Here is a 57,671-nt window from a genome sequence, read left to right as displayed (position 1 = left end):
CCGCATGCCGGGTTGTGGCACATGCTGTCCGAGGTCGAGGCGGTGTTCGGGGTCTGGGCCTGTGTGCTGCTGGCCTGCATGGCGCTGGTCGCAGGGCTGGGCACCATGGTCGAATATGTGGATACACGCAACTTTACGGAACCGGCCTTTGTCTTCGCCATCATGGTCGTCGCGGCCAGCCGGCCCATTCTGGAACTGGTGAACATGATGGTGCGTGTGGTGGCGAGAATTCTGCCCATACGCAATGAATTGGCCATGTACTTTGTGACACTCTCACTGGTTCCTTTGTCCGGGTCATTCATTACCGAGCCTGCGGCCATGACGCTGGCCGCCCTGCTGCTGCGCGACGCGTATTTTCGTCGCCCCAATCAGGCAGGGTTCAAATACCTGACCATCGGCGTGCTGTTCGTCAACATCTCGATTGGCGGGGTGCTCACCGCTTACGCAGCCCCGCCCGTGCTGATGGTTGCCAACACCTTCGGCTGGGACTCAGCTTATATGGCCACCCACTTCGGCTGGCGCGCGGCGTCGGCCGTTATCATCAACGCCGGCGTGCTCACCTTCATCTGCCGCACACATTTGCTCAACGGCGAGATCGGCAAGAATCCCGACGAAAAAGAACGTCCTCCCGTCCCATTCTCCGTGATCGCGATTCACACTGCCTTCTTGGTCGGCATCGTGCTGTCGGCGCACCACCCTGTGATTTTTCTGGGTTTCCTCATGCTGTTCATCGGCTATGCCCAGGCCTATGCCCGCTATCAGAACCCGCTGCTCATCCGGGAAGGCCTGATGGTTGGCTTTTTTCTCGCGGGCCTGGTCCTGCTGGGCGGACTCCAGAAATGGTGGCTGCAGGATCTGCTGGCGGGCCTGTCGCCTTTTGTGCTGTATTGGGGCGCCACGGCACTCACCGCCGTCACCGATAACGCCGCGCTCACCTATCTGGGTTCGCTGGTCGAAGGCACGGACGAGGTCTGGCGCTATATGCTGGTGGCCGGTGCTGTAACGGGCGGCGGCCTGACCGTCATTGCCAATGCACCCAATCCTGCAGGCTTCTCCATTCTGAAGGGATGCTTTCCCGACGGCGCGATCTCTCCGCTCAAACTGTTGGGGGCGGCTGCCGTACCCACGCTGGTCGCCGCCGCCATGTTCATGATCCCCAAGACCTTCTAGACACTGCCGGTTCTTCAGTGCCCGCCATCGTGGCGGGCAAAAACGGCTAAAATTGTCTTTTTTTGCGCCTCACCGCGTTCTTGCGCCTCGCCGCATTGCCCGTTTCATGCACGGCAGGCGGTTTCAGGCGCGTATTACTGGAAACTCTTTCGGGATTTCTGTCGTGCCTATCTATGCTTATAAATGCAGCGCCTGTGGTCATGCCCAGGATGTGTTGCAAAAAATGTCGGACCCTATTCTGACTGTTTGCCCCGAATGTGGGCAAAATACCTACGCCAAACAAGTAACTGCCGCTGGTTTCCAGCTGAAAGGCTCTGGCTGGTATGTGACCGATTTCCGCAACAACGGATCATCCGCGCCGTCCAGCGCCCCGGTATCCGGCAGCGCGACACCGGCCGCGTCGGGCACCGCCGCCGCCAGCACGGCAGCAACCACGCCCTCTACGCCAGGCGGCACATCCACCCCCTGAGCGCTTGCGCGACCGCGCATGGCCTAACCAAGAATTTCACTACGGAGTAATCCTCGATGCGTACCTGCTACACCGGCGAGGTCAGTAAACAATACCTGGACCAGACAGTCACCTTGTTCGGCTGGGTTCATCGCCGCCGCGATCACGGAGGCGTCATCTTCATCGACCTGCGCGACCGGGCCGGCCTGGCCCAGATTGTCGTCGACCCGGACAATGTCCAGGCCTTCGCCACAGCTGAAAGCATACGCAATGAGTTCTGCATTCGAGTCACGGGCCTGGTGCGCCTGCGCCCCGAGGGCACCACCAATGCCGAACTCGCCTCCGGTGAAGTCGAAGTGCTGTGCCGCGACATCGACGTACTCAATCCCTCGGTGACGCCCCCCTTCCAGCTGGATGACGACAACCTGTCCGAAACCACCCGTCTGACGCATCGTGTGCTGGATCTGCGCCGCCCTCAGATGCAAAACAACCTGATGCTGCGCTACCGGGTGTCCATGGAAGTGCGCAAGTATCTCGACGCACTCGGCTTCGTGGATATCGAAACCCCTATGCTCACCAAGAGCACACCGGAAGGCGCGCGCGACTACCTCGTGCCGTCGCGCGTGAACTCGGGGGAGTTCTATGCGTTGCCGCAATCGCCGCAGCTGTTCAAGCAAATGCTGATGGTGTCGGGCTTTGATCGCTACTATCAGATTACCAAGTGCTTTCGCGACGAAGACCTGCGCGCGGACCGGCAGCCCGAATTCACTCAGATCGATTGCGAGACCTCTTTCCTGAACGAGGAACAGATTCGCGAGATCTTCGAAGGCATGATTCGCCAGGTGTTCGCCAATGTGCAGCACACCGAGCTGCCCAAGCCTTTTCCCATCATGTCGTGGAGCGACGCCATGCACCGCTATGGCTCCGACAAACCCGACCTGCGCGTCAAGCTGGAGTTCGTCGATGTGGCGGACCTGATGCAGGACGTCAGCTTCAAGGTGTTTTCGGCGCCCGCCAACGACCCCGCCTCCCGTGTGGTGGCCTTGCGTGTGCCGGGCGGCGCCAGCATGCCGCGCAGCGAGATAGATGCCTACACCAAATTCGTCGCCATCTACGGTGCCAAAGGGCTGGCCTATATCAAGGTCAATGATGCGTCCGCCATCCCGGAAGGGCTCCAGTCACCCATCGTCAAGAACATCCATGCCGACGCGCTTGCCCAGTTGATCGAGCGCACAGGGGCGCAAAGCGGCGATTTGATCTTTTTTGGCGCCGACAAGGCCAAAGTGGTCAACGACGCCATTGGCGCGCTGCGGGTCAAGATCGGACACAGCGAGTTCGGCAAGGCGAACGGCCTGTTCCAGGCGGGATGGCAGCCGCTGTGGGTGGTCGATTTCCCGATGTTCGAGTACGACGAGGACGAGGGCCGTTATTTTTCGGCACACCATCCCTTTACCAGCCCGAAAGATGGCCACGAAGACCTGCTCGAAACCGATCCCAGCAAGGCGCTTGCCAAGGCCTACGACATGGTGCTGAATGGCTGGGAATTGGGTGGCGGCTCGGTGCGTATTCACCGTGCAGACGTGCAGCGCAAGGTGTTCAGTGCGCTCAATATCGATGCCGATGAAGCCCGCAGCAAGTTCGGCTTCCTGCTCGATGCGCTGCAATATGGGGCTCCGCCGCATGGCGGCGTGGCCTTTGGCCTGGATCGCCTGGTCACCCTCATGACGGGCGCGGAATCCATCCGCGACGTGATTGCTTTCCCCAAAACGCAGCGTGCGCAGTGCCTGTTAACGCAGGCGCCATCCACGGTCGACGAAAAGCAATTGCGTGAGCTTCATATCCGTCTACGCAATACCGAGGTAAAGTAAGGGGGAGAAAGTCAGTCTAAGGGAGTGCAAGTGTCCGTCATACGGGTCGTCAGCTACAACATTCATAAAGGCCGCTCGGCAACGGGCACCCGGGAATCGTTTGCAGAACTGCGTCTCGGGCTGTATGGATTGCGTCCCGATCTCCTGTTCCTGCAAGAGCTGCAGGGCCGCAACGAGCAGCGCATCAGCCTGAACGCCCAGCACGAATCGCTGGGCGCGGCGCTGTGCATGCATACGGCCTACGGTTGCAATGCGGTGCGTTCCCATACGGATCATGGCAATGCACTGTTGTCGCGCTTTCCCATCCTCCAGCACGAAAACCAGGACATCTCCGATCACCGGCTGGAACAACGGGGCCTGCTGCATGCGGTCATCGAGATCGAAGAGGTTCCCGTACACTGCATGGTGGTCCACCTTGGCCTGTTTGCCGGCAGCCGGTCACGGCAGGTGGCTGCGCTGGTCGAACGCATTCGGCGTCTGGTGCCTGATGACGAGCCCATGCTCATTGCGGGTGACTTCAACGACTGGCACAATCGCCTGGCACCACTGTTCGTGCAGCAACTTGGCCTGTACGAAGTATTTGCGATCGCGCCGCACAACGACAGCGAGCCGCGCCTTCTGCGCAACTCCGTAAAGCGATGGCGCAACACACTGCTGCATCTGCCTCAGCCTCGGCCATTGGCCCAAAAGGTGCACGAGTTGGGCAATAACGGTGCGGCCCGGATGACCCCGCCGCCACGCACATTTCCGGCAGCCTTCCCCTGGCTGCGCCTTGACCGCATCTATCAGCGTGGCTTCGCTGTGCGCAAAGCGCGCGTATTGCAGGGGCTGCCCTGGCGGCAGATTTCCGACCACGCACCGCTGTTTGCCGAACTGGAGCTGCCCTGACCATGAACGCCACGCCGCTCTCCGACCACAACCCGATGGGATACCCGGCCGACGAACTCGACCGTCAGTACAATGCGCGCGCCTCGGTGCCGGACTGCCTGCCCTTTCTTCAGGAATACGCAGAGTTCAGCGCGCAGGCCCGAACACGGGTCAAGGGATATCTGTCGGTCGCGTATGGCGACCACCCGGACGAAACGCTGGATATTTTCCCCGCGCCCCAGGCGGGTGCGCCGGTTTACTTTTTTGTTCACGGCGGATACTGGCGCGCACTGTCCAAGGAGGATTCCTCTTTCATGGCGCCCATGTTCACGCAAGCAGGCGCCACCGTCGTCGCCATCAATTACTCGCTGGCGCCCAGCGTCAGCCTGGCGCGCATCATCGATCAATGCCGGCGCGCGCTGGCCTGGGCCTGGCGCAACATTGCCACCTATAACGGAGACCCCGCGCGCATTCATGCAAGCGGCAGCTCGGCGGGAGGGCATCTGGTCGGCATGCTGCTGGCCGGGGACTGGCATGCCCAGTATGATGCCCCGCCCGATATCCTCCAGAGCGCGAGTCCATTGAGCGGACTCTTTGATTTGCGGCCACTGGTTCATACCCACATCAACGAATGGGCGCATCTGGATGAAGCAACCGCCATTGACGCCAGCCCTGTCTTTCATCTTCCCGAACAAGGCTGCCCGCTGCTGGTCGCCTGGGGGGAACACGAAACCAGCGAATTCAAGCGCCAGAGCCAATACTTTGGACAAGCCTGGCAGGACTGCGGTTTCCCGGTAACGCTGGCCGAAATCCCCGGCGTCAACCATTTCAATATTCTCATGCAGTTGCGCAGGAACGACACGGCGCTCAGCCTGGGGATATTAGGTCTCATGGGCCTCTAGCGATACAGACGGAGGCAGGCGGCAGGCATGGCCAACAAGGAATCACGTCTCCATTGGACCGATGGCAATCAGATCGCACTGCTGCACAATGGCGGCGATTTTTTCCCGGCCCTGTGCAAAGCGATCGATCAGGCCCAGACTCAGGTGCACCTGGAAACCTATATTTTCTCGATGGATGATACCGCACGGCGTGTGCTCGCACACTTGGCGCAAGCCTGCGCGCGCGGCATCAAGGTGCGCGTGGTCATAGATGGATTTGGCAGCAATGAACATGTCCAGGAGATCTCACGCCAGTTGGCCGAGATGGGCGCCCATTATCGCGTTTACCGGCCCGAGCCGCGCGGTGTCAGCAATGTGCGCTTCAATCTGCGGCGATTGCGACGGTTGCACCGCAAGACAGCCGTTGTGGATGATGCGGTCGCCTTCGTCGGCGGCATCAACATTCTGGATGATTATGTCGATGTACCCGACGACGGCACAGGGCCACAGCCCAGATTCGACTTTGCGGTGCAGTTGCAAGGGCCTATTGTCGACGACATCGCAAAAGCGCAACGCGCCCTGTGGCTGCGCATGGCCTGGCGGCGACGTGACGACTGGGCCACCTTTTATGAACGTCTGCGCAACTGGAGCGCATGGCGGCAGGCACGAATCAAGCAACCCCAGCCACGCTTCAGCCCCGGCATGAAAGCGGCGCTGCTGCTGCGCGACAATATTTTGCATCGGCAATCCATAGAAAACGTCTACCTCACTACCATGGCTGGAGCACAGTCCGACATTCTGATTGCCAACGCCTATTTTTTTCCTGGCCGACGCCTGCGTAAAGCCCTGGTTGCGGCCGCTGCGCGCGGGGTGCGTGTCAGGCTGCTGTTGCAGGGTCACTCCGAATACGCCATGCAGTACCGCGCCAGTCGCTATATGTACTGCAAGCTGCTGGATTCACGGATCGAGCTCTACGAATACATGGCAAGCTACCTGCATGCCAAGGTCGCCGTCATGGACAGCTGCGCCATGGTGGGTTCCTCCAACCTGGATCCGTTCAGCCTCCTGCTGGCACGCGAGGCCAATGTCTACATCAAAGATCCGGATTTTGCGCTGTCGCTGAAAGAGGCGCTCGAAGCCGAAATCCAGTCCAATGCGAGACAGGTGACCGAAGCGTCCTTGCAGCGCCGCGGCTGGCTGGGACGGATGATGGACAGTTTTTCATATTTCATGCTGCGCGTCGGCGTGGCGCTCACCGGCAAATCTTCCGAATACTGAACGTCTGCGCGCTTGCCGTGCGCAAACAGACATGCCGTAGTGCACAACACAACAATACCCGGCCGCACCCCGTTGCTATGCTGCTTCCATTACTATCGGGAGGAGCGGACACATGTCAGTTGCATTGGATCACGACCGCCCGGAGCTGGCCGCCATACGAGAACACATGATTATCGGCGGCAAGCCCTGGACCGAAGGAGACGGGGACGCCATTCCCGTTTATGACCCCGCTCGCGGCGTGGTGATTGCGCATCAGCTGGAGGCCGGCCCTCGGCAGGTAAACGAAGCAGTCAAGGCTGCACGGCATGCTTTTGAAGCCCCGGCGTGGCGCGATATGCTCCCCGTCGCCAGAGAAAGGCTGCTGCTCCGGCTGGCGGATCTGGTCGAACAGCATGGCGATGAGCTGGCACGGCTCGAGACATTGAACAACGGCAAACTATTGGCCTTATCGCAAGGCCTGGAAGTTGGCGCCGGCGCCCAATGGTTGCGCTATATGGCGGGATGGGCCACCAAGATTTCCGGCGAAACCTTGAATGTGTCCATTCCTTTTCCGCCGGGCGTGAACTATCACGCCTATACCCGCCCGGAGCCCGTAGGCGTCGTGGCAGCCATCGTGCCGTGGAATTTTCCGCTGCTTATGGCTATATGGAAAATTGCGCCTGCTGTCGCCACTGGCTGCACCGTCGTGCTCAAACCTGCGGAGGAAACACCGCTGACGGCCATTCGCCTGGCTGAGCTGGCGCTTGAGGCCGGTTTTCCGCCTGGGGTCGTCAACGTCATTACTGGGCGGGGCGAGGTAACCGGCGCGGCGTTGGTCGCCCATCCTGATGTCGACAAGATCGCTTTCACCGGATCGACGGAAGTCGGCAAGCTGATTGGCCGCCAGGCCGTGGACGACATGAAACGCGTGTCGCTGGAGCTGGGCGGGAAGTCCCCCGTCATCATCCTGGACGATTGCGATATCGATCTGGCCATACAAGGCGCGGCCGGCGCCATCTTCTTCAACCAGGGCCAGGTCTGCACGGCCGGTTCGCGGCTGTTTGTTCAGAAAGGCATCTACGATCGCGTGGTCGCAGGACTCGCAGACATCGCGTCGGGCATGAAGCTGGGCTCCGGGCTGGATCCGGACACGCAAATAGGCCCGATGATTTCGGCCCGCCATCAAAAACGGGTGCTGGACTATATCGCCATTGGCAAGCAAGAAGGCGCGCGCATGCTGGCAGGCGGCGCGGCGGACGAAGGCGAGGGCTATTTTGTACGGCCTACCGTGTTCGCCCATGCGCCCGCGGGCGCCCGCATCAGCCGCGAAGAGATTTTTGGCCCCGTCGTGGTCGCCGGCGCCTTTGATACGGAAGAGGATGCGATTGCATGCGCCAACGACACCCAGTTCGGGTTGGGCGCCAGCATCTGGAGCAACGACCTGACACGCGTCAACCGGCTTGTGCCACGCATCCGGGCGGGCACTGTCTGGGTCAATACGCACAACATGCTCGACCCTCACATGCCCTTCGGCGGCTACAAGCAATCCGGCATCGGACGCGAACACGGCCACGCCGCAATTGATATGTATCTGGAGAAAAAATCCGTCTGCATGGCTTACCCCGCCGCACACTGATCGGCTGCGCGCATGACGCGTCGACAACAACAAAATAATGAGGAGACTGTATGAAAAAAAGCACTGGAGCGCTCTGCACCGCCCTGTTGGCACTGGCTGCCTGTCTGGGCCTGGCAGGGCAGGCCCAGGCCGGTGATCCAAGCGCGCGCGACTGGATACCCGCGCCGCCCGGCACCAATATTTTTGCGAGCTATTTTGCGGCCCTGGGCAGCCACGGCTTCTATGATCGCGGCCACCGGATTGACGGCGGACCACGTATAGACGTTCAGGCATTGGTGCTGCGCCCCATGGCTTTTCGCCAGATCGGCAATGTCACCGTCCAGTACGAGCTGATCGCTCCTGCCTTTCGCACCACCGCCAAAGTACCAGGCGTGCCGCACGACAGGCTGACCGGCATGGGCGACATCCAGGCCGGCGCTGCGTTCTGGTTCTACAACAACGAAGAGACCCGCACCTGGTTCGCATGGGAACCCTTCATTACGTTCCCTACGGGTCGCTACCACGGCTCGCACGCAGACGTGTCGCCTGGCAATAATCGATGGACAACAATACAGGATTTTGCCTTCGTGAAGGGAATAGGCGAATCCACCTTTCTGGAAGGTGTCGCGGAGTTCGAGTTCTATGGCGACAACAACAACTATTATGGCCAGCGATTGAAGAAATCTCCGTCGATGCGGCTGATGTTCCTGGCCTCGACCAACATCACGCCCGACACCTACGTAGGCATGCGCTATCGATACGAAACCGGCGGCAAGGAGAAGATCAACGGCGATACCGTGCTATCCAGCCAGCGCAGCCATCAACTGGCAGCGGAGATCACCCATCAGCTGAATGACGCCAACCAGATTCAATTGCAGTATATCCACGACCTCGATGTCAGGAACGGACCCAAGATGCGCGGCGTGCAATTGCGTTACGCCTACATCTTCTGAAACCGGATCCACCAGCCAGGAGACATGATTCATGATCACTTTATCGCTCACCCGGTCCCGACTGCATGGCCTGCTGGCCATCGCGCTGCTGGCCATGGCGCTGCCGGCGACAGCCCAGCAAAAACCCATGGAGGAACTCACTGGCGGGCACACGCTCCCGGCGGACGCGTCACAGCGCGTTTACGTGATGGACTCCGTGTTCCAGCACCTGACCGAAAGCCGCCTGAACATCTTCGACGGCGCAACCGGCAAGTTTCTGGGCATGATACCCACCAGCTACAACGGGCACATGCAGCTCTCGCACGATGGCAAGGACATCTATGTGATGACCACCTATCACGAGCGCGTGACACGCGGCAAGCGCACCGATGTTGTCGAAGTATGGGATGCGCAGGCGCTGACGTTCAAAAAGGAGATATCGATTCCGCCCAAGCGCGCGCAGGCGCTCAACTATCGCGGGATCTTCCGTCAGACGACAGACGGAAAATTCATTGTGCTGCAGAACGCCACGCCAGCCACCTCGATCTCTGTCGTGAATATCGACAAAGGCGAGTTCGCGGGAGAGATCACCTCGACAGCAGGCTGCTGGAGCGTCATCCCCCTGCCCAACAAGCCGCACAGTTTCATGACCATTTGCGGCGACGGCGCGCTGCTGTCCATTGACCTGGATGAGCAGGGAAAAGTGGCAAACCAGCATCGCAGTAAAGCAATGTTCCCGGTGCAGGAGGACCCCATTTTCATCGCCCCCGGACTTACTCGGGACAAAGCCTATTTTGTATCGTTCTATGGCAACGTCTACACCGCTAACCTGGACGGCGAAGAGATCACTTTTGAGCCTGTGTGGTCATTGCTCAACGACGAAGACAAGGCGCAGGGCTGGGTGCCAGGCGGCTATAACGTGATCGACATTGATCGCGCCAACCAGCGCCTGTATGTCTTCATGCATCCCGATGGCAAGGAAGGCTCTCACAAGAATCCCGCGGCTGAAATCTGGGTGTACGATCTGAAAACCAATAAACGGATTGCGCGTGAGCCCGGCCGCGACGGCCTGTCCATGTCTGTAGCGCAGGGACCGAGCCCACGGTTGCTGACACTGGACGGCGGCAATGTGAACATCTACGACATCAGCGCCGCCCAGCCCAAGTACCTGCGAACCATAGAAGGCGCCGGCGAAGCGGCGCTGCAGGTTGAACCGCAGCCCTATAACGGAGACGGGCAATGATAGATCCCATCCTGATCTACGCCGGCTCGGCGGCCCTGGCAGGCATACTCCTGTCGGGCGCGATCGGCAAGCTGGCCAGCTTTGCGCGGTTTGAAAATGCCACAGCGGGCTATGCCCTGTTGCCCGCCAATTGGGTACGGCCTTTTGCAGCGCTGTTTATCGCCGCCGAACTGTGCAGCGGCATGATGCTGTTAGTGCCGACCACACGCGCCGGTGGCGCGGCCCTTGCCATGGCGGTGCTGCTCTTGGCCAGCGCCGGCATTGTGGCCAACCTGCTGCGCGGACGCCGCGACATCGATTGCGGCTGCGGCGGCTTCACGGAGAAAACCGGCGGGCTGTCCTGGTGGCTGGTGCTGCGCAACAGCCTGTTGCTGGCGCTGGCCGTACCCGCGTTGCTCGCGCACTATGCCTCCGCGCGCAGCCTGAGCTGGGTGGATGCGCTGACCTTCTTCGGCACCACACTGGCCGTGCTGGGCCTGTATTTCTGCCTGAATCAATTGATTGATTCACACCAACGAATTCAAAAAACATAAGGAGACGCCATGAATGCCTTGATGATTTCCAACATTGTCCTGTGGCTCGTCGTGCTGAGCCTGGTGCTGGTGGTGCTGGCACTGTCGCGCCAGATCGGCGTGCTGTATGAGCGCGTCGCCCCCATGGGTGCGCTGACCATGGACAAGGGCCCCGCCGTGGGCGAGGCCGCGCCAGCCTTTGAGCTGGCCGACATGCTGGGTCGCCCCCAGAAGATAGGCCTTGCCGGATCGCGCAGCCAGTTGCTGTTCTTTCTGTCGCCGACATGCCCTGTCTGCAAGAAGCTGCTGCCCATACTCAAGTCCGTGGCCGCGACCGAAAAGAAATGGCTGGATATCGTACTGGCCAGCGATGGCGAGATGCCCGAGCATCTGGCGTTCTATCGCCAGGCCGGGCTGGAACAGTTTCCCTATCTGCTCTCCACCAGTCTGGGTATGGGTTTTCAGATCAGCAAGCTGCCCTATGCCGTGCTCATCGATGAAAACGGCATTATCCGTGCCAAGGGCTTGATCAATTCGCGCGAGCAGCTAGAAAGCCTGTTTACCGCGAAAGAGCTGGGCGTGGCTTCCGCCCAGGAATACCTGACCAATAATGGCCTTAACGAAGTTCAAGTTTCGCGCAAGGAGAACGTCAATGCGTTGGTTGGATAAATTTGGCGAAAGCATGGCGCGCAACATCGCGCACAAATCATCGCGGCGCAGTGTACTGTGCTCCATCAGCAAAGCGCTGGTCGGATCGGCCTTTCTCATGCCTGTCTTGCCCGTGGCCCGCGCCGCCGGCAAATCACCCGGCCTGGACGATGCCACGGACGAGGAACTGAGTTCCTGCGACTATTGGCGCTATTGCGCGGTGGATGGCTTCTTGTGCTCCTGCTGCGGCGGCACGCCCACTACGTGTCCGCCAGGGACGACACCCTCACCGATTTCCTGGGTCGGCACCTGCCACAACCCCAAGGACGGCAAGGACTATCTCGTGAGCTATCACGACTGCTGCGGCAAGACAGCATGCAACCGCTGTCTGTGTTCATCGCAGACGCGCGAGCGGCCCGGGTATGAGTTCTTCCTGCATAACGATGTGAACTGGTGCATGGCCAACGAAAACACCACCTTCCACTGCACAACCTCGATCGTGGTCGGGCTCGCCAAGAATTAAGGGGGAGAATCCTGAAATGATTACGCGCCAAGGCCGCAGCCTTGCCCACCCGGGCAGGGCTGTACCGGCACGATTCGGTACGGTGGGGCGCGCCCTGGCGGCAGTGCGACGGATTGCCGTCGCACCGTTTGTCATCGTGGGCACCCTTGCCTGCGGATCGGGCAGCGCGCAGACGCTTTCCACGGCCGCCTATAAAGACTATATGCTGCAATGCGCCGGATGCCATCGCTACGACGGCAACGGCGTCGCGCAGCGTGGCGTGCCCAGTTTTCGCAACTCCATCGGCCTGCTGGCCAGCCTGCCGGCAGGCCGCGACTACATGATACGGGTACCAGGCGCAGCACAATCCCAGTTGAGCAATGCGGAATTGGCCAACGTGCTGAACTGGGCAGTCATGACGTATAGCCCTGAACAGGCCGGGCCTGATTTCAGACCGTTTACCGCCAACGAGATCGGTGCGGCCAGACCTTACCGTTTCGATGATGTGACCACGGTTCGAAAAGCCCTCGCCAGTACACTGGCGGAGCAAGGACACACCCTGGCGCCTTATACCTTTGGCAACAACCCAGAGCAGTGAGGCCATCGCCGTCGCGGGGCTGGTCCCGGCGACCACATGGCGACGGGCGACGCCTCTGCACACATCTAAAGGTTTCTACTCATGGCCTGCCCAGCTTGATTTAGGTATAAAGGTTGTACAAGCGCCTGCGCACCGGGCCTCTCCGGCGTATGCACGCAAGCGCATTTTTTAAGGCATCAGGTGTATGACGCCCATGCTATTGCGCACGCCACCTCGCCATTTCAACAGCCATGGTCCATGGCGTGATGGCGTATGTGAATATTTTGTTCCACTGGAAGTCCGTGCCAGCACAGGCGGGCCTTTCCTGAACACGGCTGCCAGCGACACGCTGGGCAGCCTGCATGTCACCGAGCTGATCACGTCGGCGCAGCGCGTATGCCGCACGCGCAGTCTGGCCAGCCGCGCCGAGCAAAGCGTCTACAAGGCGACGCTGCAGCTGTCCGGGCGCAGCACCATTGTTCAGGAAGGGCGTTCGGCCATTCTGAACCCAGGCGAATGGGGCCTGTACGATACCGCCAGGCCGTATGAAGTTGCCGTGGATCAGGACGCCCATTTCCTCGTGCTGCAGATTTCATCTGCGCAAATGTCTGTGTGGGAGCCTTATCTTCAGCGCGCTGTGGCGCGTGCCTTCAGCGCTCGGCACGGCAGCGCGCGCATTGCCATGCACACCCTGCGCCTGGCGCTCTCGGAAAACCCCGGACTATCGGCCGCCGCCACGCGCGATATTGCGCATTCCATCTTGCAGATGATAGGCCTGAATGTCTGCGAGCAAAGTGGCGCAAACAGCATGTCGGGACTGGATGAAGTCCGGCACGCGCAGTTCCGGTCTATTTGCCAGCACATCGACGAAAACCTGCACGATCCGGCACTGTCTGTATCGGGCATCGCAGCGCATTTCCGCGTTTCGCGCCGCTACCTCTACAAGCTGTTCGAAAATCAGGGCCAGACGCCAGCCGACTATATCCAGGGCGCGCGCCTGGAGCGCTGCCGCAGCCTGCTGGCAGACACAACGCTCACCCGCCAGATCAGCGAGCTGGCGTACCAGCACGGCTTCTCGGATTCAGCCGCTTTCAGCCATGCTTTCCGCCGCCGCTTCGGGGTTTCACCCACCGAATGGCGGCGTCAGCAGCAAGCGTCTATTCTTTGATCAAGCGCCATTCGCCGTCTTTCACGGTGATCAGCTCACGCCCGCGATCATCGAAGCCACTGTGGTCGTCGGCAGACATGTTGTACACGCCCTGCGTCGCCACCAGCTCATGCGTTTTTTCCAGGGCATCGCGCAGCGCACTGCGAAACTCCTTGGTGCCTGGTTTAGCCGCCTTGGCGGCCTCCGGGATCGCTTGCTCAAGCAGCAGGCCCGCGTCGTACACGTTGGCGCCGAAGGTGGCCGGCTTTTCGCCATACAGCTTGGTGTAACGGGCAATATAGTCTTCGGCCACCTTCTTGGACGGATTCGAGTCGTCGATCTCGGGCAGCACCAGCATCAGGCTTGCCGCAAGAATCGTACCCTCGACATCCTTGCCGCCCAGTTTCAGAAAGGCCGGCAGGGCCGCGCCGTGCGTCTGGTAATACTTGCCCTTGTAGCCCTGCTTGGCCAGCGTTGTTTCGGGCAGCACCGCTGCCGAACCCGTGCCAGCAATCAACACGGCATCAGGATTGGCCGCAAACACCTTGAGTGCCTGCCCCGTCACTGAGCTGTCGGAACGCTGATAGCGCTCCACCGCCACGATCTCGATATTGTGCTCTTTGGCCAGCCCGGTTAAAACCTTGAGCCAGTTCTCGCCATAGGCGTCGTTCAGGCCGATGAAGGCGGCCGTTTTGATGCCGTGCTTGGCCATGTGTCCAACCAGCGCCTTGGCGATAATGTCATCGTTCTGCGTGGTCTTGAATACCCACTTCTTGTCGGGCGTCATGGGCAGCACAACCGACGCTGTGCCGACGGGCGCCAGCATGGGGGTGCCCGATTCCGCCGCAAACTGGATGACACCCATGGCGTTGGGTGAACCCGAAGGGCCAATCAAGGCATCGACTTTTTCTTCTGAAATCAGCTTTTTGAAATTCGTGACCGATTGCGTCGGATCACTGGCATCGTCCAAAGAAATGTACTCCACCGTAAGATCGCCGATCTTCTTTGGCAGCAGCGCAACGGTGTTCTTCTGCGGAATGCCTATCAGGGCGGTGGGCCCCGTGGCAGAAGTGACGACGCCCACCTTGACCTGGGCGCTGGCGGGCGCTGTGCCAAGGACGGCAAACAACGCGGCGGATAAAGCTAAGGTTCTGAACAGCATGGTTTGTCTCCGTTGGTGTGGTTTTATGGATGGCAACTCAGATCGTCACCGAGCTTACACTGGCGCCGCCGCATACGTATAGCGTCTGACCAGTAATAAAACTGTTGGCCGGGTCGGCAAAAAACATTACCGCCCGCGCCACGTCGTCCGCCCGCCCCAGCCGCTGCACCGGTATGCCCTTGGCAATATTGTGCTCGCGTTCGCTGCCTGCGGGAATGACATCGTAAAACATATCCGTCTGGACGGGCCCTGGCGCCACGACATTGACGGTAATGCCTTTGGGTGCAAGTTCCAGCGCCCACGTGCGCGCCATGCCGACCATGCCTGCCTTGGTGGCCGAGTAGGCCGTACGCGTGGGCACGCCCAGCGCGCCACGCGACGACATCAGCACTATGCGGCCGAAACCGGCCTGTTCCATGGCAGGCAATACGGCCTGGACCAGACTGATCGCCGCACCCAAGTGGATTTGCGTCAGGCCTTGCAGCTCATCCATCGTCACATCGGGCAGCAGATTGGGCCAGATAACGCCTGCGTTATGCACAACATGGCTGATGGCGTATTGAGCCGCAAGCTCAGCGCCGGCTTGCGCCACAGCCTTCGCATCCAGCAGGTCCACCTGCACAGCATGCAGGCGCGCATGCGCAAACTCCGGCGCGCGGCGAGCCATTGAGATAACCTCATAGTCCGCATCCAGCATCTGACGGCAAATCTCCGCACCTATGCCCGCGCTGCCGCCAGTGACCAGGGCGATGTTTCTTTCACTCATGCCTGTCATTCCCTATACCGTCGGCGCCAATGCCAGCACCCGCAATGGGCTGCCTGAACCGCGACGTATTTTCAGGGGGGCCGAGAAGATCACTGAGCCGGTCGGCGGCAGTTGATCCAGATTGGTCATGCACTGCAACCCGTAGCGATTGTTGCCATGCATGAAGTAGTGACAGGGAAAAGGCGGATCCAGATGCTGCGCCTGGCCCGTGTCGGTGCCCACGGACTCCGTGCCGAAGCCATGGACGTCGCGCTCCTTGATGAGCCAGGGAACCACTTCGGCATCAGGGCCGGGCGAATGGGCGCCGTCTTCGCGCATGTTCAGATATTCAACCGGCTTTTCGCGCTTGGACCAGTCTGTGCGCATGAATACCCAGGACCTGGCTGGAATCTTGCCATGCTTGGCTTCCCATTGCTCGACAAAGGGTATGGTCAGCAAGAAATCCGGGTTCTCTCGCGACTCGGCCGAACAGTCCAGCACACACGCCTGCGCGATAAACGCATCCAGTGGAATCGTATCCACCGTATTGTCGGGCTGATCCTTGCCGCTGATCCAGTGCGCGGGCGCATCAAAGTGCGTGCCTGTATGCTCCGACATCGAAAAATTGTTCCAGTACCAAGCAGGGCCGCGCTCATCGTAATGCGAAATCTCCTCGATGCGAAACGGCCAGGCCTGGCCGAACTCGGGCGGCAACACGATGGTGGGAAACTCTGGCGTCAGCGTTTCGGTCAGGTCGATGATCCTGATTTTTCCTGAGGCCAGATCGGCCATGAACTGGCTTAATCCGTTGGTGCTCATTGTCTCTCCTGTAGTATGCGTGCCGGGTAGGGACCGGCGTGTTTTACCGAGTCAAAGCTCCCGCTCCAGCCCTTTGGGGTTGTCTCGCCAGCGCGCCAGAAATTCCTGCGCGACGTCGCCTACATAGGCATCTTCGGTGCCTTGCTGCAGGGCCTTGACGATGGCCGTTGCCACGGCCTTGGGATTGACACGCGGCGGCGGCGTCAACTGCTCCCATTCGTGATCCAGGGGGCCCGCAAACACATTGATCACGCGCACGCCAGAAGTCAGAAATTCGTGGCGCAAACACTGCGCTACAGAGAGCGCCGCGGCCTGCGACACGGACCAGACACCCTGCGCGGGCAGATTGGCATGTGCATAGATAGACAAGACATTCACCCAGGCCACGGCATTGTTGACGCCATCGGCGGCACGGCCCGACATGGCGGGGCCAAAGTGCTGGGCAAGCCGGATCAGTCCCAGGCAGTTCACATCCAGCGCATCGCGCGCCTTGTTCATATCGCGATTGAACAGAATACCGCCCTCGCGCTGATGATCTGCTGTGTTGATGAGAATATCGACCTTGCCGCCGATGGAGCGCGCAATGCGCTGCACCGAATCCGTATCGGTGATATTCATATCCTGTACATGCACGCGCTCATCCTGGCACAGCGCATCGAACTCGGCCGAGCGCCGCCAGATTTCTGGGTCGCCGGCAAACACGGCAGTCACCCCGGCATCAAGCAGCGCTCGGATCACGGTCAGGCCGACGGCCGTCTTGCCGTCTGTCACCAGCACGCGCCGAAACTTGGGGTCGCAAGAGGTTTCGCGCAAGGTTTTATCGTCTTCCATATGAGGGGTCGCCTGTAAGGGTAGGGCTATCATCACGGCTTGGCCGCTGCGATCCAGCTTGAGCGTCAGCTGCACCTCGTCACCTTCGCGACAGTCGCCATGCACATGCGCAACAACCGAAGGGCCCGCCCGCATCTGCACCGTGCCAATGCGCCAGGGCAATCGTTCACGAAAATACAGATCGTTGCTGTGACTCAAGACGGTTGTCGCCAGCAGCCGCCCCGTCGCATCCACCGCTTGCCAGCGCAACGCGTCCGACAGGCAGTCATGGCAAACTTCGCGCGGCGGATACTGTACTGCGCTGCACGCCTGACACACCTGCAATTCAAAGCGCCCCAACGCGGCGGCGGCTGTCAGGCCCAGTGCGCGCCGACTGCGTGCGGCAGGTGGCCGGGTGGCCTGGCGTGTGCGGGCAACAGGGTTCTTGTGCGCGGGCCGCGACAGGGGTTCGGTCATGCTTCGCTCCTTGCCAGCAGGGCCGCGCCGGTGCAGATGCCGCGGTCGTAGTTGATCATGCCGAACCCGCTGACCAGACCGATGTTGGCCTGCGCAACCTGGGTGTCCTGCGCGCTGTCGGTGAGCTGCCGCAAGGCCTCGACCATGCCCAGGTATCCTCCCGAGGCGCCGGCCTGGCCAACAGACAGCTGGCCGCCATTGGTGTTGAAAGGAAAGCTGCCGTCCACGGTAAAACTGTGTTCGCGCACAAAGTGCGGGCCTTCTCCCTTTTCGCAAAATCCAAGATCTTCGATCTGCATCATATTGATCACGGGATAGTCGTCGTAAGCCTGCATGAAATCCACGTCATCCGGGCGTATACCCGCATGCTGATAGAAAGCCTCGCGGTCCACCGTCCACCCGCCACGCATCTGTATCGCGTCTTCGCGCCATGCGTTGTGGCGTTCGATCGTGGAAAGTATACGGACAAAAGGCAGCCCCAGATCTCGAGCCTGCGCCTCGCGCATGACCAGAAAACCGTCCGCGCCGGCACATGGCATGACGCAATCGAACAAATGTATCGGATCCGCTATCTCGCGCGCATCAAGATACTGCTGCAATGTGAGAGGCTTCTTCATCAAGGCATGTGGAAAGCGCAGCGCATTGTCACGTTGCGCCACACAGAGCTTGCCGAAGTCTTCGCGCCTCGCGCCCGTTTGCTGCATATAGTTGCGGGTCAACAGGGCAAAGCTGGCATTGGGTCCGCCTGCGCCATAGGGATACACCGCATCCTGGGCAAAGCGGGAAAACTGACTGACGGTGTTGCGGAAGGAGTCCACATGGTTGGTGTCTCCAGCAATACAAGCCACAACATTCGCATCGCCTGCCTGCACAGCCCGCGCCGCGCGGCGCAAGGCCACCACGCCGCTGGCGCCGCCCATGGGGATATGATCCAGCCAGGCAGGGCTCATACCCAGATGCTGCACTAGCCCCACGGCTGTATCGGGCGCCAGCGTAAAGCTCGACACGCACAAGCCATCCACCTTGTCTTTGGCCACGCCCGACTGCCGCAATAATGCCCCCAGAGCATTGCCCAGCCACCAATGTGCGCTTCGTATGCTGTAGCGCACATAGGGCACCGTCACCGGCACGGTGGCCACAATCTCTTCGTAACCCAGGCGGGGCGCCGTCACGAAGCCACCTCCTGACGTTTCTTCATGTCGCACGTGTTGACGCACATCGCCGTATCCGGCAGGGTTGCGGCCAACGCCTTGAGCTCCCCACGCTGTATCTTGTTGGTGGCGGTCAAGGGTAAGGCGTCAATAAACGCCACATAGCCCGGCACTTTGTAATAGGCCAGTTGCCCCAGGCACCAGCTCACGATATCGCGCGCCAGGCGTTCCGCCTGATCCTGTACCGGCATCTCATGCGCCACGATGCAAGCCAGCACCTCGTCGCCGCGCACGGTATCGGGCACAGCGGTTACCGCCACCGTCTTGATGGCGGGGTGCTGCAGCAGCACGCTCTCTACCTCAACCGCTGCGATATTTTCCCCGCTGCGACGTATGACGTTCTTTTTTCGGTCCACAAAATGCAGATAACCCTGCGCATTGCGCCGTACGATATCGCCCGTGTGAAACCAGCCATAGCGCCAGGCTTCGCAGGTCGCAGCGTCGTCCTTCAGGTAACCCGCAAAGAAACCGAAACGGGAATCGCCGCCGCCATGCCGCACCAGCAGTTCGCCATCCTCATCGGTCGACACATCCTGGCCGGCGTCATTGACCAGACGCACCTGGACATCAGCCCCTTCCTTGCCGAAACAGCTGCTGCCCGCAAAACGTGGCTCGCGATTGGCGATCACCACCGCACCCGCACCGGTTTCCGTCATAGCCCAGGCTTCAAGCAAAGGAAAGCCGAAACGCTGCTCGAAAGGTTGATGCAGCGCGCGATCAATGCCCGCTCCGAAGCCAAAGCGCACCTGATGTGCGGTGTCCTGCGCGCTGGGTGCCGCTTTCATCAAGATGGCAGGCATAACGCCAAGATAATGCACCACGGTGGCATTCGTTTCGCGCACGGTTTCCCACCAGCTGCGGGGATGAAAGCGATCAATGTTGATCAGACAGCCGCCAGTCATCACCATGGCCATCACTGAATACGCCATGGCATTCATGTGTACCAGTGGCAGTGGCGTCAGCATGCGCTCCTGGCCGCTGTGCAAGGTGGCAAGGCCACCGATGTCCCGGTACCAGCGGCCTGCGTGCAGGAAATAATCATTGGGCAGCATGCAGCCTTTGGGGCGCCCCGTCGTGCCAGAGGTGTACAGCAACGCGCACTCGGTGCCGCCGTCGATCGATGCTCCTGCAAGCGGCGGCGCCGTCGGTGCTTGCGGCGGCGCGTCATCGGGGCCCATCACACTCAGCTGGCCGCCTTGCGCGGCGGCCAGCAGGCTGGCATGCCGTTCCGGCAAGGCAACCGCCATGACCATTTCGGAATGCCCGATCAAGTACTGCAGCTCCGCCGCGCGCAGCTCAGCGTTGATCGGCACCACCGAAACGCCCAGCGCATTCAGCGCAAACCAATGAAATATAAAAGCGGGTCGATTTTCAAGCAGCAAGCCCACCCGATGACCATGCCCGTAGCCTGCCGACACGTAGGCGGACTTGAGCGCCTGGATGCGCGCCTGCGTCTGACGATAGCTGAACTCGCCGGCCTCAATGCCATAGGCATGCGCGGTTTCAGGGGTGACACGCAAAAAGGCGTGAGCCGGCCACTGCTGAGCCGCCTCTGAAAATGCATCGTACACGGTCTTGGACACGTTTCCGCCCTCTACATGAATAGCTGAATGCTGCGCAGCGCGGCATCGCAATTGACCAGATCCACGCGCTTCTGGCGGATACGCAACCCCCCGTCCACCACCAGCAGCTCAAACGTGGCCCATCCCGCATAGAGCGTCTGCTGATCCATGCGTGTTTCAACATAATGGAAAGCGGCCCGCACCGCATATTGGCCTTGTTCCGGATTGTGCCACGCGTGACCGGCTTCCACCGTCGGCTGCTGCAGCAAATGATGGCTGCGGCTGATAGGCTGTTGCGAGTAGGTACGCTGCCCCGCCAGGCGTTCGATCCGCACGCGCAGCAGCAGTTTGTCTTCGTACATCAGCGAGCCTTCGAGCACCGGATCGGTCTGCCCATGCGCAAGCGGCATCCAGTAATAACCGTCTTCGGTGAACAGTGCCAGCCAATCCTCGAAGCGCTGTTCATCAAGCATGCGCGCTTCGGCGTATACGAAGTCGATCAAATCCTGATCCATGATAGCGGTCATGCCTGCTCCTTCATCGTGGCGGTCATGTAGCGGGCCCAGGCCTGGTACTGATTGCGCATCTGCCATTCACTGGTGCCGTTGACGACTTCGTTCTCGCGCTCAGCTTCATCTGGTTCATACAATCGCGCCACGTTGACCCATGCCCGTCCACGGCTGTGCAGGCCGCGTTGCGACCGCTCATACACTTCGTGATCGTCATGACCCACAACAGAGGTGGGCGCATTGATAAGCCGGTTGTACATCAGCGTGCGCTCCAGCAGCTTGTCGGGCGCGCCAACCAGGCGAAAGGTCCAGGACTCCACCAGCGTCTTGTTGGCAGCCAGCGGCTTGAAGATGCGCAGCGTCTGGATCGGCCCCTTGACCATGATGTTGGGAAAGTAGGTGGTGTTATGCCTGACTTCGCCCAGAATCTCTTGTGCGCGTTCCGGACCATAGGCTGCCTCCATGGCTTCCATGTAGCCGGGCACTTGTGAATAAGCCGCGTGGATGGAATTGCTCACTCCCGTATGGCCGTGGCCGTTCTTCCAAACCCTGATGCCCATGCCCTCGAAGAACTCATAGGGGGAAATGAACGGCGCAAACTGTTCAACCGCCATGGGCTTGGGCGTGCCCTCCGGGGCCTCTTCCCATACCTTTACCGCCGTGCCCGCCGATGACTCGTGCGCCACCATCGGGTGACAGGTATCCGTCTGGTTGTCCACCAGCATCTTCCAGTTGCAGTCATGCAGGTAACGCAGCACGCCGCCCGCGACTTCGAGTCGGCCTTCCGGCGCACGATCCACCATATTGTCTATGGTCGACAGCGATTCACCAAAAAAATCCTCGAACGATTCGCCTTCGGGATTCAGGCGACAGAACACGAAACCACGATACTCGCGCACGCTCTCCACCGCAGCCATGCCCTGGCTTGCCTCGCACTGCTGGAGCACCTCTGGGTCGTATCCTTTTTTGAGCGGAATAGAGAGCAGCTTGCCATCTGTCTTGAACGTCCAGGCATGATAAGGGCAGCGAAAAAACTTGCCCGTATTGCCGCAGGCGCCCGCAGCCACCTGCACGCCCTTGTGAGGACAGCGATTGTGCAGCACCCGTATGGATTTGTCTGTGTGCCGGACCAGCACAACAGGCTGATCGCCCACTGTCGTCGTGAAGTAATCACCCACATTGGGCACCTGACTCTCATGGCCAACGTACACCCAGGTGTTGGCGAAAAGATGTTCCATCTCGAGCTCGAACAGCTCATCATCGATGAATAGATCTCTGTGGACTTCGGTGGGCCGCACCAGATTGGCCACGGCAACGGGATTATTGCGATAGTTCATGATGCACCTGTGGGTCAAAGGTCAAGCACAAGACGGTCAGAATGGCTGCGCGATACGCATATCTGCATGACATCGTTGGCGTCGCGCTCCGCTTCGGACAAGTAATAGTCGCGGTGGTCAGGCCTGCCTTCGAGCACAACCACCTGGCATACCCCGCACTCACCGCGCCGGCAATCAAACAAGGGGTCGCAGCCGGCCTCTTCGAGCACTTCGAGAATGGTCTTGTCTGGCGGAATATGAAACACCTGGCCAGACTGCCTGAGCTCAACCTCGAAGCCCGCATCGCCCTCCTGCGGCGCAGGCGTGGAGAACAGCTCAAAATGCACATGAGCGTGCGGCCATTGCCTGCCATGGGATTGCTCCACCACAGCATCTATCAGCCCCTTGGGGCCGCATACATACAAGTGCTGTTTCTGGTCTACGCTGTCCAGCAAATCATTGAGTGGCAGTTGTGTGGCTTCCTCATCATCGGCATGCATGTGCACGGCCTCGCCATGCTGCGCCGCCAGCACATCCAGAAAAGCCATCTGGGCGCGGCTGCGACCATAGTAATGCAGCACAAATGCACGGCCAGCCCGCTTCAGACTGGCGGCCATGGATGCAATAGGCGTAATGCCAATCCCCCCGGCCACCAGCACAACCGCGTGCTCGTTGATCTGCGCTTCGTGCAGTTCAAAATCGTTGCGCGGCCCGTCCACCTCGAGCTCATCGCCCACCGACAGGCTGTGCATATGACGCGATCCGCCGGTACTCGGATCTTCCAGTCGCACGCCCAGGTGATAGCAGGCGGGCGCTTCAAAAGCGGCCGGATCATCGTCCAGACAGACCAGCGAATAACAGCGAGGCGCCTTCTGGCCGGGAATGCTGACCTTCAGATGGGCGCCTGGCGTAAAGGCCGGCAACGGTTCCCCGTCGCTCGCCTTCAGCGTGATGGCACGAACAATCTGCGTTTCGCTGCGGATATCAGTGACGGTAAGTTTCAGCTTGCTCACGGTTTGCCTCGTCTCTTTTCATATCGTATTGGCTGGCTTTCGCATCGCCATGCCTGTCAGGCGGACACCGCCGCCAGCGCTTTCTCCATCAGCGTGTCCAGCTTTTCGCCTTTGCTGTCATCCAGGGCGGCCTCGCGCAACACTTTCATCTGCCGCGACGCATCGCTGCGCCCCAGCAACTGGCTGGCGGCCAGACGCAAGCGCTGGTACTTGCTCTCGCCGCGCTCGTGCGTATCGCTGTATCCCTTGACCAAGCGTCGGCAATGCACCACTTCCACCGCCAGATCGTAATCGTGATGAACGGTATCCGATATCTGCTTGAGCCATTGAAGCAGGCTGTCAGCCTCGACTTGATGGCGCAGGGTCATCCGCCGAAAGCGGCGCATGCCGGCCAATGCGTACAGCATCAGAAAACCATGCAAGGTACCGCTTTGCACGTAGCGGCCTTTACGGAAGAAGCGGTTGAGCAGGCCAGACAGCCTGGGCGAGCTCTCGATCGCCCTTCCCAATGCGGCAGGCAAGGCGCCACAGACCTCTTCCAGACGAGGATGCATGTATTCCGTGGCATAGACCAACTGCCCGGCCTGCGCACTCGTCTCATCGCGCACGCGCTTAAAACGGCTGCCTCGGGTCTTGAGATCCGCCACGCGTATGACATCGTCATACGCCATCGCCACGGCCACATATCGCGCCGCCGCCTGCGTCAAGGCCCAGTTCTTGGCCTGCCCGCCGAATTCGGCGTCCAGCTTGCGGATGTCGCGCATATGATCCAGATACTCCCGCGCATAGCGCAGATCCTGGAATTCCAGTACGCGACGCAACCCCGCCAGCATCATGGGCTGCGCCTGCTCAGGGAAATCGTTGCGCAAGGTATCCAGCAGCGCCTGCATGCGCGGGCTGGCCGCCTTCTCGGGCACGACCGGCATTTCACGCGTCGTATCAATGTGTCCTGGCGACTGCGGGGCCTGGCGCGCCTGCTCACAGGCCAGATCAAAGGCCCGCAGGCTGGCTTCCACGCCCAGTCCGCCGCGCCGTATTGTGTTCTCATAATCATCGCGCCCGAAAGGCAGGACGTCCGCGCCCGCCAGCGCCCCAAACAGACTGGCACTGATGACACTACCCGCCTGATCCGCCACCGCCTGCAGGTCGAAGCAGTAAAAGCGTTTCGCAGCCTGGCGGCCCGCTTCGATGACCTTGTTGGGGTCGGCAATCCCATTGCCATGCGCCGCTTTCTCATTCACCGCATAACTGCGGTGCGATGACGACACCAGTGTCGTGCGCGCCGGCGTCACCAGCCCCCGCTGAATGGCGCGCCCGCCTTCCATCAATTCGGCGGCCAATACCACATCCACATCACCGGGCGTGGGCATCATGGCCAACGCCGGTGGCCGCCCGGCGGCCTTGACCGCGGCTTCCGGCAGCAGTTCCAGATAATAGATCGTGGCGCCTGTACGTTGCGCCACCCCCGGCACCGATGTGGTCTGCGCCCACCATCCCGCATGCTCGGCCATGTCCACAATCCAGTCGGCCAGCACACCGCCGCCCTGGCCACCCATGGCCAGCACCGCGATCTTGATGGGTATCCCTTCCTGAAAACGGCTGGCCTCGCAGGCCGCGCCGTCGCGCATCGCGCTAATACTTTGCTCTGTCGTCATCACGCAGCCTTACAGGGAATATTGATCCAGGCGCGCCTGACGGCGCGACTGAAGGTATCCGATAACACGCTGGCGCATGCGCGCCTTGAACAAATCCCAACCACTGGGGTTGTGAACAATGTCCGCACGATAGAAGGACGGGCACAGCACGGCCGCATCGGCCACCTCGCCGCAGTTGCCGCATCCCACACAAGTGTTGTCAACATAGGCCACCGGGTCTTCCTTGAGAGGATCCCCGCTGTCCTTGATGGTCAGCGACGGACAACCCGAAAGGCGTATACAGGCATGGTCGCCCGAACACACGTCCGGATCCACGCCAAAGCGCTGCTTGACCATACGCTGACCACTCTTGACCGCTTTGTTGAAGGCCGGCTTCTCGCGACGCTGCCGGTTCAGCATGCATTCGGATTGTGCAATGATGACCTTGGGCCCCTGTACTGACGTGGTCAGCGCCTCTTCAATCGTGGCTTTGGCCTTGGTGACATCGTAGGTTCGATCCAGTACCCGCAGCCAATTGACCCCGACGCCGCGCACAGCCGCCTCGATGGGATTATTGGTCGCGCGATGCGCATTGCTGGCTCGCGAAGAAAGGATATCCTGCCCACCCGTCGCGGCAGAATAGTAGTTGTCCACGATGATGATGACACCATCGTATTTGTTGAAAACAGCGTTGCCTATGCCCGACGCCAATCCGTTATGCCAGAACCCGCCATCGCCCATGATGGAGATGGTGCGCCGCGAAGAAGGCACGTTGAACGCCGCCGCGCTGGACGCGCCAAGGCCGTAGCCCATGGTGGTTGCGCCCAAGTTAAAGGGCGGCAGAATCGAAAACAGATGGCAGCCAATATCACAGGCGATATGGTGTTCACCCAGTTTCTCCTGGGCCAGCGTCAACGCCGCAAAAATCGGACGTTCCGGACACCCCGTACAGAAACCCGCCGGACGCGGCGGCACAACCTGTGACAACTCTTCGATGGCGGTGGCGTCAGGCGCGACCTCGGCCTCCGCCTGACTCGCCTGCATCCTGGTTTCGGATGCCAAGCTCGGGGCGGCAGGGCCTGCCGGCGCATCGTCAGACGCCTCGACAAAAGGCGGCGCGACAGGCGCCGTCGGGCGCCGGGCCTCGGTAATGTCCATGGCCTCATCGCCCGTGGGCGCGAGCGCCATGCCTTCGATGCGCGGGCGCACACCTGGCCGCGCCGTCGCTTGCGCTACGTTTTCCAGCAGCGCCGGCCTGTGCGCCGCCAGAAACGACTGCAGGCCATCGCGCATCACGGCAGTGGTGTATTCGCCCGCCAACGGCAGCTTGTCCTTGCCGCACAAGGCAGTGTCCAGTCCCGCCTGACGCAAAATGGTGTTCAGATTCTGTTCTATATAGTTGGGCTGGCCCTCTTCAACAAGCAAGACGGCCTTCCTGTTCTCACAGAATGCACGCACCTCATCATCCATCACGGGATAGGTCACATTCATGACATACAGCGGAATGCGGCTGTTGCCAAAGGTATCGGCCAACCCAAGCAATTGCAATGCGCGAATGACGCCGTTGTACAGCCCGCCCTGCAGAATGATGCCGATATCGTTCTCGTCACCATCGAAAAACTCATTCAGTTGCCGCTGCCTGATGAATTCCATAGCGGCGGGCCAGCGAGCGTTGATCTTCTCGTGCTCATGCGTGAAGGACGCCGGCGGCAACACGATGCGGCTGGTGTCGCGCACGGGGTTTTCCATCGCATCGGCCAGGCCTACCGGCGGACGCTTGTTGTCCTTGGCGATGAATCGCCCATGCACATGACAGGCACGGATGCGCAGCTGCAGAATCACCGGCGTATTGCTGGCCTCGGACAGTTCAAATCCGTCCTCGACCGCCTTAACCATGCTTTCGAGATTAGGACGCGGGTCGAGCAGCCACATCTGTGATTTCATGGCAAAAGCGTGCGTACGCTCCTGCATGATGGATGATCCTTCGCCATAGTCCTCGCCAACGATCACCAGCGCGCCGCCCGTCACCCCGCCCGAGGCAAGATTGGCCAGCGCATCCGAGGCCACGTTGGTGCCTACGGTCGATTTCCACGTTACCGCGCCACGTATGGGATACATCACAGATGCAGCCAGCGTTGCCGCCGCGGTGGCTTCGGATGCACTCGCCTCGAAATGCACGCCCAGCTCGTCCAGGATCTCCTCAGCATCCGCCAACACATCCATCAGATGCGAGATCGGCGAACCCTGATAGCCTGCGACATAGCCAACACCGGATTGCAACAGCCCCTTGGTGACAGCCAGTATTCCTTCGCCACGAAATTCTTCACCGGCCCCTATGCGGAGCTGCTGCACTTCTTTCTTGAAAGAACGTTCTGCCATGTTTGTCTCCTGAGCTACCTGTCTTGCCGACGACAGCACAGCGCACCCGGAACCGGCGTGCGCTGCAACCACCGGAGACGGCCGCAGGCATTGCAATTTCCGTTTACTTTAGGCTTCAAATTAAGGAGCGTCAAGAAAAATATGAAAATTCATATAAAAAAGTTTTTTAATAGATATTACAGTGGTTTGGATATAAGCGATTACCATTACATCGGCCCTTTGAACCTAGTCGAAAACGAATATTGCGGAGTAAAATGGCAGATTGGACGGCAGCGTGTACCCGAGGAAACCATGATCGCCAAAGAAGACCCCCCCCGTACGGGCCTGCCGGCCCATGATGCCGATGCCGTACTCCCCGCCCGGTCTTCCGGGCACGCGCCTGCTGTGTCAACCGACAAGCCTAGCCTCGCCGAGCCAGCGCGCTTTGTCGACCGCTACCTGGCCTCTGTACTGGCGCTGGCCAGCCATCGAATTTCCGCCGAGTTCCATGTAAAGGTAAAGCAGGCGGGGCTGTCAGTCACAGAATGGCGGATTATGGCCAGCCTCTTCGAAAGCGCGGGCGAAACCGTTGGCGAACTGGCCCGGCTGGCCCTGACCAAGCAGCCCACCCTGAGCAAAGTGCTGCCACGCCTCGAAGCGCAAGGGTATATCACGTTGCGCACGGCACGCGCCGACCGCCGCCAGACACTGGTCAAACTCACGGCAAAGGGCAACCGGCTTGTCAGCCCCTTGTGCGGCCAGGCCATGGCGCACCAGCACCAGGTTTTATCCAAACTGGACGCCGACCACGCCGAGCGGCTGGTTGATATGCTGCGCTCCATCGTCACTCCCTGAGTCTTAAGGCAACCCGTCAGAAAAGACGAAAAAACCGTCAAAAACACCCAAAAAATGGAACTTTTGACGCAAAACAGGCTCTTACATCTATCTGTTACAATTTCGCCGCCCAGAGTTAGCACTCCTTTTGACAGAGTGCTAATATTGAGCTTGCAAACCTGTATAAGGATCGCCCATCACGATGACGCAAACTTCGCAATCCCTGGCCCTGACCAACAACCAATTGGCCATGGCTGTCTCCAATCCTGGTGCGCTAGGCACGATCGAAGCATATATCAGTGCCGTCAATCGTCTGCCCATGCTCACGCAAGACGAAGAGGTTTCCCTGGGCCGGCGATTGCGCGACGAATCTGATCTCGATGCCGCTAGGCAACTGATCACCTCGCATCTTCGACTGGTCGTTTCCATCGCACGCCAATACTTGGGCTATGGTCTGGCGCATGCCGACCTCATCCAGGAAGGAAACATCGGCCTCATGAAGGCCGTCAAGCGTTTCGACCCCGATCGCGGCGTACGCCTGGTGTCTTTTGCCGTGCATTGGATCAAGGCCGAAATCCATGAGTACATCGTTCGCAACTGGCGGCTGGTCAAGGTGGCTACCACCAAGGCCCAACGCAAGCTGTTCTTCAATCTTCGCCGTATGCGCCCAGACGACGGCGGACAAAGCCTCGACCCCGAACAGGTCAACGCCATCGCCCGCGAACTCAATGTGCGCCCGCAGGATGTCAGCGAGATGGAAATCCGCATGTCCGGCAAGGAAATGGCGCTTGAAAACCGCGACGACGACGACACCAACTACGCGCCCATTGCCTATCTGTCCGACGAAGGCGAGCAGGAGCCTTCCTCGGTGCTCGAACGCCAGGCCCAGGATACGCTCCATGGCCAAGGCCTGTCCGACGCGCTGAACGGGCTCGACGAACGCTCTCGCCGCATCGTCCAGGCCCGCTGGCTGCAGGACGAAGGCGGCGCTACGCTGCACGAACTGGCGGCCGAGTTCGGTGTCTCCGCCGAACGCATCCGCCAGATCGAAGCTGCCGCATTCAAGAAGCTGCGCACGGTGCTCGCTGCCTGAGCAGGGCGTCAACAAATCTTTACAACTTCCGCGAATCAAATTGAACTTTATCGTTCATGCCGTGACTAACCGAATGTGGACAATGCGTTTGCTTTCGATGCGCGAGCCATTGCTCATCATCCGCTTCGGCTTCTCCTCTTCCCCTCCCTATTGAAGCGGATGTTTTCGGGACACCTCACGGTGTCCCGTTTTTATTTCCACAGCTTTCTGAGATTCCGGTTCCGTAATTTTCCCCAGTGGCGCCCACATTGCCATAAAAAAAAGTATCCTTAACGCTTCAACGACTAGAAGCTACACACGCGTTCATGGAAATTGGGCACCTGGTTTTTGGTTTGGCCGGATTGCTAGCATTGGTGTCTTTCATGCCTCCACTTGCCGGCAGACTGCGCTTGCCCTATTCGGTGCTTCTGGCCATTGTCGGTATCGTGCTCGGCCTGATCATCCACGTGCACAGTTGGGCGCCGCTGGTCATGTCGGACTTTCTCGACTCCCTGCAGAACTTCGAGGTGTCGTCCGAAACCTTTCTGTTCGTCTTCCTGCCCATCCTGCTGTTCGAGACCGCACTCGCGCTCAATGTACGGCGCCTGCTCGACGATATCGGCCCCATCCTGATGATGGCGATCGTTGCCGTGGTGGTCTGTACCGTCGCCGTAGGTTTTTCGCTCAATCTTATTTCCGACTACGGCCTGGTGGTGTGCCTGATGCTGGGCGCGATCGTCGCGACGACAGACCCTGTCGCCGTGGTTGGCGTCTTTCGCGATGTGGGCGCTCCCAAACGCCTGACCACGCTGGTCGAGGGCGAATCACTGTTTAACGACGCAGCCTCGATCGCTCTGTACACCGTGCTGTTATCCGTCATGTTCGGCGGCGGCACACTCTCGGCAGGCAAGGTCTTCTACAGTTTCCTGCTCAGCTTTCTCGGCGGCGGCGTTGCCGGCTTTCTCATGGGCCGGCTCGCAAGCGGCCTGTTCATCGCCCTGCGCGGCTGGCCAACCGCCGAAATCACGCTCACCGTCGCGCTTGCCTATCTCACGTTCTATATCTCCGAGCATTACCTTGGCGTATCGGGTGTCGTGGCCACGGTCATCGCGGGCCTGGTGGTCGGCACCACCGGGCGTACCCGCATGTCGCCCGCCACGTTCGAGCAGCTTTCAGGCGCATGGTCGCAGTTTGGCTTCTGGGCAAACTCCCTGATCTTCGTGTTTGCGGCAATGCTGATTCCACGCATGATGGCCGATATCACCTGGACGCAGGTGCTGCTGATTCTGATCGTGTTTGGGGTGACCCTGCTGGCGCGCGGATTCATGGTGTTCGGCATGCTGCCGCTGCTCGGCCTGACGCGATTCGGTACCAAGGTCAGCCCCGCCTACCGCGTAGTGATGTGGTGGGGCGGCCTGCGCGGCGCGGTGTCGCTGGCGCTGGCGCTGGCCGTCACGGAGCAACACAACGTACCCTACGAAGCCCGGCAGTTCATTGCCGTCGCCACCACCGGATTCGTGCTCATGACGCTCTTTGTCAATGGCATCAGCCTGCGCCCGCTGATACGCAAGTTGCACCTGAATGAACTGCCCCTGCTGGAGCGCGTGCTGCGCAACCAGGCGGTTGTTGTCGCGCTCGAGGATATCCGCGAGAAAACCGACCGGATTGCAGATCGCGAACACATCGGCAACGATGCCCGACAGAGCGTGGACACCGTCTTTGACGCCACACAAGCCAGCATAGACGGCGGTGAGCTGGCCAGCCTGACTGTCGAGCAAAAGGTTTCCATTGGCCTGGGCATTATCGCCGCGCGGGAAGAAGAACTCTTCTATGACACTCTCAAGGCCCAAGTCGTTGATTGGCGGGCTGCCGAATCGCTGCTGGCGCGGGCCGAACGCATGAGTGATGCCGTGCGGGCCGGCGGCCTGCACGGCTTCCGTTCAGCGGTAGCGGCCGACATGCGTTATTCCGCGGCATTCCGGATTGCGCTGCGCCTGCATTATATTTTTGGCTTCCAGGGCTGGCTGGCTCGCGAACTTGCCAAGCGTTTTACCAATCTGATGAGCAAGCGCTCGGTCGCACAGCATCTGGTTGAATTTGCCGAACAGGAAATCCAGCCCTTGCTCGGCAAACAGGCTACAGACGACATCATAGAAGCCCACCGTTACCGCCTGGCGCAATTGGATAACGCCCTTCAGGCATTGAGCCTGCAGTATCCAAAGTTCGCGCGCTGGCTGCAAGAAGCCTATCTCGGGCGCATGGCGCGCGCGCTGGAACGATTGCGCTATCGCGATATGCTTTCACAGGCGCTCATTACCGGCGAAATGTACGCGGACCTGGTCAAGCAGACGGAACGCCGCTGGCAGCATGTGCAGCAGCACCCTAGCCTGGATATCGCCATGGGCTCCACCGAACTGATTCAACGCGTGCCCATGTTCCAGGGCTTGTCGCCCGACAACCTCAAGGCCATCAGCAAACTGCTTAAACCACGGCTGGCCGTGCCTGATCAGCATATTCGCATGCAGATGGGCCGAACGCGCGCGATGTACATCGTGGCATCGGGCGCCGTCATGATAGAACTCCCTGATCACAGCAGCGTGGAACTGGGCACCGGCGAGATCTTCGGAGAAATCGGGCTGATGTCCGAATCGACATTCGAAACCAAGGCGACGTCGTTGGGATATAGCCGCCTGCTGATGCTGCTGGACAGGGATCTGGACGCACTGCTCGACCGCGACCCAGTACTGCGCGAAAAAATCGAAGCCGTCGTCAAGCAGCGTTTGCGCGCGCTTGAGGTCTGGCGCGAGTTTCAGTCTGGCGTACGCCAGCACGAGCCCTTGCCCGATCTGATGACGCCCGAGGCGGCGCAAGACCCTGGCCAAGCCGACGCTGCATCTTCTACGGCGTTGCCGGCCCATCCACTTGCGGAACCTCGTGCGGCTGGAACCCGCCACGAGGATGAAGACAAGAATGCGGATGGGGGCACGCCTGCTCCCCAACAGGGCTAGGCTGCCGTTTCCCTACAGCAGTGCGCGGATGTCGTGTGCGATATCCGCAGCCGGTGCGTTGCTGCTGACCAGCACCCGCGCTTCACCCTCCTGGTCGAGCACGTAGAACGAGGCGGCGTGGTCCATGGTGTATTGGTCGGGGGTAGCGCCCTTGACCTTGGCGTAATAGGCCTTGAACGACTTGGCGGTTTCGGCAAGCTGCTCCGGCGATCCGGTCAGGCCGACAAACTCAGGATTGAAGGCCGTGACATAGCCTTTGAGCACCTCGGGCGTATCGCGTTCCGGATCGACGCTGATCATGATGACCTGCGTCTTGCTGGCGTCGTCGCCCAGCAGTGTCATGACCTGGCTGAGCTCCGCCATGGCCGTAGGGCAGACATCGGGGCACTGGGTAAAGCCAAAGAAAATGACTTTGACCTTGCCCTTGTAGTCAGCCAGCGTGCGCAGCGCGCCGCTGGTATCCTGCATCGCCATATCCTTGCCCAGGTGCGATCCGGAAATATCCGACCCTATGAACTCTGGCGTTTTGTCACCGCAGCCCCCCAGGGCGACTGCAAGCGTCGTGGCTGCCGCGAAGGCCATCAAGCGGCGGCGGGCCTTGGAAAAAACAAACATGACAACACTCACCAATAAAGTTGGCTCAGACCAAACGGAGCCAATGATCGACCAGCAGCGCCGCAAACAGCAGCGCCAAGTACAGAATGGAGTATCTGAACAGCTTGCGGGAAAGCTCATCGGAATAGGCTTTATACAAACGCCATGCGTAATAGACGAAAGCACCGCTCAATACGACTGCGCAGCCAAGGTAAAACACACCGCTCATGCGCACCACAAACGGCAGCAGCGTGGCGGCAAACAGGGCCAGGCTGTACAGCAGGATATGCAGGCGGGTGAACTGCTTGCCATGCGTCACCGGCAGCATCGGCAGGCCCGACTTGGCATAGTCGTTGTTGCGATACAGCGCCAACGCCCAAAAATGAGGCGGCGTCCAGATGAATATGATCAGCACCAGTATCCAGGCCTCGGCAGGCACGGCATTGGCGACGGTGGCCCAGCCCAGCGCGGGCGGCATGGCGCCCGACAGCCCGCCGATCACGATATTCTGCGGCGTGCGGGGCTTGAGAAAGATGGTGTACACAATGGCGTAGCCCACAAAGGTGGCGAATGTGAGCCACATCGTGAGCGGGTTGACCAGGTTGTACAACACCAGCATGCCCAGCCCGCCGAGCACGCCCGAGAACAAAATCACCTGATTGTTGCTGATCGTGCCCCGCGCGGTGGCGCGCCTTGCGGTACGCAGCATGCGCGCGTCGATTTCCTGCTCGATAAGGCAATTGACGGCAAAGGCGGCGGCGGCCAGCAGCCAGATGCCTATGGTTCCCGCGACCACCAGACGCAAATCCGGCAAGCCGGGAGAAGCCAGAAACATGCCGATGATGGCGCAGAAAACGGCCAGCTGTGTGACGCGCGGCTTGGTCAAGACCAGATACTGGCGAAACAGCGGTTGGCTAGGAGCGGTGACAGTACTCATGTCGGTATTTTAGCCTCTTGGACACGGGACAGACGTACGAGCAAGGTAACACTGGCCAGCGTCAACCCCGCGGCGCCGCCATTATGCAGCACTGCAATCAACAAAGGCCATTGAAAGAAAATCGTGGTCAAGCCCGTGAGCAACTGCGCCAGCAGCAGGCCCAGCAATAACCGCGACGGGCCGCGAAGGCCGGGCTCGGCCCGCATCTTCCATCCCAGGCAAGCCAGGTAAACAAACACGATGGCGGCAAAGTTGCGATGCACCCAGTGTATCGCCGTCAAGGCTTCCTGTGAAATCATCGCCCCGGACGGCAGCACGCCCAAGCCTCTCACAAGCGAATACCCGCCCCGGAAATCCATGGGTGGCAGCCATTCGCCATGGCAGGTGGGAAAGTCCATGCAGGCCAGGGCGGCATAATTGGTGCTGACCCACCCCCCCAGCGCAATCTGTATGAACAGCAGAATCAGGCCGAAGGCCATCCAGGGCCGGAAGCGCTGCGCGCTGGCCGAAATCCACGGATGAGACTTCTCGCGGGCAGCCAGCCACGTCATGAGCGACAGCAGCAGCATCCCCCCCAGCAGATGCGAGGTCACCACCAGCGGCATCAGTTTGTGCGTGACGGTCCAGGCGCCAAAAGCCCCCTGCACGCACACCGCTATCAACGTTACCACCGCCAGCCTGGGCGTATGCCCCAATACCTTGCGGTGACGCCACGCCATGTAGACGATCGCGATAATGAGCATGCCCAATATCGATCCAACGTACCGATGGATCATTTCGATCCAGGCTTTCGAAAAACTGACGGCGCCATAGGGCATCGCCTGCAGCGCGCTTTCGATATGCGCGCTGGCACCCAGCGGCGTCACTTTCCCATAGCAACCCGGCCAATCGGGACAGCCCAGGCCGGAATCCGTCAGGCGCACAAACGCGCCAAACATGATCAGATCCAGCGTCAGGAACCACGTCAGGAATACCAGCTTGCGATAGCGTTGAACAATGCGTGCCATGCTGCGCTAGCCTATGCGGGAGTTGCGTATCAATTTGGAAATGTCATCGCGCACAGACAGCGGATCTGCTTCGTCTGGATAACGCATGATCAAGTTACCCAGCGGGTCGATGATCCACATGGGTTGCTTGAGCGCCGCGTCGCGTTCCTGCGGTGTGGCATCCGGCGCAAGAAACTCGGCGAGCCTGGCCGGATCCACGCGCAGCATATTGGTGCCGCGATAAGCCTCAAGCACCTCCGCCGGCACCTTGCCATCATCCGTCACGAACCAGATCCGCGCGAGCCGCTCTACGTTCTTGCCCTGGCTGGCATGCGAGTTACGCAATATGAACAGCTTGCGCACGCAGGACTCGGGGCAGGCCGCCGCATCGGCCGTCACCAGCAGCCATTTGCCCCGCAGGCTGTCCAGATCAAAGGCCTGGCCGTCCAGTGTCTTGAGCGGCATTGCACTGCTATCAGGCATCGGGCGTTGCGGTTGCAGCAAGGTACCATAGTTGGTATGCCCTTCGGGCCGCAGTCCCAGCGAAGGCACGTAGTAAGCCAGCAAAGCCAGGACAACAGGCGTCAGGCATATCAGGATAATCAGGTAAACCGGCCACATGGAACGTTTGCGCGGAGCGGCTGCCGGGGGTGCGGGATTCGTGCTGGGCACAGTAATATCCTTGAAATCAGGGGTTGCGCGTCCGACGCAAGGTGCGCCAGGCGATAAATAGCCATGCAATCGCGGCAATGGCGGCAAAGCCGAACCACTGTAACGCGTAGCCGCGATTCTGGTCGGCGTCCACCGAAGGTTCGGGCCAGTCGAACGCCATGGCAGGTGGTGTGTCTGGCGAGGCGGCCGCCACGCCGGGTGCGTGGGGGCCATCCCGCATGCTGGCGCGCGCGGCAGGATCAACGCCGTCAATCTTGCCAGGCTGTGCCGCCTTCGTTTGCGCCAGCACTGCCGGCAGCAATTTTAAACCGGTTGCCGCCGCGTAGTCGGTCAGGTCCAGATTCTGCACGATCGGCACTGTCCCGTTGTCCTGCGGCAAGTGTGCCGGGAGCTTAACCTCGCCGCCACCCGCCCATCCTGCCAGTTCGAACAGGCGCGGCACCCGTTCCAACAGCTCACCTTGTACTTCCTGCACCTCGTCGGGAACGGGGACATCTGGCGGAATCGGCAGGCCCGTATCGCCGGTAAAGCGAGGCAACCAGCCGCGCAGCACCAACACTGCCTGCTCGTCACTCAGCACCAGCGGCGTCGCCACCCAGTAACCCGGCTGCCCACGATAACTTCGATTCTCCAGCAACACCGTCAAATCGTGGCGCCAGACACCCGTGGCGCTCGCAGGGCGCCAGGGAACCAGCGCGCCATCCGGCGTATCGGCCTGCAAATGCAAGGGCGCGCTCGCCCGGCCATGGGCAATCGTCTGGCTAATCGCCGTGCGTTCCGCGGCCCGACGCAGTTGCCAGTTTCCCAGAGACACGAACACATACGCCAGCAGCGCCAGGAGTACCAGCGCGGCCAGGGTGCGATAACTCGTGTGTAGGCGTACCATGTCTGCAATAATTCAAGCTTTTTTCGGAGGCAAATAATGCGTATTCTCGTCGTGCTGGCTTTCCTGGGTATTTTGGGAAGCCTGGCCTCCGCCCTGGTTTACCTCATGCGCGACAAGGGCGGCACCAACCGGACAGTCAACGCCCTCACTGTGCGTATTGGCCTGTCGATCGCACTATTCCTGTTTGTGCTGTTCGCCCATCATATGGGCTGGATCGAAACCACCGGGCTTCCTGCCCGCTAGACACCAAAAAAAAGGCCGGCAAAGCCAGCCTTTTTTATGCGTGTACCTGCAAAAGGCTACTGAACGCCTTAGAACCAGTATACAAACAGGTACAGGCCGAGCCAGACGACGTCCACAAAGTGCCAGTACCAGGCCGCCCCTTCGAAACCGAAATGGTGGTTGGCCGAGAAGTGCCCCTTGAGCAGACGAATCAGAATCACCGTCAGGAAGGTCGCACCAAGGATAACGTGGAAGCCGTGGAAGCCCGTGAGCATATAGAACAGCGAACCATACGCGCCCGAATCAAAGCGCAGGTTCAGCTCTGTGTAGGCGTGGTAGTACTCGTAGGCCTGACAGGCCACAAAGGTGAAGCCAAGAACAACCGTCGCCAGCAGCCAGAAGATGGTCTTGCCGCGATTGCCGGCGCGCAATGCGTGATGGGAAATCGTGAGCGTCAGGCCAGAAGTCAGCAGCAGCGCCGTGTTGATCGTGGGCAGCCAGAACGGACCAACGGTCTTGAACTCGGACACGACACCCGCGGGGCCAAAATTGGGCCAGGCGCCGGTGAAGTTCGGCCAAAGCAGTGTCTGGTGATCCAGGTCGCTCAGCCAGGGCGTTGTGACTTCGCGGGCATACCACAGCGCACCGAAGAAGGCGCTGAAGAACATGACTTCCGAGAAAATAAACCAGGCCATGCTCCAGCGATAGGAATAGTCTACCCGAACGCTGTTCATGCCGCTTTCTGATTCACGGATTGCATCACCGAACCAGCCATACAGCACAACAAACAGACCAATGATGCCAACAATGAACAGCCAGAACCCAGCCTCATAGCTGTTGATCCACAAGGCAGCCCCGAGCAGCGTGAGCAGCAAGGAAAAGCTTGCCCGGACCGGGTGTACTGAATCGGCTGGCACGTAATAGTAAGGTGCCTCTTTCCCCTGAGCCGAGTGACTTGCACTCATGGTGTTCTCCTGCGAATTATTGAATTAAAGATATTAGGTCAAATAGCCTATCAGCCCGCGCGCAACCGCGATCAGCGCCAGAACAAAAACCAATGCGGCAATAATACCCGCAATAACGAGGTGCAGTGGGTTCAGGCTGGCTATGTCTTCCGAATAACCTTTGCCCTTGCGCACCCCAAACAGCCCCCAGGCGACCGCTTTCATTGTCTGGAAGAAATTGAGCTTGCGGCGCGCCAGGCGGCTAATGTCGTCGGCCATGGCTGCCTCAGCCTCCCAGCGAGGAGCCGCGCCAGAAGGCCCATGCCATGACGGCAATCACCAGGATTACCAGTGCGATGGCCGTATAGCGGTTCTTCCGGCGTTGTTCGGGTGTCATGGTCACTACCTTATTTCACAACCGGTGGTTCAACAAACGTGTGGAAGGGCGCTGGCGAAGGCACAGTCCACTCCAGGCCAGTTGCGCCTTCCCAGGGCTTGGCAGGGGCCGGCTCACCGTGGCCGCGCCATGCCTTGACGGCAACGTAGAGCAATATCAGCTGGGAAAAACCGAACCAGAACGCGCCGATCGTGGCAATCTCGTTGAAGTTGGTGAACTGCGCGGAGTAATCTGCGTAGCGGCGAGGCATGCCGGCCAGGCCCAGGAAGTGCATGGGGAAGAACGTCAGGTTGAACGAAATCATGCTGGACCAGAAGTGCACCTTGGCCAGTTTTTCGTCGTACATGCGGCCTGTCCACTTGGGCAGCCAGTAGTAGGCGCCGGAGAACATGGCAAACAGCGAGCCGGCAACCATCACGTAATGGAAGTGGGCAATCACGTAGTAGGTGTCATGCACCGCAATGTCGATAGGCGCCACAGCCAGGATCAACCCCGTGAACCCGCCGATGACAAACACGAAGATAAAGCCGATCGAAAACAGCATGGGCGTTTCGAACGTCAGCGAGCCGCGCCACATGGTGGCCACCCAGTTGAACACCTTCACGCCAGTAGGAATGGAGATCAGCATGGTGGCGTACATGAAGTAAAGCTGCCCGGTCACCGGCATGCCGGTGGCGAACATGTGGTGCGCCCATACCAGGAAAGACAGGATGGCAATGGCAGCCGTGGCGTATACCATGGAAGCGTAGCCAAACAGCGGCTTGCGGGCAAAGGCTGGAATCACCGCCGACACAATACCGAATGCCGGCAGAATCATGATGTAGACCTCGGGGTGCCCGAAGAACCAGAACACGTGCTGATACAGAACCGGATCGCCGCCGCCGGCTGCGTTAAAGAAAGACGTGCCGAAGTGACGGTCAGTGAGCAGCATGGTCACCGCGGCAGCCAGCACAGGCATCACGGCGATGAGCAGGTAGGCAGTGATAAGCCAGGTCCAGCAAAACAGCGGCATTTTCATCATTGTCATGCCGGGCGCGCGCATGTTCAGCACCGTCACGATAATGTTGATGGCCCCCATGATCGAGGACGCCCCCAGTATGTGCACGGCAAAGATGGTGAAGTCCATGCCAGGCCCCATCTGCAGGGACAGCGGCGCGTACATCGTCCAGCCGGCGGCGTTGGCGCCGCCCGGAACAAAGAATGACACCGTGAACAACGTGGCGCCAATGGGCAGCAGCCAGAAGCTGAAGTTGTTCATGCGGGCAAAAGCCATGTCGGATGCGCCAATCTGCAGCGGAATCATCCAGTTGGCAAAACCCACGAACGCCGGCATGACTGCGCCGAAAATCATGATCAGGCCATGCATGGTCGTGAACTGGTTGAACAGTTCAGGACGGAAAAACTGCAAGCCCGGCGAGAACAGCTCGGTGCGCAGCAGCAAGGCCAGCACGCCGCCTTCGAGCAGCATGCAGAACGAAAAGATCAGGTACATCGTACCGATATCTTTGTGGTTGGTGGCAAACAACCAGCGCCGCCAGCCGTGGGGCTTGTGGTGATGATCATCGTGCCCGTGGCTTTCGGGCCCCGGGGTGGCTGGGACGTGATCGGCAGTAACACTGCTCATGGTGGACTCCTTCCTACTCAACCTGGCTGCTGCGTGGAGCAGCCCGGCAAATGACAGTCAAATTCGTTTCAGGTTGCCGCATCAACGCAGCTCGACGACATCCTTGGGTTGCACAACAGGGTCTTTCCCCTTGCCTGCGTTGCCCCATGCATTGCGGGTATATGTAATGACCGAAGCAATTTCGACATCATTGAGCTGGTCGCGGAATGCCTGCATGGCGGTACCCGGATGGCCATTGAGCACGGTGAGGATTTGCCCTTTCTTGGGCGCCAGCACGAACTTTTCGTCGCCGTCGAGTGCAGGGAAGGTGCCCGGAATGCCCTGACCGTTGGCCTGGTGACAGGCTACACAGTTGGCGGCGTAGATTTTTTCACCGCGGGTAACCAGCTCATCCTTGGTCCATTCCTTGTTGGGATCGTCGGCAGCGGAAGCCAATGCCTTTTTCTGCTCGGCTGTCCACTTATCATAGTCTTCCTGGGACACGACGTCGACAACAATGGGCATGAAGGCGTGATCCTTGCCGCAGAGCTCGGCGCACTGACCACGATAGGAGCCGATTTTATCGGCGCGGAACCAGGTATCGCGCAAGAAGCCAGGGATGGCATCTTGCTTGACGCCGAACTCAGGCACCATCCACGAGTGGATGACGTCGTTGGCGGTCAGCACAATACGGACCTTCTTGTCGACCGGCACAACCAGAGGCTTGTCGACTTCCATCAGGTAGAGATTGCCGCGAGGCGCCCCGCCTTCGATCTGGTCGCGCGGAGTAGCCAGGTTCGACAGAAACTTGACGCCTTGCGCGGGCCCGTCGAGATATTCGTAACCCCACTTCCATTGGTAACCCGTTACCTTGACGGTAAGGTCTGCGCTGGAGGTATCCTTCATGGCCACGACCGTACGGGTAGCGGGAAGCGCCATGCCGATAACGATCAGGAAGGGGATGACAGTCCAGGCAACTTCAATGCCCAGATGCTCGTGAAACTTCGAGGCAACGGCACCGCGTGATTTTCGATGGTAGATGATGGAATAAAACATCACCCCGAACACGCCCACGAAAATGATTGCACAGATGATCATCATCATCCAGTGCACCCACATGATATCGCGGGCAATTTCAGTAACCCCCTCGTGGAGGTTGAGCTGATTGACTCTGGGGCCTCCGGGCATATCCTCGACCTTCGCCACCGCAGCGCCTGCCATAAGCAAAGCGCCCGCGCCGGATAACCATCTCAACTTCTTCATGCTGACCTCGAAATACGACGTGCTTATGCCAAACGTTGATCCTGGTCAAAAAACCGGGCCAAAAAAAACGTGGAAGCGCACTGAATTATTGGGTGGCAGGCTTACAATGACACAACGCAAAATGCCTGCTCGAATTACTTAAAGACCGCAGAATTATAGCGAACTCAAACCCACCGTGGGCTGATAACGCTTGTATGAACGGTGTTTTGTGCTGCAAAAATCTGCGTGGCCGCTCGGCCATACACTACAATTATGGCATGAACGAAGTACCTCTTCACGTAATTGAACCTGCGCTGGCCGTGCGCCAACAGCAGCTTGCAAGGCGCATCCACCAACTGCCTCCCAGCGGATCGCGTCCGCTCACTGTGTCCGGTCGCGTCGCAGGATGGATCACAGCGAAAGCCACGATGAATGTCGATGGACTGCCCGGCGTTCATGTCGATCCCGAAGCCGTCCACGTCACCGCCGCGCCGCGCCAACGCTTGCGTCTGGAAGCCGTACTCGCCAATATCGCCGCCACGTTGCGCGACAAAGGCTGCTTGCGCGGATGGCGCAACGAACTGCTCGATGTCTTTGGAGAAGGACGACGCCTCAGCGCCATCGAACGCGCGGCGGTCCGCCCCCTTGGCTTGTTGACCAAGGCGGTCCACCTGAACGCCTGGGCGCCCGATGGCCGGCTGTGGATAGCACGCCGTTCCGCCACCAAGTCCACCGACCCCGACATGTGGGATACGCTCGTTGGCGGCCTTGCGGGCGCCGGTGAAGACCTTGAAATATCGCTGTTGCGAGAAAGCAACGAAGAGGCCGGCCTCAGGCCGGAGGACATGCAGAACAGGGATCCACTGCGCGTGATTCTGCGCATGCACCGCCGTCTCCCGGAGGGATACCAGGTTGAGGACGTGCTCGTCAGCGATTGCATCCTGCCCGATTCGGTCAAACCCGAAAACCAGGACGGCGAAGTCAGCGAGTTCCGGCTCGTTACCATGGGCCAGGCCTGGGCCATGGTCGAAGCCAACGCATTCACACGCGAAGCCGAACTCGTCATCATCGACGGCCTCAGGCGTCGCCTGCCCACAGGCCGGGCCGCCGCCTGACCGCACGGCGCCGTGCCGTTCGGTCAGGCCTGGCCAGCGATGGCCAGGCTGCATGCGCAAACCGCTGCCAGCCCCGACAACACTCATCGATCCGTTTGCCCACATGCCAAATTCGCTGGCACCGCGACATCCATCATCTTTGGCGACGGCAAATTCAGTGCATTCATCGTTTCGATATATTCTTCCCGCGTCTTGCCGGCCAGGCGGGGATTGAGCCGCTTTTCATCGCCGATCGTGGAAGACGTACAGCCCTTGTAATCATGCGCTGGATACACAACCGTGTGATCAGGCAGGCTAAAGAGCTTTTGCATGATGGAATCCCACGACTGCCCCGCATCGCCGCCCTGAAAATCCGTTCTGCCTGTACCCCGGATCAACAAGGCATCGCCGGTGAATACCGCTACAGGCTGGTCGGGATTCAGCACAAAACAGAAAGACTCGTGGGTATGCCCCGGCGTGTACAAGGCTTGCAGGCAGATATCACCCACACTCAGCCGCTCGCCGTCCTTGACGTATTGGGATACGCAGGCCGCCTTGGACTGGTCTCCCATGATCGTGATGCATCCCGTCATGTCGCGCAGATCACCGAGCGCAGTGATATGGTCTGCATGCGTATGCGTATCGATCGCGTAAACCAGTTCAACGTCCAATTCGGCCAGCAGTTGGCGATACTGATCCATATGCTCTTTAACAGGATCAATCAACAGGGCCTTCCCTCCGTGAGCCGTTGCCAGCAGGTAGGTATACGTTGACGAAGAGGAGTCGAAAAGCTGCTTGAAAATCATGGCAGTACTCCTAAATTCAATATATCTATAATAATATAAATTAATACCTAAAAATAATATGATAGAACCCCTGATTCAGCCTGCAAATAAGGAGACATACGATGAAGAGACGACACCAGACCCTGGTTGCACTGGGCTTGGCCTGCCTGGTCTGCAGCACCGTTCAGGCGGCCGACGCCACCTACTCCAGCGATACCCTGACCACGGAAGCGGCCTTGACTGCGGCCCAGGCTGCCCTGGCGTCGTGCCAGGACAGCGGCTACCAGGTTGCCGTCAGCGTTACCGACCGGTCCGGCACGCCGATCGCGGTCTTGCGCGACCGTTATGCAGGCCCCCATACACCAGAGACCGCCACACGCAAAGCCTATACCGCCGCCAGCTTCCGCATGTCCACGAACGAACTGGCCGAGGCCACGCAACCGGGCAAGGCAACCTCCGGAATACGCCATCTCAATCATATTCTCGCGCTGGGCGGCGGTTTGCCCATTGAAGCGGCCGGCTCGCTCGTGGGCGCCATCGGCATATCGGGCGCCCCCGGCGGCGATGCCGACCAGGCCTGCGCTCAGGCGGGCATTGATGCCATCCAGGCGGATTTGGATTTTCAGTAAGGCAGTCGACCGGTTTTCGCTGGGCAAAGGTTACAGTAGAATTCCAGGCAAAGACCGACAGCCAGCCCACGCGCATTGCCAGCAGCAAACCGCCAGGTTGCTCCTGACCCAATGACGCTCGCCCGCGGGCATGCACATCTCGACTAAGCAGACAGGAGATTTCGACATGCCCCAGAGCGCATCACCCCTGGCACCCTTCCGGCACCTCACATTCCGTTCCTTATGGACCGCCACACTGGCCTCCAATCTGGGGGGCTTGGTGCAGGCGGTGGGGGCCGGCTGGTTGATGACGAGCATCTCGAATTCAGATGACATGGTGGCGTTGGTGCAGGCAGCCACAACGCTGCCCATCATGATCTTCTCGCTGGCGGCGGGCGCGCTGGCAGACAGTTTTGATCGCCGCAATATCATGCTCACGGCACAGATCATGATGATGGTTGTCTCGACAATTCTGGCGGTTTTCGCCCTCACAGGCGGCCTGACACCCTGGTTTTTGCTGGCTTTTACCTTCCTGATCGGCTGCGGCACGGCACTGCACAACCCCTCCTGGCAAGCCTCCATGGGCGATCTCGTGCCGCGCGAAGACTTGCCGGGCGCAGTCACGCTCAACAGCATGGGCTACAACCTGATGCGCAGCGTCGGTCCGGCACTGGGCGGCATGATCGTCGCGCTCGCCGGCGCAGCCCTCGCCTTCGCGCTCAATGCCGTCAGCTATATTGCGCTCATCGTGGCGCTCACGCGCTGGAAGCCCAGGCGCGCACCGCATACGCTGCCGCGCGAAGCCTTTGGCAGCGCGATTTCGGCAGGGCTGCGATACATCATCATGTCGCCCAACCTGCTCAAAGTCATGTTTCGCAGCTTTCTCTTTGGGCTTGCGGCCATCTCCGTGCTTGCGCTGCTGCCGCTGGTCGCGCGCGACCTCGTCAAGGGTGGCGCCTTCACCTACGGGATCCTGCTGGGGTGTTTCGGCGCCGGCGCCATTATCGGCGCGCTGCTCAATGCAAGAGTGCGCGAAATCTGGCGCAACGAAACAATCGTGCGCGCGGCATTCCTGATTTTTGCCTTGAGCGCGGTGCTGCTCTCATATAGTCGAGACACCTGGCTTAGCTGCCTCATGCTGCTGCCTGCAGGCGCTTGCTGGGTCATGACGCTCTCCCTCTTCAATGTCACTGTGCAACTGTCCACGCCCAGATGGGTCGTTGGCAGGGCGCTTGCCATCTACCAGACCGCCGCCTTTGGCGGCATGGCGTCGGGCAGTTGGATCTGGGGCCTCATCGCCGATGCCCACGGCGCAAACAGCGCGCTGTTTGTATCCGGCCTCGTCCTCCTGATCGGCGCGCTGATCGGCTTGCGCTACGCCTTGCCGGAGTTCGGCACGCTGAATCTGGATCCCCTTGATCGCTTCCACGAGCCTGAACTGAGCCTGGATCTGCGCCCGCGCAGCGGCCCCATCATGGTTACGCTTGATTATGAGATTGCACAAGAAGACATCCGCCCGTTCCTGCGCGCCATGGCCCAGCGCCGACGCATCCGCATCCGGGACGGCGCACGACAATGGGCACTGCTGCGCGACCTCGAAAACCCCCACATCTGGACAGAAAGCTACCACGTGCCGACCTGGGTGGAATACGTGCGCCATCACCAGCGCCGCACATTTGCCGATGCCGAGGTGTTCGACAGAATCCTGGCATTGCATCGCGGCGCCGAACCTCCCCGGGTGCGCCGCATGATAGAACGCCAGACAGTGCCTGTGCGCGACGACACACCCCTCAAGCAACATCCCGAATTGCATTGAGGGGCCAGGGTCCATTGATGGATCGCGCGATGACAACAGGCTCCGGGTTCGGCAAAGCCCGCGCCGAAAGGAGCATGCCGTTCATCGCCGGGCCAGCCCTATCGACGGCGCCTTCTGCGGTGCCTGCCGCAAACGCATGGGCGGCTACTTGCCCTCCAGGCTTTCCCGCTCCATCACCAGATACTGCCCATAGGCATTGATGCGATTGGCATCCTCAAAGGCGGGGTAGGATTCGAACTGACTCCAGTCCGTTGATGCATAGGCTTCTTCGAATCCCGTCATATCCTCAACCGCCGCGCCCATCTCCTTGCGCAGGTACTCAAGGTAGGTGCGTGTCAGCGCCATGTCTTCCTTGGTATTGGTGGACGATGCGCCGTGACCAGGGACGACAACCTTGGGGTCTGCATCCAGCATGCTGTCCAGCGCCGCCAGCCAGGCCTTGCTGTCCGCATCGCCCACGAATGGCACACGGCCCGTGAAATACAGATCGCCGGCGAACAGCACCTTGTCCTCTTCCACAAACAACATAATATCTTCGTCCGAGTGCGCGCCACTGACATCGATAATCTGGAAATGCATGCCGCCCATCGTGAACGGAATTTTTTTGCCATCCGCGAAATCCAGCCAGCGGTCAGCCGGCAATACCCTGGTGTTTTCATTGACCCAGGGTGCAAGGTCAGCCCGACGCTGCTCAAGGCGCTCCTGCGCAATATCGGAATGCAGATAGCCTTGCCCCTTGGTGTGCGCCCAGATCTCGGCGCCCGCAGCCTGGAAGGCCTGCAGGCCATAAATGTGATCCGCATGATAATGACTGACGATGACGCGTTTGACCGGCTGATCGGTAATCTTCGCGATCGCAGTCAGCATGGCTTCGCCCAGTGCAGGCGTGCCCAGGGCATCAAACGCCACGACGCCGTCCTCGGTGACAACAAAGCCGGCATTGGACATAAAGCCTTTGTTCGCCGCGCTGGCCATGCTGGATTCACCGCCAAAATAGTACACATGAGGGCTGACTTGTATAGGCTTGAGCGCTATCGACGTTTCATCCGCCGATGCGGGGACAAAACCCAAGGTCATACAGACGAACAAGGCGGCAAGGCCTCTTTGCAGGATATATGCCATGACAAGCTCCCTTCTTGTGACAGTAGACTATTAATGATGTTTGGTTATATACAAATTACCCATACATCTTACATAGAATTGGGAGACTAGCCGAAATCGACCGGCTGGCGCACGCCCACTTTGTGCGAACAGCGCTCCCACCGTGCAGAGATGCCATAGTGAGGGATGCCCGACCACACAGTCATCAGCGCGGGTTCTACAGTGCAGCTAAAGTCTTAACCATATATCATTCATCCTACTGCACAAATCTGATTACAAACAATGAAACGTTCTTCACCAATTGCTGGCGATGTCCGCAAAACGTCGGAATCTGTTTTGGGCGGGCCGTCGCCTTTGCCTCTGTACCACAGGCTGTATCTGCTTTTCCGCGAACGGATTATCAGTGGGATGTATGCGCCGGGGCACGTACTGCCAGCCGAAACAGAGCTCATGACGACCTTTGGTGTGAGCCGCATTACCATACAGCGCGCGTTGAATATTCTTGCAGACGAAGGCTTGCTGACGCGCGGCCGCGGCAAAGGTACCACCGTCACCCAGGAAGCCGCTTCGCTTCAGGTTGGCAAACCGATTGCAGCAGGCATTCAGGAACTTCTCGTCAATCTCTCCCATATTGGGCACGGAACCACGATCAAACTGATTCAGTTCGAGTATCAGGCAGCCTCGCCCACCGTGGCTCATGCCTTGAATCTCAGCCCTGGCGCCATTGTTCAGAACGCAACGCGCGTGCGCATGTTGCGTAACAAGCCTTTTTCTCTATCTGTTAGCCACGTCACTGAATCCGTAGGCCGGGCATTCACTCAAGAAGATTTGAAAAAATACAATCTGATCGACATGCTGCTACGCTCAAACGTAGAAATCTCCCGCGTCGAGCAATCCATAGCGTGCTGTCTGGCCGACGACAGCCAGGCCCAGTTATTGCAAACGCACGTCGGCGCTCCTCTATTGAAAGTCAGTCGCCTGTTTTTCGACGAAAATGATCAGCCAGTCAATTTTGCTGAAATTTACTATCACCCCGATCGTTTTCAGTTTCGCATCTCCTGGACGCGTGATGCCGACAATAAGATGCAGGTGGACCTCGGCCGGCCCATTCCCTGAGTTCGTTTCGCGTTACAGGCGCTCAAGCGCGGACTCGTACCCGCTGAGCAGCGAACCACCGTCCGCACGTGGCGACAACAGCTCGAGACGATCAAGAAGCGCCCAGGCCAGGCAGTAGTTCGAGCTGAGCACCGGAATGCCCAGCTTCTGCTGAAGGGGTTCCAACGCACGAAGTGTCGGCATGCCGGTGCCGGACAACAATAAAACGTCCGCACTCACGCCCATGAAAGCCTCACTGACCTGCATTACCGAGGCGTTTCGTATGGCGTAGACGCCGCGTGTATCGCTGCTGGGCAGCGCAATCGTCGCCGTTTGCACAATTTCAATTCCCTGCTCGCGCCAATAATCCAGACCGGCGTCCGTCAACCACGCGGCATAGGGCGACAGCAATGCCATGCGCCGCGCCTTCAAGCGCGAGAGCGCCGCCTTGATGGCTTGCGCAGCAGACATCACCGGGTACCCGACCGAATTTGAAAGCTCAGCGATCCGCTCGTCCTCAACCGCGGCGCCGACTAAATACGAAGCCCCGGTACAGGCAAAGCCCAGCGCATCAAGCTTCAATGTATCGAAACTGGCAGGCGCATGGTGAAAGCCCGACTCGTATTGGAACAAGCGCTCGCGCGGCTCGCTGCACTGGCTCGTCAGACGCGTGGCCACAAGGGAAACGCCAGGCGGCATCAAGGCCGCCATCTCTGGCTCCACCGTAGGATTAGCCTGCGGAATGGCAACGCCAATCACCGCTCGCGCGCCGTACTCTCGATCATGCATAAGGATCTCTCGCTCCAAATAAACAACCATTACCTGGATTGATAACGTTACTGGACAGGGTATACAAATCGACCGGTTCCGTTTTCACGCAAGCCGGCTTTTAATTGTCCTATTGACAAGACATTAAGACACAAATAGTATAGACACACCCAACGAAAATCAAGGCCATCCAGGTGCGCATGCGAACCTGAGGCGGCAGGCAGGCGCACAGAGCTGGCGTCGTCAACCCGCTCCGGCGGGCCCAAACAAGGAGCTCAATCCGTGGACACATTTGCCATAGAGGCTGTGGATTTGACGAAGCGCTACAACGCCGCTGTAGTGGCCTATGAAGGGCTGTCGATGCAAGTAAGCAAACGCGAGTTCTGCGTGTTCGTCGGCAAGTCAGGGTGCGGCAAGACCAGTCTTCTGCGTGCATTTGCCGGTCTTAACCCGCCCTCCAGCGGTGCCCTGAAGCTTGAGGGGTACTCGATCTACGGAACCAAGAACCAGGCTTTGCCGCGCATCGCGGGGCGTGTCGGATTTGTGTTCCAGGAACCCAATCTCCTGCCGTGGCGCACCGTCGCCGAAAACATTCGCCTTCCGCTGGAGGCGGAAGGCCAGGCCAAGTTGGCGGAGGGTCGCGTCGCGGAGCTCGCAGCGCAGGTTGGGCTCGAAAAATTCCTCGATGCCTTCCCCTCCGAGCTATCCGGCGGCATGCGCCAGCGTGTGTCCCTGGCTCGCGCGCTCATCTGCAAGCCTGGCCTGATCCTCATGGACGAACCCTTCGGTGCGCTGGATGCCATTACCCGCGAAAGCATGAATGAACTGCTGGAGCGCGTATGGCACGCCTCCAACGCGACTGTCGTACTGGTCACGCACTCGATTTCCGAAGCCGTATTGCTCGCGGACAGGGTGGTTGTCATGACGCCGCATCCCGGCCGCATCAAGGCAACCTATCGCATCGATGCGCCTCGACCCCGAGGCGCAGCGTGGCTGGCCAAACCCGAGGCAGTCGCCCTTTCGGCCCAAATAAAAATCGACCTTGGCGGATAAACCATGCAAGAAAACAAAAAAAGGGGTGTGGCCGTTCTGCGTGGCCTCCAGCACTTGAGTGTGTCGGCAGTTGTCATTGTGGTGTTTCTGCTTGCGTGGGAGTTTTTGGTCAGGGCGCTTCAGATCAGCCCTCTCGTACTGCCATCTCCGTCGACCATCTTTCGCGCCGCCTTTCATCTGGTGCAGCAGCCATGGTTCGGAAGACATCTGACCATCACCGTTTCCGAAGTACTCATCGGCTTTTCCATCTCGATTACGTTTGGGGTCTTGTTTGGCGCACTGATCTCCAAATTTCGATTGGCCGAGATCGTGCTGAGCCCGTTCCTCATCGGATCGCAAGTGACACCGAAAGTGGCGCTTATGCCGCTGTTCATTCTCTGGTTCGGCTTTGGCATCCAGTCCAAGGTTTTCATGGTTGCACTGCTCTCGTTCTTTCCCATTCTGAAAAACACCATTCTCGGCTTTCGCTCGATTCCTGAGCGCCAGTACGATCTGTTCCGCATCATTGGCGCAAATCGCATCAAGGTGATCAGGTCGCTGGAGGTGCCAGCCATTCTTCCCTTTGTGCTTACAGGTATCGAGACGGCCAGCGTGCTGGCTGTTACCGGGGCCATTGTGGGGGAATATCTGGGCGGCAACGAAGGGCTCGGAGCACTTATCGTCATGACACTCAATGCACTGAAAGTCGATCAGATGTTCGCGACTGTTCTGATATTGATGGTCTTTGGCATTGTTTTCTACACCAGCGTTTCATCCCTGCGCCGTTTGCTTATACGCGCGCCATCCACCACAGCTTTGGAGAACTGAGCAATGATCGAGTTGGAGACGAAAAACCATCCTGCTGCATGGACCCATGCAGCCGCCGACGACCCGAGCACTTGGACAGTGACTTTCACCGCCGATGAATGCAAGCAGATCGTTGCCGCGGCAAAGTCGCTGGCGGCGGAAAGCCGGCCAACCCATGAAATAGAGCAGCATTTTTTCGCGCAACAGACGGGCACGCTGCATCAGACCCTGCATCGTGCGGCCGAAGACGTCTTGACTGGCCGGGGATTCGTGCTGTTCCGCGGTTTTCCGCTGGATTCGCTGACGCAGTCCGAAGCGGCCTATGGATATGCTGCCGTGGGACGCTATTTTGGCCAAGTGGTTGCACAGAACCCCAAGGGCGACGTCATTGGCAAAGTCATGAATTATGCCAAAGACTGGAAGGCCGATGCCAGCGTGAGAGGCTATCAAACCGGCATGCACATGGATTTCCATAGCGACTCGTGTGACTGTGTTGCCCTGCTGTGTATGCATCCCGCCAAGTCCGGAGGACTCTCGGCCATCGTGAGTTCGGTGGCCATCTACAACCATATGAAAACACACACACCCGACCTGCTCCAGGTGCTGTGTGAGCCGTTTCATTATGACCGCCGGGGCGAGGAGGTCGAAGGCGTTCTTCCCTATTATGTGACTGCGCTCTTTCACGAGCATAACGGCGAGGTATTCAATCGCTATTGCAGGGAATACATCGAATCCGCACAGCGCTTTTCCGAGGTGCCGCGATTGAGCGATCGCCAAGTGGCTGCGATGAACGAATTCGATCGCCTTTGCCACAGCGACGAGTTCATTGTTCACATGGACTTCCAGCGCGGTGATATTCAGCTTCTCAACAACCATGTCGTGCTGCATTCGCGTACAGCATTCGAAGATCACGAAGAGCTGGAAAAACGCCGATTGCTGTGGCGCCTCTATGTAAACAATCGCAGCCAAGCACAACGACCGGCGTGCTTTGAATCTCGCTTCTCGGACCCAGAAAAATGGGCCCTTGGCGCATTCACCGAATAGTCGCGCAACTTTTACGGGTAACAACATGAACAGAAGATCATTTTGCCTTGCTTCGGTGGCTGCACTCTCCGGCATTGGGAGCTCGCTCCTGTTTCCGTCCATCACATTCGCGAGCCCGACATCGCTCAGTTGGGTGTCGCCCGCAAGAATTAATCTTGTGCACTCGTACGTGCTCGTTGGCGTGGCAAAGGGTTGGTTCAAAGACGAAGGGCTGAATGTCGACATTCGCGTTGGGACAGGAACCGCCCAAAGCGTCATTCAAGTGGCCTCGTCCAATTCGTTTTTTGGTCAAGCTTCCTCTTCAACCTCGTGCCCGGCAATCGCCGATCAAGGGGCGGATCTGCTGACCATAGGGCAGGTCACCTATAAAGGTTTTTTCGAGCTGGCGTCATTAAAGAACAAACCCATCAATCAGGCAGCCCAACTCCAGGGCAAGACGATTGGTGTCATGTCGCTCGGCGGCGCCACCGACGTCCTGCTGGACGCGATGAGTCTTGCCGTCGGGCTGAATCCCGCCAACGTGACGAAGGTCGTTACCGGTTCGTCGTCTTCGGGGGCCGCCTTTCTCCAGCGGGGAGACGTAGACGCCTTCTTCGTTTTTCCAGACAGCAAGTTCGCCTTGCAGAAGATGAATATCGATCTGCTTTACGCCCCGCTGCACGACTACGTTCCACTGCCTGGCGATGCGATTCTGATCTCCAAGAAGAACGCAGCGGACGCCAGGAATCGTGATGCGATCGTCAAGTTTTTGAAAGTGTGCCGCAAAGGCCTCGATTACATGCAAGACGAACGGAATTTCGATGAGTTGATCTCGATTGTTGCGCAGTTCAACCCTGTCGAAGGGGCTGATGTCGAAAAGGGCCGCAGCGTTCTGTCCATGCTGAAAACCTACTGTGAGCCGACGGGCAATGTTCAACGCATCGTATGCGACGAGCAGGCCTGGAAGGAAGGGGTGCAACTCATGGAGAAGATCGGAATCATCAAGACGCATGGCGTGCCGCTTGATCGTTATGTCGACAATTCGTTCGCTAAGCTTGCGCTGGCCTAATTCATCATCATAAAAGCAGTGGGGGAGTAGCAATGATTACCTTTACGAGCCGCCTCTTTCTGGCGTTTGCGCTATGTGTGACCAGCGCATGGGCGCACGATTTTCCAAGCAAACCCATACGCATCGTGGTGCCGTACAGCCCAGGTGGCGGCACGGATATCGTGGCGCGCCTGATGGGGGACCGCTTATCCACTTCGCTGAAGCAGCCTGTCATCGTCGAGAACAGGGCGGGGGCCTCGGCCAATATAGGTACTGAGTTTGTTGCGCGCGCCCCGGCCGACGGATACACAGTACTGGTAACAGCGCCCAACTTCACAACGAGCGAAGCCTTGTTCGACAAACTGGGCTGGAAATTCGATGATTTCACGCCCGTGATCCAGCTGACGCGCTACAGCAACGTCCTGGTGGCCGCACCCGGTTCACCAGTTTCCACGATGCAAGAGGTCATTGACCAGGGCAAGGCAAATCCGGACTCGCTAAACTTCGGATCGGCCGGCACGGGTGCTAATGCACATCTCGTGATGGAGCTTCTCAGTTTGCGAACAGGCGCTGTCATGCAGCATATCCCCTACAAGGGATCCGGTCCGCTCAAAACGGACTTATTGGGCGGGCATGTTCAACTGGGTGCGGATGGGCTTGCCGGCCTGTCAGATGCAATAGAAGCAGGCAAGCTCAAAGCATTGGCAGTGCTGTCGCCCCAGCGTTCACCCTTGGCACCCGAAATCCCCAGCCTGGGCGATATAGGCATTCACGACGTTGACGCAAATGGTTGGTCTGGAGCGCTTGTTCCAGCCGGGACCCCGCCAGAAGTGGTCGCGATCTTGCAGAAGGCTTTTGCCCAAGCGCTGCAAGATCCCGAGACGATCACCCGGCTTCGTGCGCTGGGCTTCGAGCCCGCAGGCGGCTCCTCAGAGGCTTTCTTAGCCTACTTGAGTGGCGAAAGAACGAAGTGGGCGGAGATCATCAAGGCAAAACACATCAAGCCTGAATGATTTGCGGGGTGTGGCCGTTTCTTTGCGGCTCACTAGCGTTCGAGAGACACCGCGTTAGCCCGCATCGATTTCGCATACCTAGCCACACTGCGCTTCGAACGCCCGCCCCAGATTCGAAGGCTACCAAGCATAAATGCCTTGCAGGACTCTCACCTGCAAGACACTGAGCAGCTTGCGAACCGCTCAGAATGGAATATCGTCGTCCATATCCGCCAGATTGGCGGGCGCAGACTGCGACTGCGCGGCGGGGCGCTGCTGCTGGGGTGCGGGACGCTGGCTGCGCTGAGGAGGGGCCTGGTTGTAGTCACCGCCGCCCGCGCCGCCTTCTCCGCTCTCGCGACCACCAAGCATTTGCATCTGATCGGCGACGATGTCGGTACTGTAGCGGTCGGCGCCGGTTTCCTTATCCTGCCACTTGCGCGTTTTGAGACGGCCTTCGACATAGACGGAACGGCCTTTGCGCAGATATTCGCCGGCGATTTCGGCCAGACGGTTGTAAAACACGACGCGATGCCATTCGGTTTCTTCGCGGCGCTCGCCGGTCGCCTTGTCTTTCCATTGAGACGTGGTCGCGATGGAAACATTGCAGATGGCCGCGCCATCCGGGCTGTAGCGGACTTCTGGGTCGCGGCCGAGATTGCCGACGAGAATGACTTTGTTGACTGAGGCCATGACGATACCTTTAAAACTGAATAGTACTTAATGAGCCATTATCGACGATTTTAGGGTGTTACGCATACGGATACCGTGCAAATGCGGACGGCTTGAATCGCCCTGCCGTTTCAGCAGCAACACAGCCCTCGCCTGAACGCCAGGGATGAGAAAAACGCCCTGGTCCGTAAACGGCGCCAGCACAAGGCCCCCTGGCCCGGGGGCCCCGCACATCAGGACTGCGACCTGAATCCTCGCGCAGTCAGAAACCAGGCAAAAGCCAGTCCCGCCGACAGCAGGAACACCGAGGAGATACTTCCTTTTGACGCGAGCAAGCCGCCCATCGCGCCCCCCATGAATACGCCCAGCGATTGCGCCGTATTGTAAAAGCCGAGCGCCAGGCCTTTGTATTCCGGGGGTGCCACGCGCGACACCAGTGAAGGCTGCAAGGCTTCCAGAATGTTGAAGGCAATGAAAAAGCCGATCAGCATGGCCACCAGGGCAAAGAAATTGTGGCTGGCCAGCGGCATCAGCGCCAGCACCACCACCAGGCCGGCCACCGCGATCTCCAGCGCGACCTTGTGTGCGTGCCGTGTCTCGGTATAAAACACGGCGGGCACCATGAGCACGAAGGACATCAGGATGACGGGCAGATAAACCTCCCACAGATTGGCCGAATCGTAACCGCCCAGGCGCGCCAGCATGCCGGGCGCCACGATAAACAGCGCCATCAGAATGAAATGCAGACAGAACACGCCAAAATTCAAGCGCAGCAGGTCAACGTGGCGCAATACATCGCGCGCCCGGGCCTGGACAATGGGGCTTTTGGTCTGGGGCACAGAGGGCACCACAAACGCCGCGATCAGCAGGCAGACAAAGCCCAGCAGGCTGATGGCCCAAAAAAGCCCCGACAGGCCGAATTCGCCCACCAGCATAGGTGAAAGCACCAGCGAAACCGCAAACGAGATGCCGATGGATCCGCCCACCATCGCCATCGCGCGCGTCCGTACTTCCGGACGGGTGGCGTCAGCCACCCAGGCGGTGATGGCGGCCGAGACAGCCCCCAGGCCCTGGATAACGCGCCCTGCCAGTATCCAGTCCACATCGCGTGCCAGGGCACAGATGACACCACCGATGATGAACAGCACCATTCCGAACACAATGACCGGGCGGCGGCCAAAACGGTCGGACGCCATGCCCAGCGGAATCTGCATGACGGCTTGCGTCAGGCCGTAGGCGCCCAGGGCCAGCCCGACGCGCGCCGCATTATCGCCGCCTGGAATCGTTTGCGCCACCACGGCAAAAACCGGCGTGAGCAGAAATAGGCCCAACATGCGGGCGGCGAACAGCAAGGCCAGCATGACGCTGGCGCGGCGCTCGACAGGGGTCAGTTTGAGCTTGGTCCTGGAGGGGCTGGCTGAAGGAGAGGTGTGGGTGCTCATAGGGTTGGATCAATTAAACCATATCGCTGCCGCGTACTGCGGCCGTGCTAAAGGCCAGCGCAGGGAAACGGCTGGCGCGTTATAGTAACAAGTTGCCCTTTCGAACCCCTAACCAGCGAGCTTATGGAAGCGATACGCATCCGCGGCGCCCGAACGCACAATCTGAAAAACATCTCCGTCGACCTGCCACGCCACAAACTGGTGGTGGTGACAGGCCTGTCGGGCTCGGGGAAATCGTCGCTCGCATTCGACACGCTCTATGCGGAAGGCCAGCGGCGCTATGTAGAAAGTCTGTCCGCCTACGCTCGCCAATTCCTGCAGTTGATGGACAAACCCGACGTCGACCTGATCGAGGGCTTGTCTCCGGCCATCTCCATTGAACAGAAGTCAGCGGGGCATAACCCCCGCTCCACTGTCGGCACCATTACCGAGGTTCATGATTACCTGCGCCTGCTGTATGCGCGGGTGGGCACCCCCTATTGCCCGGATCACAACCTGCCCCTGCAGGCGCAAAGCGTCAGCCAGATGGTCGACAAGGTGCTGAGCCTGCCGCCAGATACCCGGCTGGCCATTCTTGCGCCCATCGCACGGGCGCGCAAGGGCAGCTTCGAAGATGAGTTCGCCAGCCTTCAGGCGCAGGGCTTTGTGCGCCTGCGCATCGACGGCAACATGCAGGCCATCGATGCGCTTGACCCGCTCAAGAAAACAGAAAAACACGATGTCGACGTGGTGGTGGATCGCCTTCGCGTGCGGCCCGAGATCCAGCAGCGACTGGCCGAAAGCTTCGAAACCGCACTCAAGCTGGCCGAAGGCCGCGCACTGGCGCTGAACATGGATACCGGCGAAGAATTGCCATTTTCCAGCCGCTATGCCTGTCCGGTGTGTCACTACAGCCTGTCCGAGCTCGAGCCTCGCCTATTCAGCTTCAACAACCCCGTAGGCGCCTGCCCCACGTGTGACGGGCTGGGCTCTGTCGAGGTGTTCGACCCCAAGCGTGTCGTCGCCTTCCCGGAGTTGAGCCTGGCCAGCGGTGCGATCAGCGGATGGGACAAGCGCAATGCCTTCACCCATACGCTGCTCACCAGTCTGGCCGCGCACTATCATTTTGATCTGAACACGCCGTTCGAAGAATTGCCGCAGGAAATACGCGACAAAGTGCTGTATGGGTCCGGAGACGAAGAAGTCTCTTTCCTCTATCTGAACGAAAAGGGCCGCACGACCGTCAAAAAGCATGCGTTCGAAGGCATCCTGCCCAATCTCGAACGGCGCTGGCGCGAAACAGATTCCAATGCCGTGCGCGAAGAGCTGGGCAAATACCGGCAGGTCAAAGTCTGCCCAGACTGCCAGGGGTCGCGGCTGCGCACCGAAGCCCGTCACGTGCTGCTGGGAGGCGGCCCTGAAGGCAGCACGCCCCGGGGCAGGGCCATCTATGAGGTAGAAGCCCTGTCATTGTCCGCATGTCTGGCATGGTTTCAGGCGTTGGAACTGGGCGGCGCGAAAAAAGACGTTGCCGAGCGCATCGTGCGCGAGATCGAAGCCCGGATGCAGTTCCTGAACAATGTCGGCTTGAACTATTTGTCGCTTGACCGCAGCGCCGACACGATATCAGGGGGCGAGGCCCAGCGCATCCGCCTGGCTAGCCAGATCGGCTCAGGCCTGACAGGTGTCATGTATGTATTGGATGAACCCTCCATCGGCCTGCACCAGCGCGACAACGATCGCCTCATCCGAACGCTGCAGGATCTGCGCGACCTGGGCAACAGCGTCATCGTGGTCGAGCACGACGAAGACATGATCCGCGCTGCGGATTTTGTTCTGGACATGGGCCCTGGCGCTGGCGAGCACGGCGGGCACATCGTGGCTCAGGGCACCCCCGCGGATCTTGAGCAAAACCCCAGGTCCTTGACCGGCCAGTACCTGAGTGGCGCTCGCCGCATCGACATCGGCCCGCGTCGCGCTGTCTCGCCGGACCAAGACTGGCTGCGCCTGAAGGGCGCGCGCGGGAACAACCTGAAGCACGTCGAACTGGCCATCCCCGCGGGCCGCCTTGTGTGCATTACGGGCGTGTCCGGTTCGGGAAAATCCACGCTGATCAACGACACGCTGGCCACAGCCGTTGCGCAAAAACTGCATCGCGCACAAACCGAACCTGCGCCGTACGATGCGCTCGAAGGGCTGGAGCATTTCGACAAAATCATCAATGTGGACCAAAGCCCCATAGGCCGCACGCCTCGCAGCAATCCTGCCACGTATACCGGCATGTTCACGCCCATCCGCGAATTGTTCGCAGGCGTGCCGGAATCCCGCACGCGCGGCTACGATCCCGGGCGATTCTCTTTTAACGTCAAGGGAGGCCGATGCGAAGCCTGCCAGGGCGACGGCGTGGTCAAGGTTGAAATGCATTTTCTGCCCGACATGTATGTGCCCTGCGATGTCTGCGGCGGCAAGCGCTACAACAGAGAAACGCTGGAGATCCGCTATCGCGGCCGCAACATCAGCCAGGTACTGGACCTTACCGTGGAACAGGCGCTGGAATATTTTGACGCCGTACCTTCCGTGGCACGCAAGCTGACAACGCTGATGGATGTCGGCCTGTCTTACCTGCGGCTTGGGCAGAGCGCCACCACGCTATCCGGCGGCGAGGCACAGCGCGTCAAGCTGTCTCTGGAGCTGTCCAAGCGCAGCACGGGCCGCACGCTGTACATCCT

Annotated in this window: 53 protein-coding genes (2 of these 53 only partly in view); 28 read left to right on the top strand and 25 right to left on the bottom strand. The window is 59.6% G+C overall.

Annotation, left to right across the window (positions count from 1 at the left end; translation table 11 throughout):
* From ERE07_RS17840 to ERE07_RS17775, 14 genes are all read left to right on the top strand, one after another.
* A protein-coding gene (locus tag ERE07_RS17840) for a putative Na+/H+ antiporter (RefSeq protein ID WP_130010403.1) crosses the window boundary here: on the top strand, positions 1 to 1,170 show its 3' portion. It extends 102 nt beyond the left edge of the window; 1,170 of the gene's 1,272 nt are visible here — the last part of the coding sequence; the start codon falls outside the window, past its left edge; it ends in the stop codon at positions 1,168 to 1,170.
* A 163-nt stretch (positions 1,171 to 1,333) separates the two neighbouring features.
* A complete protein-coding gene (locus tag ERE07_RS17835) occupies positions 1,334 to 1,639 on the top strand; it encodes an FmdB family zinc ribbon protein (RefSeq protein WP_130010402.1) in 306 nt (101 codons plus the stop codon).
* Positions 1,640 to 1,695: 56 nt separating this feature from the next.
* Positions 1,696 to 3,486 (top strand): aspartate--tRNA ligase, encoded by a 1,791-nt coding sequence (aspS, locus tag ERE07_RS17830; RefSeq protein ID WP_130010401.1) that lies wholly within the window; start codon positions 1,696 to 1,698, stop codon positions 3,484 to 3,486.
* Between the two features lie 30 nt (positions 3,487 to 3,516).
* Positions 3,517 to 4,374 carry an endonuclease/exonuclease/phosphatase family protein gene (locus ERE07_RS17825; protein WP_130010400.1) on the top strand — a complete coding sequence of 286 codons (858 nt, stop codon included), beginning with the start codon at positions 3,517 to 3,519 and terminating at the stop codon, positions 4,372 to 4,374.
* Between the two features lie 2 nt (positions 4,375 to 4,376).
* Positions 4,377 to 5,255, top strand: coding sequence for an alpha/beta hydrolase (locus ERE07_RS17820; RefSeq protein WP_245153766.1), 879 nt, complete (start codon positions 4,377 to 4,379; stop codon positions 5,253 to 5,255).
* Positions 5,256 to 5,282: 27 nt separating this feature from the next.
* Positions 5,283 to 6,512, top strand: coding sequence for a cardiolipin synthase ClsB (gene clsB / locus ERE07_RS17815; protein ID WP_130010399.1), 1,230 nt, complete (start codon positions 5,283 to 5,285; stop codon positions 6,510 to 6,512).
* Positions 6,513 to 6,624: 112 nt separating this feature from the next.
* A complete protein-coding gene (locus ERE07_RS17810) occupies positions 6,625 to 8,127 on the top strand; it encodes an aldehyde dehydrogenase family protein (protein WP_130010398.1) in 1,503 nt (500 codons plus the stop codon).
* A 50-nt stretch (positions 8,128 to 8,177) separates the two neighbouring features.
* Positions 8,178 to 9,059, top strand: a complete 882-nt coding sequence (locus tag ERE07_RS17805; protein WP_130010397.1) for a transporter — start codon at positions 8,178 to 8,180, stop codon at positions 9,057 to 9,059.
* Positions 9,060 to 9,090: 31 nt separating this feature from the next.
* Positions 9,091 to 10,281 (top strand): amine dehydrogenase large subunit, encoded by a 1,191-nt coding sequence (locus ERE07_RS17800; protein WP_130010396.1) that lies wholly within the window; start codon positions 9,091 to 9,093, stop codon positions 10,279 to 10,281.
* Positions 10,278 to 10,814, top strand: a complete 537-nt coding sequence (locus ERE07_RS17795) for a MauE/DoxX family redox-associated membrane protein (RefSeq protein ID WP_245153765.1) — start codon at positions 10,278 to 10,280, stop codon at positions 10,812 to 10,814. Before ERE07_RS17800 ends, ERE07_RS17795 begins: the two co-directional genes overlap by 4 nt.
* Before the next feature lie 9 nt (positions 10,815 to 10,823).
* Complete coding sequence (gene mauD, locus ERE07_RS17790) at positions 10,824 to 11,462, top strand: methylamine dehydrogenase accessory protein MauD (protein ID WP_130010395.1); 639 nt, start codon at positions 10,824 to 10,826, stop codon at positions 11,460 to 11,462.
* Complete coding sequence (locus tag ERE07_RS17785) at positions 11,446 to 11,964, top strand: methylamine dehydrogenase light chain (RefSeq protein ID WP_130010394.1); 519 nt, start codon at positions 11,446 to 11,448, stop codon at positions 11,962 to 11,964. Before mauD ends, ERE07_RS17785 begins: the two co-directional genes overlap by 17 nt.
* Positions 11,965 to 11,980: 16 nt before the next feature.
* Positions 11,981 to 12,541, top strand: a complete 561-nt coding sequence (locus tag ERE07_RS17780; RefSeq protein ID WP_130010393.1) for a cytochrome c family protein — start codon at positions 11,981 to 11,983, stop codon at positions 12,539 to 12,541.
* A gap of 184 nt (positions 12,542 to 12,725) precedes the next feature.
* On the top strand, positions 12,726 to 13,688 hold the full coding sequence (locus tag ERE07_RS17775) for an AraC-like ligand-binding domain-containing protein (RefSeq protein WP_130010392.1): 963 nt from the start codon (positions 12,726 to 12,728) through the stop codon (positions 13,686 to 13,688).
* On the opposite strand, the gene ERE07_RS17770 is transcribed toward ERE07_RS17775, so the two are convergent.
* Genes ERE07_RS17770 through ERE07_RS17720 form a run of 11 tightly spaced genes read right to left on the bottom strand, consistent with a single transcriptional unit; the run spans position 13,678 to position 27,304 of the window.
* Positions 13,678 to 14,829: an ABC transporter substrate-binding protein gene (locus ERE07_RS17770; RefSeq protein ID WP_130010391.1), complete on the bottom strand. Its 1,152-nt coding sequence runs from the start codon at positions 14,827 to 14,829 to the stop codon at positions 13,678 to 13,680. The genes ERE07_RS17775 and ERE07_RS17770 overlap by 11 nt on opposite strands.
* A 37-nt stretch (positions 14,830 to 14,866) precedes the next feature.
* The gene (locus tag ERE07_RS17765; RefSeq protein WP_130010390.1) at positions 14,867 to 15,595 is read right to left on the bottom strand and encodes an SDR family NAD(P)-dependent oxidoreductase; all 729 of its coding nucleotides are present in this window, start codon (positions 15,593 to 15,595) and stop codon (positions 14,867 to 14,869) included.
* Between the two features lie 12 nt (positions 15,596 to 15,607).
* Complete coding sequence (locus tag ERE07_RS17760; RefSeq protein ID WP_130010389.1) at positions 15,608 to 16,393, bottom strand: cyclase family protein; 786 nt, start codon at positions 16,391 to 16,393, stop codon at positions 15,608 to 15,610.
* Between the two features lie 51 nt (positions 16,394 to 16,444).
* On the bottom strand, positions 16,445 to 17,680 hold the full coding sequence (locus ERE07_RS17755; RefSeq protein ID WP_130010388.1) for an SDR family NAD(P)-dependent oxidoreductase: 1,236 nt from the start codon (positions 17,678 to 17,680) through the stop codon (positions 16,445 to 16,447).
* Positions 17,677 to 18,852 carry a thiolase family protein gene (locus ERE07_RS17750; protein WP_130010387.1) on the bottom strand — a complete coding sequence of 392 codons (1,176 nt, stop codon included), beginning with the start codon at positions 18,850 to 18,852 and terminating at the stop codon, positions 17,677 to 17,679. The genes ERE07_RS17755 and ERE07_RS17750 overlap by 4 nt, the downstream gene beginning before the upstream one ends.
* Positions 18,849 to 20,474, bottom strand: a complete 1,626-nt coding sequence (locus tag ERE07_RS17745; protein ID WP_130010386.1) for an AMP-binding protein — start codon at positions 20,472 to 20,474, stop codon at positions 18,849 to 18,851. The genes ERE07_RS17750 and ERE07_RS17745 overlap by 4 nt, the downstream gene beginning before the upstream one ends.
* A gap of 11 nt (positions 20,475 to 20,485) precedes the next feature.
* A complete protein-coding gene (locus ERE07_RS17740) occupies positions 20,486 to 20,980 on the bottom strand; it encodes an aromatic-ring-hydroxylating dioxygenase subunit beta (protein ID WP_130010385.1) in 495 nt (164 codons plus the stop codon).
* Positions 20,977 to 22,302 (bottom strand): aromatic ring-hydroxylating dioxygenase subunit alpha, encoded by a 1,326-nt coding sequence (locus tag ERE07_RS17735; RefSeq protein WP_130010446.1) that lies wholly within the window; start codon positions 22,300 to 22,302, stop codon positions 20,977 to 20,979. Before ERE07_RS17735 ends, ERE07_RS17740 begins: the two co-directional genes overlap by 4 nt.
* 11 nt (positions 22,303 to 22,313) lie before the next feature.
* Positions 22,314 to 23,291, bottom strand: coding sequence for a PDR/VanB family oxidoreductase (locus ERE07_RS17730; RefSeq protein ID WP_130010384.1), 978 nt, complete (start codon positions 23,289 to 23,291; stop codon positions 22,314 to 22,316).
* 56 nt (positions 23,292 to 23,347) lie between these two features.
* Positions 23,348 to 24,919 (bottom strand): indolepyruvate oxidoreductase subunit beta family protein, encoded by a 1,572-nt coding sequence (locus ERE07_RS17725; protein WP_130010445.1) that lies wholly within the window; start codon positions 24,917 to 24,919, stop codon positions 23,348 to 23,350.
* A gap of 36 nt (positions 24,920 to 24,955) precedes the next feature.
* Positions 24,956 to 27,304 (bottom strand): ferredoxin family protein, encoded by a 2,349-nt coding sequence (locus tag ERE07_RS17720; protein ID WP_130010383.1) that lies wholly within the window; start codon positions 27,302 to 27,304, stop codon positions 24,956 to 24,958.
* 291 nt (positions 27,305 to 27,595) lie between these two features.
* Here ERE07_RS17720 and ERE07_RS17715 point away from each other — a divergent pair, with 291 nt between their 5' ends.
* The 3 genes from ERE07_RS17715 (at position 27,596) to ERE07_RS17705 (ending at position 32,197) form a co-directional block, all read left to right on the top strand.
* Positions 27,596 to 28,138 carry a MarR family winged helix-turn-helix transcriptional regulator gene (locus ERE07_RS17715; protein ID WP_130010382.1) on the top strand — a complete coding sequence of 181 codons (543 nt, stop codon included), beginning with the start codon at positions 27,596 to 27,598 and terminating at the stop codon, positions 28,136 to 28,138.
* Positions 28,139 to 28,319: 181 nt separating this feature from the next.
* Positions 28,320 to 29,210 carry an RNA polymerase sigma factor RpoH gene (gene rpoH / locus ERE07_RS17710; protein ID WP_130010381.1) on the top strand — a complete coding sequence of 297 codons (891 nt, stop codon included), beginning with the start codon at positions 28,320 to 28,322 and terminating at the stop codon, positions 29,208 to 29,210.
* Between the two features lie 305 nt (positions 29,211 to 29,515).
* Positions 29,516 to 32,197, top strand: coding sequence for a cation:proton antiporter (locus tag ERE07_RS17705; protein ID WP_130010380.1), 2,682 nt, complete (start codon positions 29,516 to 29,518; stop codon positions 32,195 to 32,197).
* A 12-nt stretch (positions 32,198 to 32,209) separates the two neighbouring features.
* Here ERE07_RS17705 and ERE07_RS17700 read toward each other — a convergent pair whose 3' ends face one another.
* From ERE07_RS17700 to ERE07_RS17680, 5 genes are all read right to left on the bottom strand, one after another.
* A complete protein-coding gene (locus tag ERE07_RS17700; protein ID WP_130010379.1) occupies positions 32,210 to 32,812 on the bottom strand; it encodes an SCO family protein in 603 nt (200 codons plus the stop codon).
* A 25-nt stretch (positions 32,813 to 32,837) separates the two neighbouring features.
* Positions 32,838 to 33,728: a heme o synthase gene (gene cyoE / locus ERE07_RS17695; RefSeq protein WP_130010378.1), complete on the bottom strand. Its 891-nt coding sequence runs from the start codon at positions 33,726 to 33,728 to the stop codon at positions 32,838 to 32,840.
* Positions 33,725 to 34,735 (bottom strand): COX15/CtaA family protein, encoded by a 1,011-nt coding sequence (locus ERE07_RS17690; RefSeq protein WP_130010377.1) that lies wholly within the window; start codon positions 34,733 to 34,735, stop codon positions 33,725 to 33,727. Before ERE07_RS17690 ends, cyoE begins: the two co-directional genes overlap by 4 nt.
* Before the next feature lie 6 nt (positions 34,736 to 34,741).
* Positions 34,742 to 35,335, bottom strand: coding sequence for an SCO family protein (locus ERE07_RS17685; RefSeq protein WP_130010444.1), 594 nt, complete (start codon positions 35,333 to 35,335; stop codon positions 34,742 to 34,744).
* 67 nt (positions 35,336 to 35,402) lie between these two features.
* Positions 35,403 to 36,272, bottom strand: coding sequence for an SURF1 family protein (locus tag ERE07_RS17680; RefSeq protein ID WP_130010376.1), 870 nt, complete (start codon positions 36,270 to 36,272; stop codon positions 35,403 to 35,405).
* 36 nt (positions 36,273 to 36,308) lie between these two features.
* On the opposite strand from ERE07_RS17680, the gene ERE07_RS17675 reads away from it, so the two are divergent.
* Complete coding sequence (locus ERE07_RS17675) at positions 36,309 to 36,515, top strand: twin transmembrane helix small protein (RefSeq protein ID WP_130010375.1); 207 nt, start codon at positions 36,309 to 36,311, stop codon at positions 36,513 to 36,515.
* A gap of 68 nt (positions 36,516 to 36,583) precedes the next feature.
* Here the strand turns inward: ERE07_RS17675 and ERE07_RS17670 are convergent, their stop codons facing one another.
* The 4 genes from ERE07_RS17670 to coxB form a co-directional block, all read right to left on the bottom strand.
* Positions 36,584 to 37,459, bottom strand: coding sequence for a cytochrome c oxidase subunit 3 (locus ERE07_RS17670; RefSeq protein WP_130010374.1), 876 nt, complete (start codon positions 37,457 to 37,459; stop codon positions 36,584 to 36,586).
* A gap of 33 nt (positions 37,460 to 37,492) precedes the next feature.
* Positions 37,493 to 37,717, bottom strand: coding sequence for a DUF2970 domain-containing protein (locus tag ERE07_RS17665; protein ID WP_130010373.1), 225 nt, complete (start codon positions 37,715 to 37,717; stop codon positions 37,493 to 37,495).
* A 128-nt stretch (positions 37,718 to 37,845) separates the two neighbouring features.
* Entirely contained in the window at positions 37,846 to 39,459 is a 1,614-nt protein-coding gene (ctaD, locus tag ERE07_RS17660) for a cytochrome c oxidase subunit I (protein WP_130010372.1), read from the bottom strand.
* Between the two features lie 81 nt (positions 39,460 to 39,540).
* Positions 39,541 to 40,701: a cytochrome c oxidase subunit II gene (gene coxB, locus ERE07_RS17655; protein ID WP_130010371.1), complete on the bottom strand. Its 1,161-nt coding sequence runs from the start codon at positions 40,699 to 40,701 to the stop codon at positions 39,541 to 39,543.
* Between the two features lie 257 nt (positions 40,702 to 40,958).
* Between coxB and ERE07_RS17650 the strand changes: the two genes are divergently transcribed.
* A complete protein-coding gene (locus ERE07_RS17650) occupies positions 40,959 to 41,795 on the top strand; it encodes an NUDIX hydrolase (protein ID WP_130010370.1) in 837 nt (278 codons plus the stop codon).
* A gap of 83 nt (positions 41,796 to 41,878) precedes the next feature.
* On the opposite strand, the gene ERE07_RS17645 is transcribed toward ERE07_RS17650, so the two are convergent.
* Positions 41,879 to 42,580, bottom strand: a complete 702-nt coding sequence (locus ERE07_RS17645; RefSeq protein ID WP_130010369.1) for an MBL fold metallo-hydrolase — start codon at positions 42,578 to 42,580, stop codon at positions 41,879 to 41,881.
* A gap of 101 nt (positions 42,581 to 42,681) precedes the next feature.
* Between ERE07_RS17645 and ERE07_RS17640 the strand changes: the two genes are divergently transcribed.
* The gene (locus tag ERE07_RS17640; RefSeq protein WP_130010368.1) at positions 42,682 to 43,188 is read left to right on the top strand and encodes a GlcG/HbpS family heme-binding protein; all 507 of its coding nucleotides are present in this window, start codon (positions 42,682 to 42,684) and stop codon (positions 43,186 to 43,188) included.
* A 166-nt stretch (positions 43,189 to 43,354) separates the two neighbouring features.
* The gene (locus ERE07_RS17635) at positions 43,355 to 44,983 is read left to right on the top strand and encodes an MFS transporter (RefSeq protein ID WP_130010367.1); all 1,629 of its coding nucleotides are present in this window, start codon (positions 43,355 to 43,357) and stop codon (positions 44,981 to 44,983) included.
* 144 nt (positions 44,984 to 45,127) lie between these two features.
* On the opposite strand, the gene ERE07_RS17630 is transcribed toward ERE07_RS17635, so the two are convergent.
* Positions 45,128 to 46,105 carry an MBL fold metallo-hydrolase gene (locus ERE07_RS17630; protein WP_130010366.1) on the bottom strand — a complete coding sequence of 326 codons (978 nt, stop codon included), beginning with the start codon at positions 46,103 to 46,105 and terminating at the stop codon, positions 45,128 to 45,130.
* Between the two features lie 261 nt (positions 46,106 to 46,366).
* Between ERE07_RS17630 and ERE07_RS17625 the strand changes: the two genes are divergently transcribed.
* Positions 46,367 to 47,200, top strand: a complete 834-nt coding sequence (locus ERE07_RS17625) for a GntR family transcriptional regulator (protein ID WP_130010365.1) — start codon at positions 46,367 to 46,369, stop codon at positions 47,198 to 47,200.
* A gap of 12 nt (positions 47,201 to 47,212) precedes the next feature.
* Here the strand turns inward: ERE07_RS17625 and ERE07_RS17620 are convergent, their stop codons facing one another.
* On the bottom strand, positions 47,213 to 47,968 hold the full coding sequence (locus tag ERE07_RS17620; RefSeq protein ID WP_130010364.1) for a maleate cis-trans isomerase family protein: 756 nt from the start codon (positions 47,966 to 47,968) through the stop codon (positions 47,213 to 47,215).
* A gap of 261 nt (positions 47,969 to 48,229) precedes the next feature.
* Here ERE07_RS17620 and ERE07_RS17615 point away from each other — a divergent pair, with 261 nt between their 5' ends.
* Genes ERE07_RS17615 through ERE07_RS17595 form a run of 5 tightly spaced genes read left to right on the top strand, consistent with a single transcriptional unit; the run spans position 48,230 to position 52,870 of the window.
* Complete coding sequence (locus ERE07_RS17615) at positions 48,230 to 49,000, top strand: ABC transporter ATP-binding protein (RefSeq protein ID WP_130010363.1); 771 nt, start codon at positions 48,230 to 48,232, stop codon at positions 48,998 to 49,000.
* A 3-nt stretch (positions 49,001 to 49,003) separates the two neighbouring features.
* Entirely contained in the window at positions 49,004 to 49,807 is an 804-nt protein-coding gene (locus ERE07_RS17610; protein ID WP_130010362.1) for an ABC transporter permease, read from the top strand.
* 3 nt (positions 49,808 to 49,810) lie between these two features.
* Positions 49,811 to 50,830, top strand: coding sequence for a TauD/TfdA family dioxygenase (locus ERE07_RS17605; protein WP_130010361.1), 1,020 nt, complete (start codon positions 49,811 to 49,813; stop codon positions 50,828 to 50,830).
* A gap of 25 nt (positions 50,831 to 50,855) precedes the next feature.
* The gene (locus ERE07_RS17600; protein WP_130010360.1) at positions 50,856 to 51,878 is read left to right on the top strand and encodes an ABC transporter substrate-binding protein; all 1,023 of its coding nucleotides are present in this window, start codon (positions 50,856 to 50,858) and stop codon (positions 51,876 to 51,878) included.
* A gap of 32 nt (positions 51,879 to 51,910) precedes the next feature.
* Complete coding sequence (locus tag ERE07_RS17595) at positions 51,911 to 52,870, top strand: Bug family tripartite tricarboxylate transporter substrate binding protein (protein ID WP_130010359.1); 960 nt, start codon at positions 51,911 to 51,913, stop codon at positions 52,868 to 52,870.
* 183 nt (positions 52,871 to 53,053) lie between these two features.
* On the opposite strand, the gene ssb is transcribed toward ERE07_RS17595, so the two are convergent.
* Both ssb and ERE07_RS17585 read right to left on the bottom strand, forming a co-directional pair.
* The gene (gene ssb / locus ERE07_RS17590; RefSeq protein WP_130010358.1) at positions 53,054 to 53,542 is read right to left on the bottom strand and encodes a single-stranded DNA-binding protein; all 489 of its coding nucleotides are present in this window, start codon (positions 53,540 to 53,542) and stop codon (positions 53,054 to 53,056) included.
* A 212-nt stretch (positions 53,543 to 53,754) separates the two neighbouring features.
* Positions 53,755 to 54,963: an MFS transporter gene (locus ERE07_RS17585; protein WP_130010357.1), complete on the bottom strand. Its 1,209-nt coding sequence runs from the start codon at positions 54,961 to 54,963 to the stop codon at positions 53,755 to 53,757.
* 123 nt (positions 54,964 to 55,086) lie between these two features.
* Between ERE07_RS17585 and uvrA the strand changes: the two genes are divergently transcribed.
* Positions 55,087 to 57,671, top strand: the 5' portion of a protein-coding gene (uvrA, locus tag ERE07_RS17580) for an excinuclease ABC subunit UvrA (RefSeq protein WP_130010356.1). Its footprint extends 262 nt past the window's final position; 2,585 of the gene's 2,847 nt are visible here — the first part of the coding sequence; its start codon is at positions 55,087 to 55,089; its stop codon lies off the right edge, out of view.

Origin of the sequence: Allopusillimonas ginsengisoli, from assembly GCF_004153455.1 — a bacterium.
Taxonomy (GTDB): Bacteria; Pseudomonadota; Gammaproteobacteria; order Burkholderiales; family Burkholderiaceae_B; genus Allopusillimonas; species Allopusillimonas ginsengisoli.
This window is presented reverse-complemented; position numbering and strand designations above follow the sequence as displayed.

Excerpts from the sequence above, each read along its gene's own strand:
- aspS (WP_130010401.1), top strand. The coding sequence starts at position 1,696 with ATGCGTACCTGCTACACCGGCGAGGTCAGTAAACAATACCTGGACCAG.
- ERE07_RS17820 (WP_245153766.1), top strand. The coding sequence starts at position 4,377 with ATGAACGCCACGCCGCTCTCCGACCACAACCCGATGGGATACCCGGCC.
- clsB (WP_130010399.1), top strand. The coding sequence starts at position 5,283 with ATGGCCAACAAGGAATCACGTCTCCATTGGACCGATGGCAATCAGATC.
- ERE07_RS17810 (WP_130010398.1), top strand. The coding sequence starts at position 6,625 with ATGTCAGTTGCATTGGATCACGACCGCCCGGAGCTGGCCGCCATACGA.
- ERE07_RS17805 (WP_130010397.1), top strand. The coding sequence starts at position 8,178 with ATGAAAAAAAGCACTGGAGCGCTCTGCACCGCCCTGTTGGCACTGGCT.
- ERE07_RS17800 (WP_130010396.1), top strand. The coding sequence starts at position 9,091 with ATGATCACTTTATCGCTCACCCGGTCCCGACTGCATGGCCTGCTGGCC.
- ERE07_RS17795 (WP_245153765.1), top strand. The coding sequence starts at position 10,278 with ATGATAGATCCCATCCTGATCTACGCCGGCTCGGCGGCCCTGGCAGGC.
- mauD (WP_130010395.1), top strand. The coding sequence starts at position 10,824 with ATGAATGCCTTGATGATTTCCAACATTGTCCTGTGGCTCGTCGTGCTG.
- ERE07_RS17785 (WP_130010394.1), top strand. The coding sequence starts at position 11,446 with ATGCGTTGGTTGGATAAATTTGGCGAAAGCATGGCGCGCAACATCGCG.
- ERE07_RS17780 (WP_130010393.1), top strand. The coding sequence starts at position 11,981 with ATGATTACGCGCCAAGGCCGCAGCCTTGCCCACCCGGGCAGGGCTGTA.
- ERE07_RS17775 (WP_130010392.1), top strand. The coding sequence starts at position 12,726 with ATGACGCCCATGCTATTGCGCACGCCACCTCGCCATTTCAACAGCCAT.
- ERE07_RS17770 (WP_130010391.1), bottom strand. The coding sequence starts at position 14,829 with ATGCTGTTCAGAACCTTAGCTTTATCCGCCGCGTTGTTTGCCGTCCTT.
- ERE07_RS17765 (WP_130010390.1), bottom strand. The coding sequence starts at position 15,595 with ATGAGTGAAAGAAACATCGCCCTGGTCACTGGCGGCAGCGCGGGCATA.
- ERE07_RS17760 (WP_130010389.1), bottom strand. The coding sequence starts at position 16,393 with ATGAGCACCAACGGATTAAGCCAGTTCATGGCCGATCTGGCCTCAGGA.
- ERE07_RS17755 (WP_130010388.1), bottom strand. The coding sequence starts at position 17,680 with ATGACCGAACCCCTGTCGCGGCCCGCGCACAAGAACCCTGTTGCCCGC.
- ERE07_RS17740 (WP_130010385.1), bottom strand. The coding sequence starts at position 20,980 with ATGACCGCTATCATGGATCAGGATTTGATCGACTTCGTATACGCCGAA.
- ERE07_RS17725 (WP_130010445.1), bottom strand. The coding sequence starts at position 24,919 with ATGCGCGACGGCGCGGCCTGCGAGGCCAGCCGTTTTCAGGAAGGGATA.
- ERE07_RS17720 (WP_130010383.1), bottom strand. The coding sequence starts at position 27,304 with ATGGCAGAACGTTCTTTCAAGAAAGAAGTGCAGCAGCTCCGCATAGGG.
- ERE07_RS17715 (WP_130010382.1), top strand. The coding sequence starts at position 27,596 with ATGATCGCCAAAGAAGACCCCCCCCGTACGGGCCTGCCGGCCCATGAT.
- rpoH (WP_130010381.1), top strand. The coding sequence starts at position 28,320 with ATGACGCAAACTTCGCAATCCCTGGCCCTGACCAACAACCAATTGGCC.
- ERE07_RS17705 (WP_130010380.1), top strand. The coding sequence starts at position 29,516 with ATGGAAATTGGGCACCTGGTTTTTGGTTTGGCCGGATTGCTAGCATTG.
- ERE07_RS17700 (WP_130010379.1), bottom strand. The coding sequence starts at position 32,812 with ATGTTTGTTTTTTCCAAGGCCCGCCGCCGCTTGATGGCCTTCGCGGCA.
- cyoE (WP_130010378.1), bottom strand. The coding sequence starts at position 33,728 with ATGAGTACTGTCACCGCTCCTAGCCAACCGCTGTTTCGCCAGTATCTG.
- ERE07_RS17690 (WP_130010377.1), bottom strand. The coding sequence starts at position 34,735 with ATGGCACGCATTGTTCAACGCTATCGCAAGCTGGTATTCCTGACGTGG.
- ERE07_RS17685 (WP_130010444.1), bottom strand. The coding sequence starts at position 35,335 with ATGTGGCCGGTTTACCTGATTATCCTGATATGCCTGACGCCTGTTGTC.
- ERE07_RS17680 (WP_130010376.1), bottom strand. The coding sequence starts at position 36,272 with ATGGTACGCCTACACACGAGTTATCGCACCCTGGCCGCGCTGGTACTC.
- ERE07_RS17675 (WP_130010375.1), top strand. The coding sequence starts at position 36,309 with ATGCGTATTCTCGTCGTGCTGGCTTTCCTGGGTATTTTGGGAAGCCTG.
- ERE07_RS17670 (WP_130010374.1), bottom strand. The coding sequence starts at position 37,459 with ATGAGTGCAAGTCACTCGGCTCAGGGGAAAGAGGCACCTTACTATTAC.
- ERE07_RS17665 (WP_130010373.1), bottom strand. The coding sequence starts at position 37,717 with ATGGCCGACGACATTAGCCGCCTGGCGCGCCGCAAGCTCAATTTCTTC.
- ctaD (WP_130010372.1), bottom strand. The coding sequence starts at position 39,459 with ATGAGCAGTGTTACTGCCGATCACGTCCCAGCCACCCCGGGGCCCGAA.
- coxB (WP_130010371.1), bottom strand. The coding sequence starts at position 40,701 with ATGAAGAAGTTGAGATGGTTATCCGGCGCGGGCGCTTTGCTTATGGCA.
- ERE07_RS17650 (WP_130010370.1), top strand. The coding sequence starts at position 40,959 with ATGAACGAAGTACCTCTTCACGTAATTGAACCTGCGCTGGCCGTGCGC.
- ERE07_RS17645 (WP_130010369.1), bottom strand. The coding sequence starts at position 42,580 with ATGATTTTCAAGCAGCTTTTCGACTCCTCTTCGTCAACGTATACCTAC.
- ERE07_RS17640 (WP_130010368.1), top strand. The coding sequence starts at position 42,682 with ATGAAGAGACGACACCAGACCCTGGTTGCACTGGGCTTGGCCTGCCTG.
- ERE07_RS17635 (WP_130010367.1), top strand. The coding sequence starts at position 43,355 with ATGCCCCAGAGCGCATCACCCCTGGCACCCTTCCGGCACCTCACATTC.
- ERE07_RS17630 (WP_130010366.1), bottom strand. The coding sequence starts at position 46,105 with ATGGCATATATCCTGCAAAGAGGCCTTGCCGCCTTGTTCGTCTGTATG.
- ERE07_RS17625 (WP_130010365.1), top strand. The coding sequence starts at position 46,367 with ATGAAACGTTCTTCACCAATTGCTGGCGATGTCCGCAAAACGTCGGAA.
- ERE07_RS17620 (WP_130010364.1), bottom strand. The coding sequence starts at position 47,968 with ATGCATGATCGAGAGTACGGCGCGCGAGCGGTGATTGGCGTTGCCATT.
- ERE07_RS17610 (WP_130010362.1), top strand. The coding sequence starts at position 49,004 with ATGCAAGAAAACAAAAAAAGGGGTGTGGCCGTTCTGCGTGGCCTCCAG.
- ERE07_RS17605 (WP_130010361.1), top strand. The coding sequence starts at position 49,811 with ATGATCGAGTTGGAGACGAAAAACCATCCTGCTGCATGGACCCATGCA.
- ERE07_RS17600 (WP_130010360.1), top strand. The coding sequence starts at position 50,856 with ATGAACAGAAGATCATTTTGCCTTGCTTCGGTGGCTGCACTCTCCGGC.
- ERE07_RS17595 (WP_130010359.1), top strand. The coding sequence starts at position 51,911 with ATGATTACCTTTACGAGCCGCCTCTTTCTGGCGTTTGCGCTATGTGTG.
- ssb (WP_130010358.1), bottom strand. The coding sequence starts at position 53,542 with ATGGCCTCAGTCAACAAAGTCATTCTCGTCGGCAATCTCGGCCGCGAC.
- ERE07_RS17585 (WP_130010357.1), bottom strand. The coding sequence starts at position 54,963 with ATGAGCACCCACACCTCTCCTTCAGCCAGCCCCTCCAGGACCAAGCTC.